Here is a 55,607-nt window from a genome sequence, read left to right as displayed (position 1 = left end):
CCCGGCCGGGTTCGACCTCGCCGCGTACTGGAAAGAGTCCACCGGCCGTCTCGACGCAGCCCTGCACCAGCAGACCGCGCGGCTGCGCCTCTCCCCGCGCGGCCGCCGCCTGCTGCCGATGCAGTTCGGAGCGGCGGGCACGCGGGCGCTCGCCGAGGCCGGCCCGCCTGACGCGGACGGCTGGATCCGGATCAGCCTCGCGGTCGAGTCCGAGGCCATCGCCGTCGGCGACCTCCTGCGCCTGGGTACGGAGGTCGAGGTGCTCGGCCCGCCCCAACTGCGCCGAGCCCTCGCCGAAACGGTGACCGCGCTCGCCGCCCGCTACGCGTGAGCGACGGCCCGGCCCGCTCCGGTCAGCGTGGTGGCTCCACTTCCAGAAACCGGCGCCGCCGGGCGCCCCGGTACAGCAGGCACACCCACCCCAGCTCCTCCAGCGCCGCCGCGCAGGCCGCCAGGCGCTCCCGCTCCTCCCCGGCCGCGCCTCCACCTACTGGACCGACCCAGGTCACCTCCAGCCGTCCCGCCCCCTCTGCGACGGCGACCCGGTAGCCCGTCCGCGTACGGCGCCCGTCCGCGTCCAGCGCCGACGGCGTGATCCCGGCCGCCTCCAGTGCGAGGGCCACCGCCCGCAGCGGCTGCCGTACCTCCCAGGGCGCGGGAACCTCCGCGCCCGCGGGGCCGTTGACCAGGCGGCGGATCTGCAACAGCCCCTCGTACGCCGTGCGCACCCCGGCCTCCCGGCGCCCCGGTGGCGCTGCCGCGCCGTCGCCTGTCGCCGGTTCGAAGCCCTGCCCCGGATCCGCCGCCACCCCGCCACCCTCCCGTCTGAGTACCTCACGCCCAACGGCCTGAGTATCCGCCCCGATTCCCCGGAGCGCCGCCGCTGGTCGAATGAGGCCATGAACGACGACGCCCCGCACAGCCCGACCGCCCGTCCGCGCATGCGGCAGGTGACCACCGCCGGGTCGGCCCTGGCCGGAGCTCTGGTCCCGCTCGTCGTCGGCGTCCTCTTCGCCAAGGCGATGGCCGCCGACCCGATGACCCCGGTCAATGCCCTGATCGCGGGCGGCGGACAGCGGGCCGCCCTGCCGAGGGGAGAGTGGAAGCGGCGCGGCCGCACCACCCTGCACCGGCTGCGCACCGCGCGCCGTGACACGGCCCGGCGCTGTGCCCGCGCCCGTGCACGCCGCCCCCGCGGCCGCGTGCACGGAGCCTGAGCTCAGCGGCCGTACTGCCGCAGGCACAGGTCGACCACCGACGGTGGTACGACACCGTCGGCGGCCGCGCACAGCTCGTCCAGGCGGGGCGGCGGCGCCGGCCGGCGGTGCAAGTGCGCGGTCGGGGCCCCGGGCAGCCGGTTGTGTCGCGGCGGGGCCGCCCGCTGCACCCGCGGCCGCTCGCCCGGCGAGGCAGGGGCGGGCGTCCGGTCCGGACCCGCAGCAGGCGCCCGGGCGGTGCCCGGGGCCGGCCCGGTCCCGACGGCCGGGGGCAGTTCCCCCAGCGGCAGGGCCGGCGGCGCGGCCCGCTCGGGCCCGTCGGCCGAGGGCACGGACCCTCCTGCGCGGGAGGGAGCCGCAGCCGGGTCGTGCGGGCCGACGCACACACAGCCGGCGCTCGCCAGGAGCGCGGCGAGGGAGAGGGGCAGGGCACGGCGTAACTGCATCCGACCACCTTGCCGTACCGCCGGGTGCGGTCCGCCGTCCGCCTCACGCGTCCGGGTGACGGCGGGCGTCCGGCGACACCGGGCGAGGCAGGTGTGGGGGACCGGCACGGACGTACGGGGCGGGGAGGCGCGCCACCGGCCGCCCCCGGGAGCGGAAGACCCTCCGCACGCGGACCGCCGCGCGCGGCCGCAGCGACTCCCGCTCCGCGCGGATCGCCCCCGACAGAAGGGATGGATGTGCGTGTTTCGGGCGTGCGGCTTGACCCGGCCCGTGCCGGACGGCGAGAGTGCGCCCGATCAAGAACCACAGTTCGAGCCGCACCTCGGAGATACCCAGATGTCCATACCGGTTCGCTCCCCCCTCGCCCCGTCCGTGATCTGCGGTTCTCCCGCCCCCGCCGCCCGGCGGCGCAGGGCCTGACCGGCCGGGCGTGGACCGGCACCGCTCTGCCGCGCCGGCCTCCGCTCCCGCCGGGAGACAGCCATGTCCCAGGACCACGATGAGAACGGGCTCGTGCCCGACGACTCCCCGCTCGTACGCCCGTACGTCGCACACTCCGGACCTCCGGTGGGAGCGGAGGCTCCCTCCTGGCCGCAGAGCGGCCCGTTCGCCTTCCCGGGCCCGGCACACGGTCCGACAGGCGGGCCGGCAGACGGCATGGCTGCCGGGGGGCCGGCACCGCTGACCGGGCCCGTCGCGGACCCCGCGCCCGGGCACCGGGGGGCCCGGAGATCCGCGCGAGCGGGCCGCCGCAGCCGGATCCCGGCGGCCGTGGCCGGCGTGTGCGCGCTCGGCGCCGTCGGAGCCCTCGTGCTCCTGCTGACCGGTCCCGACACCCGGCCGACCCGCGCCGACCCGCCGGCCGACCTGTCCCTGCCGGCGCTCCCGGCCCGCAGCCCGGACGCCGGTACGCACGCCCCGGGGCCGGCGCCGTCCGTCCGGTCCGCCGGACCGTCGGCCTCCGCCACCGGTACGCCGGGCGCGACGGCGAGTCCGGGGGTGAAGTCGCAGACCGCATCGAGGACGTCGGCCCCGCGGCCGTCGAGCGCGTTCGTGACCCTGCGCATGGGGGACAACGGGCCCGAGGTGCGGGCCCTCCAGGAGATGCTCTACGGGCAGGGGTTCACGTACGTCTCCGTGACCGGCGTCTACGACGGCCAGACCAAGCGCGGTGTCGGCCAGCTCCAGCGCGACCGGTCCATCAAGGGCGACCCCCAGGGCGTCTACGGGCCGAACACCCAGGCGGCCATGCAGTAGCGGAGGCGTCGTGGCCAAGGCGGTCAGCCCGGCCTATCCGACCGGCAAGGGCGGCACGGAGTATGAGTGACCAGGCTCCAGGGGTGTTCCTCCGGCCTTGCCCGACCGGTACGCATTCCGGCAGGGTGATCGGATGCCTGCTGCGGATGCCCTGACCCGGGCGCTCGAGACTCCGGGGGAGCCGCTCGTGCGGCCCCTGCCGCAGGCCGTGGCCGGGCTGCGAACTCCTGCGGGCGCACGGATTCCCCGCGCACCTGGCCCGCTTCGCAGCCACCCACGCCACCTGGCACGGGAGCTCCGTGAGCGTCGAGGAACTACTGGTCAGCACTGCCGACAAGGTGTGGAAGGGCAAGCGCGTCCAGGACCTGGAGGACCTCCTGACGGCCCGGCTCGCCGCTGCGACGGGCGTCGAGCGCTGGGCCGCGTACCTGGAGCTGGACGAGGTGCTCGGGCGGATCTCTGGGGGCGCGGACCGGCGGCTCGGGTTCCAGGCCGCCTTTCCCGTGCACCCCTGAGGCCTCCGGGGCGCCCCCGAGCGGGCGGTGACGGCCGGCCGGCCGTGTCCGAGCAGCCGGGGCGGCGGGAGCGTGGTGGGATGGGCCGGAGCGGGGTCCACCAGCACACGGAGGTCGGGTACATGTCCGAGTCGGGCCGGAGCGGCCAGGAAACCATGCGGGCGATGGCATACGAGACGTACGGCGGGACGGAGGTGCTCTCCGAGACCAGGCTGCCGCTGCCCAAGGTCGGCCCCGGCGAGGTCCTCGTCCGGGTCAAGTGCGCCGCCGTCAACCCCGTCGACTGGAAGATCATGGCGGGCGGGCTCGACCCTCTCATGGACGTCGTCTACCCGGTCGTCCCCTGCTGGGACGTCTCCGGCACCGTGGAGAAGGTCGGCATCGACGTCCCCGAGTACGCCGAGGGCGACGAGGTCATCGCCTACGCCCGAAAGGACTACGTGCACGGCGGGACATGCGCCGAGTTCGTCACCGTGCCCGTACGCGCCCTCGCGCCCAAGCCGGCCTCGCTGAGCTGGGCCGAGGCGGCCGGACTTCCGCTCGCCGGACTCACCGCCTACCAGCTGCTCACCCGCCTCGGCACCGGCAGGGACGACACCGTCCTCATCCACGGCGCCGCCGGCGGCGTCGGCTCCCTGGGCGTGCAGATCGCCCGCGCGCTCGGCGCCCGCGTCATCGGCACGGCGTCCCCGCGCAACCACGACCGGGTGCGCGAACTCGGTGCCGAGCCCGTCGAATACGGCGACGGGCTCGCCGAACGCGTCCGCGCCCTCGTGCCCGACGGTCCCACCGTCGTCGCGGACTTCGTCGGCGGAGTGGGCGGCGTCACCCGGGAGGTTCTCCACGACGACGGCCGGCACGCGTCCATCGCCGACCCCAGCGTGCTCGGATCAGGCGGCGAATGGATCTGGGTCCGCCCCGTCGGCAGCGACCTGGCCGAACTGGGCCGGCTCGCCGACAGCGGACAGCTCAAGGTGCCGGTCGCCAAGACCTTCCCGCTGAACGAACTGGCGGCCGCCTTCGAACTCAGCCAGGGCGGCCACACCCCAGGAAAGATCATCATCGAGGTCTGACCCCGACCACCGGGGCCCGTGGTTCAGGCGACCAGGTCCGGTACCTCACCGCCCGCCGCCCAGGACACCTCCACCCCGCGCAGACCCGCCCGCCAGCGGTCGGCGACTTTGGCCAGCCGCGCGGAGTCCGGCGGAGCGGCGCCCAGGCCGATCGCGTACCGAGCGAGGCCCGGCCCGGACTCGAACGGGCGGGGCCAGGCGTGCACCCCGGTGACACCGGCTTCCTCCAGCGCACCGAGGAGCGCCCGCAGCCGCCCGCGCACCCGTCCCCGCACCTCCTCGAACTCCGCCTCGGCCGCCCGCACGGTCACCACCGCCCAGGCCGCGTGCCGGTGGTGCGGCGCGGGGGCGGCCGAGGCCAGGGCGTCCACCTCCAGCCCCGACTCCAGCAGTTCCCAGGCCCCGTACAACTCCTGCACCAGGAAGTCCCGCAGGCCTGGTGTCACTTGGGCGGTGCAACTGCGCACCGGTTCGGAAGGGGTGAGGACCGTGACCGGATCCGGCCCCGCGGCGGACACCCCCAACGCGACGGGCTCGCGCCAGTCCCAGGCGGCCCACCGCCCGAAGAACTCCCGCACCAGGTCGTCGGCCGGCAGGACCCCCGCCTCCCGGACCGTGCGCGCCGCGAGGACCGACCAGGCCAGCCCCGGCAGGCCCCCGAACGGCGCCGAGTCCAGACCCCTGGCCCGCGCCCACGCCTTCACCCGCCGCGCGAGCCCGGCGAACGCGGCATGCCCGGCGCCGACTGCCTCCCGTACGGCGTCCGCGTCGCTCACCGCGCTCAGCGCGACGGCGGCCGCCTCACCCAGCTCCCCGCGCCGCGCCACCGCCAGCGCCGGGTCGAGGCCGCCGGTGGGGACCACCGCCAGGTCCACGGACAGGGTCCCGACGCACAGGCGCAGGCCCGGCACCCGGGCGCCCGTCACCTCGCGCAGCCCACGGGCACGCGGCAGCGCGGCCGCCACCCGGTCACGCACCAGGGCAACGTCAACGGTCCCCGGCAGCGCCGCCACCAGGTCCAGATCTGCCCCCGGAAGCTCGCAGCCCATCCGGCGCGAGCCGGCCACGTGCACGCGCGCGCCGGGCAGCGCGGCGCCGATCCGCGCCACCACCGCATCGGCGTGGTCGGACCCGCCTTCGGGCCGGGGCCCGGGCAAGGGCTCCGAAGCGCGGCGGACCTCACCCGTCCCCAGCGTCACCACCGCCCGCACCCGCATCGGTCCGTCCCCGCGCCGCGAGAGCACGGCGAGCTCCCCGACCCGCGCGGACACCGCCCCGCCCAGCCTCGCCGCGAACTCCCGGGCCGCCCGCTGCGGGTCGCCGCTGCGCCCCAGCGTCAGGTGCGGGGTGTAGCCCCCGGGCCCGTCGGAGCGCCCGCGGCAGCCGGGAAAGCGGTCCTCCAGCGCTCGCCGGAGCTCCTGCCACGGCGCCTCACCACCAGCCGCCGGGTCCAGCCAGAGGGTGGCCTCCTCGCGGTGGCCGAAGCTGTGCACCCCCTCCAGCCGGACGTCGAACGGAGCGGTCCCCGCAGCGACGTCGGCCAGCAGCGGGACGGCCTCGCCGAAGGAGGACTCCGGTACGAAGCCGAAGAGCAGGTTCACGTGTGCGGGCCAGCGCCCCTGCGCCGGGTCGTGTGCGCGGCGCACCTCCCGTACCGCCTCCGGAAGGCGGGGCGGCAGCCACGCGACGGCCGTCCGCACCGTCGCCGGTACGTCGAGCCGCGCCGGTCCCGCGCCGGGCGACCCGAACTCCACCGTCGCCTCCACGCCGAAGTGGTCGGAGACGAACAGCCCATCGGGGGCCGGGGTGGCGCCGCGCAGCGCCGCCCGCGTCACCCGGGCCGGGGTCGGGCCCAGCAGGATCCGGTCCAGCCGGGCGGCGCGCCCCGACAGGGAACCCACCGCGGCCAGCGGATTGACCGCCGGGTCGAAGGTCGGTGTGGCGTCCGCCGTCCCGTGCACCTCGCACCAGGCGTCCCGCATGCCGAGCGCGGGTGCGGGCCCCTCGACCCCGTGGCGGCCGTCGTTGAAGTCGCCCAGCAGGGCGACACCGGCTTCGACACCGCCCAGGCCCTCCGCGAGCCGGGCCAGTTCGGCCTCCCGCCGCCCGGCCCCGTTCTCGCTGTGGTCGCTGGTCAGGTGGGTCGCGGCCACCACCAGCGGTCCGGCAGCGGTATCCACCGCCACAGCGGTGACCGCCTTGTGCGGACGCAGGGCGTGCAGGCCCGCCTCGCGCACCGGCAGCCGGCTCAGCACCAGCAGTCCGTACGCGGCGACGTCCCGGCCGCCGGGATCCGTGCCCAGCGTGAACCCGGCCCGCACCCACGGAGCCGCCAGCAGCATGCCGAGCAACTCCGGCTCGACCTCCTGGAGGGCGATCACGTCGGCGTCCGCGGCGGCCAGGTCGTCCAGCAGGAGCGGTCTGCGCCGGGCCGTGGCGATGCGCGGCGCGTCGTAGCGGTCCCACAGGGTGTTCCAGGTCAGCAGGCGCACCGAGGCCGGCGCCGCCGCGGCGTCCACGGGAGCGGCCGGGGCGGGCCGCCACCCGCCGCCGCCCGCCGGATCCCACGCGTACGGGGTCCGCGCGGTGAAGAAGGGGGCCCGCAGCAGGCGCGGGTCACGGACCCGGCCCGCCCCGGTCGCATCAATCAGGTCCACACCGGTGGCCCGGTCCCACACCAGCTCGCCGTCGGCCTCGACGAACAGCACCCGGTGCCAGGGGATGTCCCCGCCGGGCACGAAGGAGGGCAGCGGGACCCGCTTGGGCGCCGCCCCGCGCTGGAGCACGCCGAACACGAACCGCGCCGGATCGAACCGCGGGTCCCAGCGGACCTGGTGGTAGAGCTGCTCACTGGTGCGCATCGCAACCCCCGCCCGCCGTGACCGCGCCGGGAGCGAGGCCCCCGGCCGTGTCCTCCACGTTGCCGCCCGCGCCGACGTACCACGTACGGTGCGCCCGGCCCGCGTACGGCGGGCTGAACCGGTGCAGCTGCGAGGCCAGCACCTGCGCCGGCACCGGGTGCGGGCGCACGCCGTTGCGGCGCTCCAGCTCCCCCTCCTCGACCAGCACCACGGCCTGGGTGACCAGCGCGCCGCGGCGGTGCGCGACCGCACCGACCGGCCCGCGCTGCTGCTCGGTGAGCGAGGTGGCGTCCCACACCACCGTCCCGCCGCGGGCCAGGGCGGCATCGAGCCGGCCCAGGCCCTCGCGCAGCACGTCCGCGTTGGCCCGCTGGTCCGCACGTGAGCCCCGGGCGGCGCGCAGGTCGTCGAGGCAGACGTACGCGTCCACGCCGGGCAGGCCGCGGCCGAAGGTGCTCTTCCCGCTGCCTGAGGGGCCGCACAGCTGCACCAGCCGGGGAAACGATCCGCCGCGCCACTGCCACGTCGCCGCCACGGCCTCCTCCACCGCCGTTCCGGAGATCCTGCCGTCCGCGAACGCGCGTCGGGCCTCCGCCCAGCAGCGGTCGGCCGCGGCCGCCTCCAGCCCGGCGAGCGGCTCACGCAGTGCCTCGCGCAGGCACTCCAGCGGATCCGGGCCGCCCAGCAGCTCCGCCTCCGCGGCCCACAGCGCGGACCATTCCACGCACTCGCGCGCGCCGGGTCCGTCGGCCAGTGCCCCGGCGAGTGCGTGCAGCACGCCGAGATCGGCCGCCGCGGCCAACCGTACGAGCCCGGCCCGCCGGTCGGCGTCGGGGAACGGCCTCTGGAGGCGGGGGTACAGCCCGAGCAGGTCGCCGACGCGCCGGGCGAGCGCCATTCCGGCCGGTCCGGCCGCGAGCCGCGCCGCGACCCGGGCACGCGGTTCGCGGCGCAGCACCGCGGCCAGCACCCCGGCCAGCCGGTCCTCGCCGGTCTTCCCCGACGCGTCGATCCGGGCGGTGGCCTCCGCCACCTCGGCCCCCGCCTCCGCACCGGGTCTCGCCCCGGTGCCCGCAGCCGCGGATCCGGGCGGGCCGACGGCGGCCGACAGGGCCGCGACATCCGGCTCGGCGCCGGAACGCACCGCCCACAACGGGGCCGCCCTCCCGAGCCCGTTGGGCACGACCTGCGCGTGCATCCAGTGCGTGTCGGTCTGCACATGACCGGCCCGCACCCACTTGGCCACGCACCGCCCGAAGTCCGCACGGTCGAAACCGGCGGCCGTGCGCACGACGTAGCCCTCCTGCCGGGCGGTGTCCAGCCTCAGCCTGCGCAGCGCGCGTTCATCGAAGGTGCCGCGCCACAGCACCCGCGGGGAGGGCACACCCAGGCCGTGCAGAAATCGCACGGTCCGGTCCCAGTCGAGACAGCGCTCCCCGTCCCACACCGAGAATCCGTAGAACCAGCTGTCCAGGTCCTCGTACGGGATCGAGTGCCGGGCGTAGAGGTTCTCCCCGCACACCCGCCATCCCGCCGGAATACCGGGGCCGATCCGCCCCTGGAGGCCCTTGACCCAGGCCCGTGAGGGGTGGTGGCCCGAGTCGAGCGAGCGGGCGTGCAGCCCGTCGGCGTACAGGGTGGTGTTCTCCCCGTCGAGCTTCTCGGTGACCACGACCTCCCGGCCGGTCAGCCCCGCGGACCCGACGGCCCGGACGTCGTCCGCCGCGGCCCCCGGCGACCAGGGAAGATGGGGCGTACGAGGATAGTGGGTGCGCATGATCCGCTCCGGCTCGACGACGTGGTGCGCCGTCACTTTAGGTATGCGCGAGCGGGTGGATCCAGCCAATTCAGCGGCAGAGCGCCACGATGGCCGGTGACACCGTGCCCCTGGCCGCCTCGCACAGTGCGGTCATGTCGTACGAACGCCCCGTGGCGGGACGGGACGCGGGCGGCACCGCCGGCTGCGGGCGGGCCTTCCCCCGGGCCGCTGGCTTCGCCGGTTTCACCGTTCTCACGGACCTGGGCGGCTTCGCCCTGCGCGGCGGGCGCACGGGCCGGTGCGGCGCGGACGCCCGCAGGGACGCGGCTCTGTCCGACTCCGACTCCGATTCCGGCTCAGGCGCTGGCGCCGGTTCCGTGCCCGTCACCGCCGGCAGCCGCCCCAACGGCAGGGCGGCAGCGGTGGGTTCACGCGGCAGGCCGCGACTCCCGGCGGCCGGCTGCGGAGTGTCCGGTGAGGTGACGGGCGCGGGACGCACCGTCACGCATCCGGAGGCCATGACGAGCGCGGCAAGGGTCAGGGGCAGGGCCCGGCGCAGCTGCATCCGACCACCCTGCCGTACCGGCGGCGCGCGGACCGCGCCGATCACACGGTCGGGTGACGGTGCTCCCAGGACCCGGAACCCTGCGGAGACCGCTCCTGCACCCCCGTCCCGTGCGCCCGGCGTGCACCGGGCACACACGCTCCGTGGCGCCCGGCCGCCACGCGGGGCGACCGGGGCGGCCGGCACGGGCATCCGGAGCGGAACCGGACGATCGAACATACGATGGGCGGGAACCGGCGCGGGCGGCTCACCGCCCAGCCGGACCGGGACGCCCCTGGGAGACGCATGACACAGGCCGCCGAACCTGCGCGGACCGTCATCCTGACCGTGGACGACGATCCCGGGGTCTCCCGTGCCGTGGCCCGCGACCTGAGGCGTCACTACGGCGCCGGCTACCGGATCGTGCGTGCCGAGTCCGGCGAGTCCGCGCTGGAGGCGCTGCACGAGCTGAAACTGCGCGGCGACCTGGTGGCGGTCATCCTCGCCGACTACCGCATGCCGCGGATGAACGGCATCGAGTTCCTGGAACAGGCCCTGAGCGTGTATCCGGGCGCACGGCGCGTGCTGCTGACCGCCTACGCCGACACCCACGCGGCGATCGACGCGATCAACGTCGTCGACCTCGACCACTACCTGCTCAAGCCCTGGGATCCGCCCGAGGAGAAGCTCTACCCGGTCGTCGACGACCTGCTCACCGCCTGGCGCGCCGGCGACCACCGCCCGGTCCCCGCCACCAAGGTCGTCGGCCACCGCTGGTCGGCCCGATCCTCGCAGGTGCGGGACTTCCTGGCCCGCAACCAGGTGCCGTACCGCTGGTACTCCTGTGACGAGCCGGAGGGACGGCGGCTGCTGGAGGCGGCGGGGGCCGACGGACAGCGGCTGCCCCTGGTCGTCACCCCCGAGTGCACGGTGCTCATCGAGCCCGAGGCGGCCGATCTGGCCGCCCACGTGGGGCTCGCGACGACACCGGCCGCGGACTTCTACGACCTCGTCGTGATCGGCGGCGGCCCGGCCGGCTTGGGCGCGGCGGTGTACGGGGCCTCCGAGGGGCTGCGGACCCTGTTGGTCGAGCGGTCGGCGACCGGCGGCCAGGCCGGGCAGAGCTCCCGCATCGAGAACTACCTCGGCTTCCCCGACGGCGTGTCCGGGGCCCAGCTCACCGAACGCGCCCGCCGCCAGGCCGGCAGGTTCGGCGCCGAGATCCTCACCGCCCGGGAGGTCACGGGACTTGAGGCCAACGGTCCCGCGCGCGTCGTCCGCTTCTCCGACGGCTCGTCCGTCGCCGCGCACAGCGTGATCCTCGCGACCGGCGTCTCCTACCGGCAGCTGCCGGCACCGGGCTGCGACGAACTCACCGGCCGCGGCGTGTACTACGGCTCGTCGCTGACCGAGGCCGCCTCCTGCCAAGGACACGACGTGTACATCGTGGGCGGCGCCAACTCGGCCGGCCAGGCGGCGATGTACCTGTCCCGGGGCGCGCAGTCGGTGACACTGCTGGTGCGCGGGGAGTCGCTGACGGCGTCGATGTCGTACTACCTGATCCAGCAGATCGAGGGGGCGCCTAACATCTCGGTGCGCACCCGGACCGTCGTCGGGGCCGCGCACGGCGAGGACCACCTGGAGCGGCTGGCGCTGTACGACACCGCCACCGGTGCGACGGAACTCGTCGACGCCCAGTGGATGTTCGTCTTCATCGGCGCGGCCCCGCTGACCGACTGGCTGGACGGCACGGTGCTGCGCGATGACCGCGGGTTCATCCTGGCCGGCCCCGACCTCACCCCTGACGGTCGGCCGCCCGCGGAGTGGCCGCTGGACCGGCCGCCCTACCACCTGGAGACCAACATTCCCGGCGTGTTCGTCGCCGGCGACGCGCGGGCCCGGTCCGCGAAACGCGTCGCTTCCGCGGTCGGAGAGGGAGCCATGGCCGTGATGCTCGCCCACCGCTACCTGGAGCAGTCATGAGCGGGCCGGACACGCACTGCGACCCGCGGGAGATCGCCTCGCTGTTCCTGTTCGAGAAGCTGACCCCGCAGCAGCTCGGGCAGTTGTGCTCCGAGGGCCGGGTGGAGCGTTTCGCCGCCGGCCCCGTGTACACCGAGGGCGACCCCGCGACCTGCTTCTACGTGATGATCGAGGGCACCGTCGTCCTCTCCCGCCGGGTGGGTGCCGACGACGTCGAGGTGAGCCGGACCTCGCAGCGCGGCGTGTATGCCGGAGCCATGCAGGCCTACCTGGGCGAACGGGTGCCCCAGACGTACACCAACTCGATGCGGGTCACCGAGCCGACCCGGTTCTTCGTACTGCCCGCGCAGGCGTTCTCGGACTTCATGCGGGAGTGGTTCCCGATGGCCGCGCACCTGCTGGAGGGGCTCTTCTTCGGCGCGAGAAACACCCAGCGGGCCATCGGGCAGCGGGAGCGGCTGCTGGCTCTCGGATCGTTGTCCGCCGGTCTCACCCACGAGCTCAACAACCCGGCCGCGGCAGCCGTGCGGGCCACCGCGACCCTGCGCGAACGCGTCGGCAAGATGCGCCACAAGCTCGCCGTCATCGCACAGGGCCACTACTCCCGCGAGGCGATCGCCGATCTCATCGACGTCCAGGAACGCACGGTGGAACGCGTCGCGAAGGCGGTCGCGCTCAGCCCGCTGGAGGCCTCCGACCGGGAGGACGAGCTCGCCGACTGGCTCGACGGCCACGGCATCGCGGAGGGCTGGCGGATCGCACCGACCTTCGTCCAGGCCGGACTGGACGCGGCCTGGCTCGACCAGGTCGCGGCGGCCGTGGACGAGGACATCCTGCCGGGAGCCATCGGCTGGCTCAACTACTCGGTCGAGACCGAGTTGCTGATGGACGAGATCGACGACTCCACCGCCCGCATCTCCCACCTCGTCGACGCCGCCAAACAGTACGCGCAGCTCGACCGGGCCCCCACCCGGGTGGTCGACGTCCACGAACTCCTCGACAGCACCCTGCTGATGCTGTCCGGCAAGATCGGCCCCCGGGTGCGGGTGGTCAAGGACTACGACCGCTCCCTGCCGGAGGTGCCCGCCTACCCGGCCGAGCTCAACCAGGTGTGGACCAACCTCATCGACAACGCCGTCTTCGCCATCGCCGGCACCGGCCGGGACGGCACCCTGACGGTCCGCACGGCACGCGAGGGGGACCGGCTGCTGGTGGAGTTCCGGGACACCGGCACCGGTGTCCCGGCCGACATCCGCGGCCGCATCTTCGACCCCTTCTTCACCACCAAGCCGGTCGGCGAGGGCACCGGTCTCGGCCTGGACATCTCCTGGCGCATCGTGGTCAACAAGCACCACGGCAGCCTCCAGGTCGAGTCCGTGCCCGGCGACACCCGCTTCCAGGTGCTGCTGCCGCTGACCGCACCGGACCCGGACCCGGACAACGCGCCCGGAACCGAGACAGCCCAGGAGCCCGCATGACCGCAATCAAGGGGATCGACCCGACTGTCCCGCCGACCGGCGCCGGCTGCACCGACTGCGACGCGGTGGGCGGCTGGTGGTTCCACCTGCGTCGCTGCGCCCAGTGCGGGCACGTCGGCTGCTGCGACTCCTCGCCCGCCCGGCACGCCACCGCCCACTGGAAGTCCACCGGACACCCGCTGGTGCAGAGCTTCGAGCCGGGCGAGGAGTGGTTCTGGGACTACGACGGCGACGAGATGTACGCGTCCGGGCCCGCGCTGGCCCCGCCGGGTGAACGCCCCGCGGACCAGCCGGCCCCAGGCCCGGCCGGCCGGGTGCCGCCGGACTGGACGCGGCGACTGCACCGCTGACCCGCCCGGCGCCGACCGCTACGGGCGGCCGTGGCGGCGCAGGGCGGCGGGCGTGGTGCCGTACCAGCGCTGGACGGCCCGGCGCAGGGCCCGGGCGTCGGCGTAGCCGCTGCGGGCGGCGATCGCGTCGATACCCAGGTCGGTGGTGTGGAGCAGCTGTGAGACGTGCTCCCGGCGTACGGCCTCGGCCTCGGCGCTCCACGTGGTGCCGTGTTCGTCGAGGCGGCGCTGAAGGGTGCGCGGGCTGACGGCCATACGCCGCGCGACGGTGGACAGGGTCGGAGTGCCCTCGGCCTGGACGGAGGTGAGCGCGCTGCGGAAGAGGTCCAGCCAGTCGCGCAGCGGGACGGCGGTGGCGAGGGTGTGGTCGGCGTGCCGGCGGAGTACGGCGGACAGCCCGGGTTGGGCGTGCGGTGCCGGGGCGGTCAGGTCGCCGGTGCGCAGGGTGATTGAGCTGATCGGCGCCCCGAACTCGATGCTGCGGGTGCCGTAGAGCTCGATGAGCGGCTCGTGCCGGCGGGGCGGCTCGGCGGCCAGGGACACGCGGAGGGGAACCAGGCGCCGCTGCGCGGCCGCGCTCAGCCGGCGCAGGTACAGGCCGAGGGCGCAGGCGCGGACGGCGCAGGCCGCCTCGTGGGCCAGATCGGCCCGGTTGAGGTGGTTGAGGGTGACCCTGCCGGCGTCCTCGGTGATCGCGAGCGTGTCCGTGCCGGTGTCGACGACGGCGGCGAGGTAGCGCGCGGCGTCCCGGATGCCTTCGAGCGGAGTGGGCGCGGAGGTGATCAGGTAGTCCCACACCCCGAGCGTCCCGATGTCCGCCTGCTGGGCCAGCAGCAGGGCCACTTCGGGCCAGGGGGCGTGGACGGTCGCCAGTTCCGCGATGCGGATGCTCGTGACGGCCGGGGGCCGGTACCGGTCGTCGTGGAGGTGCTCGGGCGCCATGCCCAAAAGGTGGGCGTACCCGGTGGGGGGTATCCCGAGCGTCCGCGCAGCACTGACGTTCAGGCGGGCGAGAGCGGAGGACGTTGTCCCCTGGTGAGCATGCGAGACCACAGGGGGTGAGCATAGACCAGCCCGAAATGCCAGCTCATCGCCGCGTTTTGGGTCCCGATGTCCGTCATTCGGCGCGCCGGGTCCCCCCGTGGCGCGTTCGGTCCCCTTGCTGACGTCCGCTGCCATGGGCCGGGTATCCCTCCACGCCCTAGCTTTGTGATCGTTCTCGCGGCGCCCGGCACCCGGAGGCGCACGGAGATCCCGTCCGGTTGGAGTCCCCCCACGGGGGTGGGGGGCTCGGACCCACGGATACGAGGGAGCCGACGTGCCGGCCCCGGCCCGGATCGATCCGGTCACCGGCCACCTCTGGTACGGACCCGAACAGCTCGACGCGTCCCGGTCTAGGCGCGGCCGCCCACCCGCGTGGCCAGCCGCAGGGCGTGTTCCACCGGGCCGCGGCGCAGCGGGCTGTCGGCCCAGATCCGCTGCCAGGCCCACGACAGGACGAGCGCCGCCCCGCTGAAGGCGATCCACGCCGACCAGGATGCGGCACCGTGGGCCGGGCCGGCCAGCACCAGCGCGTGGGCGACGTACGCGCTCAGCGCCATCGCCCCCAGTACCGCCAGCGGCCGCAGCAGCCGGGCGCCGACCGCGTGCCGCGCGGCCAGGGCGCACAGGCCGATGAGGGCGCAGCCGACCCCCGCGTTGCCGAGGGTTTCCAACGGGGTCTGGCTGTAGGGGTCGGCCAGCAGCAGCCAGTGCCAGGACGTGCTCGGCACGGCGCCGAACTGGCCGCCCAGCACCTCCCGCACCGGGTCCGCGGCGGCCGACGCCTCCGGATGATGGACGGCGATCGCCTCCAGCAGCCGCTGCCGAGTGCCGAACACACGGGTGGCCAGCCAGGCCGACCCGTACCCGGCGACCGCGGCCGCCGTCCCCCACAGCGCCATCCGCCGGGCCATCACGCGCCGGCGCACGTCGCACAGCCGGGCGAGGGCCATTCCGGCCAGGACGTACGGGAAGTACGTGGCCAGGGGGTACGCCCCGGTCAGCAGCAGCTCGCACACGGCCGTGCCCAGTCCGGGCCAGCTGGTCAGATCCGCGGCCTCGGGGACCAGGCCGCGCCCGGAGGACCCGTACCCGAAGAGCGGGCCCAGCGCGAACGACAGCAGCGGCCCCGCCACGACCGACGCGCCCGCCACCGCGGTCAGCACCGGGGTGGAGAGCCGGGTGAACGGCTCGGCCGCCAGGAAGTACACGGCGAAGAAGGCGAGGATGACCAGGATCCCCGGCCACAAGGAGGCCAGGAGCAGGCCGAGCAGGGCCAGGACGGCGCAGCGGATCAGCAGGGGCCGCCACCGCGACGCCCAGCCCTCGGGGCGCCGCGCCGGGTCCGTGCCGCGCTGCGCGAGGACCAGGGAGAAGCCCGCGAGGAGGGTGAAGAGCGCAGGCGCCCGCCCGTCGGCCGCGACGAGGAGGTAGCCGGCGCCCTCGGGCCTCGGGCCGGGACCCACATGCACGGCGAACATGCCGAGGACGGCGATGCCGCGCACCGCGTCCACGCCGGCCAGCCGGCCGGAGCCGCCGTCCGGCCCGCGCCCCTCCGCCCCGTTCCCGGCACTGGCTCCGATGCCTGTCCCGGGCCCGGTCCCTGCCGCTGTCCCCGCCACTGCCGTTCCCGCTCCGCCCCGAAGTTGGTCGGACCGGCGGTGTTCATGCCGCCAGTCCGCTCCGGCACCGTACCAACGACGGCGTAACCCGTTCATAAGGACGTACGGGGCGGCGCCGCGGTCGCCCGGCTACGGCCCGGCGCCCGGCGTAACCCGCGGGCCGTGCCCGCTGTTGCACAGGCGACGGGTCCAACCAGGTGAACGGAGTCCCGATGCCGCAGCTGACCGACCACAGCGCGACCGACGAGCGTGAGTGCGCCGCGGGGACCTGGATGACCCCGGAGGACTACGGCGCCTCGCGCGCCGCGCTCTGGACCGCGGCCGTCGTCCTGGTGACCGACACCGACGGCCGGATCCTCGTACAGAGCGTGGACTACCGCTCCGACCGGCTGCTCCCCGGCGGGGCGGTCGACGCGGGTGAGGCGCCGTCCGCCGCGGCCGCCCGGGAGCTGCGCGAGGAGCTCGGCGTCGACGGCCGCTACCCGCGCGGCCTGGCCGTCGACTGGATCCCCGCCGACACCCCCGGCTTCCCGCCGGAGATGCGCTTCCCCGGCGAGGTCCTGCACGTCTACGACGGCGGGACCTGGACACCGGAGCGGATCGAAGCCGTCCGCCTCCCGGCGCAGGAGATCACCGGCATCCACTTCGCCGAGCCCGCCGACCTGCCGGCCCTGATGGACCCCGGCGACGCCCGCCGCGCCCTGTCCGCCCTGCGCGCCCGCATCAACGGATGCGGCGCCGCGCTGCTGGAGGACGGCCGCCCCACCGCGCCGACCGCCCTCGACCGGCTCGGTGTGCTCAGCACCCGGCGGATCCCGCAGCACGGTGGCTGGCACCGCGGGCCGGTCCCCGCCGAACTGCCGGTACGGGACCTCTCCGCCTGGCTGTTCGCCCCCGACGGCAGGGTGCTGCTCCTGATCGCCCGGGGCACCGGCACGGCCCACCTCCCGCCCCCGAACACCCCGGCCGCCACGGGCTCGGCCCCGCTCGGCTACCGGTACGGAGAGGAGGGCGCCCATGCCCGCGTTGCGGCCCGCCTCACCGGCCTCCCGCCGGCCGCGGACCCGGCGTACGCCCGGCTGCTCGCCACTCCCGAACAGGTCCGCGAGCTCAGCGACTGGGGCCCGGCCGGTACGGACGAGCTCACCGCGGTCCACGAGGCCCGGGCCCGGCTGGGCCTCCCCGCCCCCGCCCGCACCCCGCTGGTGGAGGTCCCCGAGGTGGGCGTGCGCTGGTGACCCGGGGCGGGGCCGCCCGCCGTCGCCGTGACCGGGAAATCCGCCGTCCGCGGACCACGGTCCCGCAGCATGGGGCCATGAGCGACGACAGCGCGATCACCTACACCCTCTACGTCCAGGCCGATCCGTCCAGGGTCTGGCAGGCCCTCACCGACCCGGCCCTCACCCGCCGGTACTGGGGCCTGAGCTTCGAGACCGACTGGGCGGTGGGGTCGGCGATGGACTGGGTCGAGCGGGGGGCCCGCACCAGCGACCCCGGACAACTGGTCCTCGGCTGCGTCCCGGACCGCTTGCTGTCCTACACCTGGCACACCTTCAGTCCGCAGTGGGCGGCCGCCGTCGGGATCGGCGAGGAGCTGCGGTCGGAGCTGGCGAAGGAGCCCCGTACGAAGGTGACGTACGAGATCGAGCCGGTCGGCGACACCCTCGCCCGGCTGACGATCCGCCACGAGGGATTCGAGCCGGGCGGCACCCTGATGGGCATGTGCCGCCAGGCCTGGCCGATGCTCGCGTCGAGCCTCAAGACCCTGCTGGAGACCGGGGCGGCGCTCCCCGGCCCCGGCCCCGGCCCGGGGCAGGGGCAGGTCTGAGGCGCACCGCTCCTCCGCCCCTCCCGAACGCTGCTCGACGCCTCGGCCGAAAGGCTCCGCCCGCCGCCGCCGGCGGCACGGTCCCGGTGCCGCGCTGGTCGGTGCCCCGCGTACCACCACCGCTCCGCCGCCCGGCGGCCCGCCGCGGGAACGCCGGGGAGCCGGCGCACAGGGCGGGATCCCGTCAACCGGTGCTCCGAGAGCGCCGGAAGGCACCCTGGCCACCGGCCGAGCGCGGTGATCGTGTGGAATGGATGCCATGCGGACAGGCAAGGAACAGCGGCGAGCCGACACCGGCACGCCGGCGGGCGTGCCCGCCATACCGGCGGGCACGGGCCCGGCCGGGACCGACACGGGTGCCGGCCCGACGGCGCGCGCCGGCCAGGGAGCCTCCCGATGAGCCTGCCCGGCCCCGACACGCCTCCCGAGCACTGGCGCTACGCCCGCCACCTGGAGTCCCTGGCCGCGGTGCCGTGCGGCGATGCCCAGGCCGAGGCCGAGGTGGTGACCGCGGTACTGGGCGACCCCGACCGGGTGATGGCCGAGAGCGCGGTGGTCACCCACCTCGACCGCCGGGCCGCGGCCCTGCTCGCCGACGATAGGTACACCGTCTGGGCGCGGGCCATGTCCGGGGTTCTCGCCGGCCGGGTCTTCCCCGAGCGCAGGCTGCGGGAGTGGAGCCTGCTCACGGCGGTCACCCGTGGCGAGCCCTGGTCCGCGGCCGATCTGACCGGCGCCTCCGACTGGTGCCAGCGCACCGCGGTTCGGCTGCTCACCTGTCACGAGGCGTTGGAGCTGCTGGCCGCCGGGGCCCGCACCCGGCGGGTCCGCAATGCTGCCGCCGAGCGTCTTCGCCGGCGCACCGTCCCCTCGTCGCGGTGACCGTCGTGGCCCGGCGGCCCGGGCCCTGACGCCGAAGCCCTGACCGACCCGAGGCGTCCGGCACCACCCTGCGCCGGGCGCCGTCCGCTGCGGAACGCATCCGACCGCGCTGACCGAGCTGACCGCGCTGACCGGGCGCGTGCCCTCAGATGCCGCGGCGCACCCGGGCGGCACGGCGCGCCTCGGCCTGCTGACGGGCCTCCAACGTCTTGCGGGATTCCTTGCCCTTGCCGGGCCGACCCGGCCGCGTGCCGATGCCGCGGAATCCGAGCTCCGTACCCGACGGCCGGCCCTTGGCATCGGTCGGCGCCGAGCCGGCCAGCGGCACTCCGGACGGGGCCTTCGCGCCGGTGATCCGGCTGAGCGCGGCCTCACCGGAGCGCACCTGCGTGATCGTCGGCCGGATCCGGGCGTCGGACAGCAGCCGCACCATGTCCCGGCGCTGGTTGGGGGTGACGAGGGTGACGACCCGGCCGGACTCCCCGGCCCTGGCGGTCCGGCCGCCGCGGTGCAGGTAGTCCTTGTGGTCGGCGGGCGGATCGACGTTGACGACGAGGTCGAGGTCGTCGATGTGGATCCCGCGCGCTGCGACGTTCGTCGCGACCAGTACGGTGACCGCTCCGGACTTGAACTGGGCCAGGGTGCGGGTGCGCTGCGGCTGCGACTTGCCGCTGTGCAGGCCCTCCGCCCGTACGCCCATCGCCCGCAGGTGCTTCACGAACTGGTCGACGCCGTGCTTGGTGTCGAGGAACATCAGCACCCGGTTGTCGCGGGCCGCGATCTCCGTCGCCGCCGAGATCTTGTCGGCGGCGTGGATGTGCAGGACGTGGTGGTCCATCGTCGTCACCGCGCCCGCCTGCGGGTCGACGGACGACGAGACCGGGTCCTTGAGGTAGCGGCGCACCAGCTGGTCGACATTGCGGTCCAGGGTCGCGGAGAAGAGCATCCGCTGGCCCGCGTGGTGCACCTGGTCCAGGATTTCCGTGACCTGCGGCATGAAGCCCATGTCGCACATCTGGTCGGCCTCGTCGAGCACGGTGATCCGCACCCGCTCCAGGTGCACGTCGCGCCGCCCGACCAGGTCGCTGAGCCGTCCGGGGGTGGCCACGACGACCTCCGCTCCGGCTCGCAGGGCGCTCACCTGCCGGCCGATCGACAGTCCGCCGACCACCGTGGCCATCCGCAGCCGCAGGGCCGCCGCGTAGGGCTGGAGTGCCTCGGTCACCTGCTGGGCCAGCTCGCGCGTCGGTACGAGGACCAGCGCCAGCGGGCGCTTGGGATCGGCCTGCCGTCCCGCCGTGCGCGCCAGTAGGGCCAGGCCGAATGCCAGGGTCTTGCCGGAGCCGGTCCGCCCGCGCCCGAGGACGTCGCGCCCGGCGAGGGCGTTCGGGAGGGTCGCTGCCTGGATCGGGAACGGCTGGGTGACCGACAGGGAGGTCATGGTCTCCACCAGCTCCACGGGCAGGTCGAGCTCGGAGAACGACTCCACCGGCGGCAGCGCCGGCGACTTCGGCTCGGGCATCGCGAACTCGCCCTGTGGCCCGATGTTCCGGGGGGCCTTGGTACCGGTTCGGGAACCGGCCTTGGCGCCACCCTTCACACCGAAGCGGCCATGAGCTGACGGGTTCCTCATGCAGGACCTTTCGAGGCGGGGGAGAAGAAGGAAAGGAGGTGGTCAACCGCCCATGGTACCAGCGGGGGGCCGGGCCGCTGGGGCGTCCGGCCGCCCCTCCGAGCCGCCCCGGCCGCGCGGGCGGGGCAGCTCGGGACCGGAGGGCCGTGACATCGCGGCCCGCGCGGGGTGCACCGGCGGTCCTGGCTGCCGGGGGTGGGGCGCCCGATCCCGTGCCGGGCGGGCCGACTCCCCCGTATCGCGGACAAGGCGACCACACGTGCGAACGTGCGACGCGCCCCGGTTGGCCGCGTCCGGCGTGTGCCGCGGGGGGCGGTTGGGCAGGATTGAGGCGGCCGCGTGTGCGGCCCGCAGTGGACCGTTGTGAAGGATCAGCAAGATGGCAACAGGTGTCGTGAAGTGGTTCAACTCGGAGAAGGGGTTCGGCTTCATCCAGCAGGACGACGGCGGTCCTGACGTGTTCGTGCACTTCTCGGCGATCCAGACCCAGGGGTTCAAGTCGCTGGACGAGAACGCGCAGGTCGAATACACCGTCACGCAGGGTCCGAAGGGCCCCCAGGCGGAGAACGTGGTCCCCCTCTAGCCACCGCCACGAGCTGTGCCGTGAACGAGGCCCCGCCGGTCCGCCGGCGGGGCCTTCCGCGTCCTGGGCCCTATGATCCGGCCGGTACCGCCCGGTGCAGGGCCAGGAGCAGCAGCCACAGGTGATCCGCCAGGGCGGCCGGATCCGCCGGGATCTCCTCGTGCAGCCAGTCCGCGAGGATCCCGGTGAAGGCCGCGGCGACCGCGGAGGCGACGAGCTCGGGCTGGGGTGCACCCACCGCGACGCGCTCGTCGCGGGCGCGAGCGCGCAGCTCCCGGTGCAGGCGGTCGCCGAGGGGGCCGCCGCCGCCCGGAAGGAGCAGCGTGCGGTAGAGCTGCGCCCGGCCGGCCGCTCCCGTCAGGAAATCGGCCAGCGCGGCCGGGGGCCGTGCCGGGGGGAGCGCGCCGGGGCCGGTCTGCCAGGCGTGTAGGGCGTCGACGGCCGCGTGGACGACGTCCGCGCACGCGTCGACGGCGAGCGCGGTGAGGTCCTCGTAGTGCAGGTAGAAGGTGGCCCGCCCGACGCCGGCCCCGCGGACCACCGCCGAGACGCTGACCTCCGACAGGGGCCGCCCGGCGCATGCGGCCAGCAGGCTGTCCCGCAGCCGGCCCTTCGTCCGGGCCGTCCGCGGATCCTCCGGACTCACGCGGCCAGCAGTGCGGCGCCGAGCGCGAGGGCGCCCGGTAGGGCCTGGACGAAGAGGATCCTGCGGTGGGCGGTCGCCGCCCCGAACACGCCGGCCACGATCACGCAGACGAGGAAGAACACCTGTGTGGCCAGCGAGTCGGTGACCAGCCCCCAGACCAGGCCGGCGGCGAGGAAGCCGTTGTAGAGGCCCTGGTTGGCGGCGAGCGGCGCGGTCAGTTGGGCGGTGTCCGCGTCGAAGCCGTGCAGTGACCGCCCCGGTGGACGCTGCCACAGGAACATCTCCAGGACCAGGAAGTACGCGTGCAGCGCGGCCACGAGGCCGATCAGGATCCAAGCGACCGTCTGCATGGCCGCCTCCAGTTCTGGGGGAGGATGGGGGTGGGCAACTTCCTGGACAACTGTACAGGAAGTCGTGGTGCTGTCAGGGGGAAACGCGACCGGGTGGGGTCCCCCGCCCGGCACGCCCCCTTCCGTGAGCCGTCCGGCCTCGGAGAGCCGGTTCGTACGGTCCGCCCGGATCCGGCACCCCACGCCGCGACCCGGCGGGCGTCCGTCGGCGTGTGCGCCACCCGGGTGGAGCACACGCCGGTCCCGGAACGGAGGAGCCGTCGCCCTCTGCTCCCGGAGCGTGTTGCGAAAGTCCCGCCCGCCCCGGGGCGCCCGGCACGCCCGCCCCAGCCGTGCCCTGCGGTGCACCGTCCCCGCCGAGAGCGGAGCGCGGCCGGCGGTCAGAGGTGGGCGTCGAGGAAGGCCCGGAACTCCTCCAGGTCCATCGGGCCCGGCCGGCTCGCCACCACCTCGCCGTTCGCGATGAGCACGGCCGTCGGCGCTCCCGTCACGCCGTAGCGCTTGGTCGGCCCCGGGCAGCGGGTGATGTCGGTGCGCACGGCGGTGAACCGCGTCCCGTACTCCCGAACCAGCCGGGCGACGACCGTGTCCATCGCACGGCAGGCCTCCACCGCCTTCGGCCAGGTGCCGCAGAAATAGGCGAGGACGGGCCCCGTCGTCATCGACAGGACGAAGTCGAACTCCTCGTCCTCCTGTGGCCGGTGCACCCCGTGTGCCATGCGTGTCGCTCCTCGCTCGTGCGCCCCTCCGCCGGGAGCGCGGCCCCCATCATCGCCGCCGGTCGGGCGGACGGCCGCCGGGCCGTTGTCAGTGCCTCCTGTGAAGCTGATCGACATGGACGACAGGATGCTCCGGCGCCGGGTCTACGGCGCCGACCACGAGGACCCCGACCCCGGCCCGCGCCCCGGCCGCGCCTACGGCGAGCTGGTCGGCGGGCCGCTCGACGGCCTCCTCCTGGACATCACGGGCTGGAGCGCGCCCCAGCTGGACGAAGAAGCCTGCCTCCCCACCGAGATAGGGCGGTACGGGGCGGGCGGGCGCGCCCACTACCGCCGCCGCGCAGGAGATCCGGGCCACTGGGACTGGACCGGCGACAGCCGCTGACCCGCCACCGGTCTGCGGCCGCCCCCGCCGCCCCGGACGCCGGGTGGCGGCCTCCCGGTGGCCGTCGCGGAAAATTCCTCGAAGGATCTTCCGAGAGCTGTCGATCCGGGCGCCTCCCGTTCGACGTAAGGGTGAAAGGCGGGGAAGGGCCCCGCCGACCGCGACCGAGGAGCCACCATGCCGCGCTTCCTGACGATGATCCGCATCGACGAGAAGGACCTTCCCCCGGGCGAGTTCCCGCCCGAGTTCGAGCAGCGCATGGGCGCCCTGCTGGAGGAGATCACCAAGGCCGGGGTCCTGCTCGACACCGCCGGACTGCTGCCCACATCCGAGGGCACCCGCCTCAGCTGGTCCGGCGGGAAGATCAGCTACACGGACGGCCCGTTCACCGAGACCAAGGAGGTCGTCGGCGGCTACTCCCTCAGCCAGTGCAAGGACAAGGCCGAGGCGATCGAGTGGACCCGGCGCTTCCTGGAGATCCACCCGGCGGACTGGAACGTCAGTGCCGAGGTCCGGGAGATCCAGGAGATGTGATCCGGGAGGGGCGATCGCGCCCGCTCGTGCCGCATTTGCCCTGCCTCGTCACGGCTGCTCTGATGGGTGGCCGTGACGGCAGTGGATGCGGCCCGGGCGGTCGAAACGGTGTTCAGGATCGAGTCGGCGCGGATCATCGCCGGTGTCACGCGCATCGTGCGGGACGTCGGCATCGCCGAGGAGATCGCACAGGACGCCCTCGTCACCGCACTGGAGCAATGGCCGGAGTCGGGTGTCCCGGAGCGTCCGGGCGCCTGGCTCATGGCGACCGCCAAGCGCCGTGCGATCGACCTGGTCCGCCGCAAGGAGACCTACGCGCGCAAACTCGCCGAGGTCGGCCGCACCCTGCAGGACGAGCCGCCGCCCGCCGAACCGGCCGAACCCGGCGACATCGACGACGACCTGCTGCGCCTGATCTTCACCGCCTGCCACCCCGTCCTCGCCACCGAGGCCCGCATCGCCCTCACCCTCCGCCTGGTCGGCGGACTGACGACCCAGGAGATCGCCCGCGCCTTCCTCGCCGCGGAGAGCACCGTCGCCCAGCGCATCGTGCGCGCCAAACGGACCCTGGCCAAGGCCGCCGTACCCTTCGAAGTCCCCTATGGCGCCGACCGCCAGGCACGACTCTCCTCGGTCCTGGAGGTCATCTACCTGGTTTTCAACGAGGGCTATGCGGCCACCTCCGGCGACGACCTCGTGCGGCCCGCCCTCTGCGAGGACGCCCTGCGCCTGGCCCGCGTCCTGACAGCCCTCATGCCCCAGGAGGGCGAGGCGCACGGCCTCGCCGCGCTGCTGGAGTTCCAGGCGTCCCGCATCTCCACCCGCACCGGCCCCGACGGCGAACCGGTGCTGCTCGCCGACCAGAACCGGGCCCGGTGGAACCGCCTGCTCATCGCCAGGGGCGCCCGGGCGATGGGCCGCGCCGGCAGCGGCCCGTACTCCCTCCAGGCCGCGATCGCCGGCTGCCACGCGGCGGCCGTCCGCTACGAGGACACCGACTGGGCCAGGATCGCCGTCCTCTACGGACGCCTGGTCCAGTTGACCCCGTCACCGGTCGTGGAACTCAACCGGGCCGTGGCGGTCTCGATGGCCGACGGACCGGCGGTCGCCCTGCCACTCGTCGACGCCCTGACCCGAGAACCGGCCCTGAACTCCTACCACTTGCTGCCGAGCGTCCGGGGCGACCTGCTGGAGCGCCTCGGACGGCCGGGGGAGGCGCGGGCCGAGTTCGAACGCGCGGCCTCGCTGACCCGCAACGAGCGGGAACGCGCCCTGCTCCTGCGGCGCGCCGCCCGCCTCTGATCCGCGTCCCGGGCGGGCCGGGCTCAGCCGCGGCGCGCGAAGGCGGCCACGTCCAGCGGGGTCTTCCGTACCGGCCGGCGCTGCGCGGTCAGGGCGACGGGCCGGCGGAAACCACCGGTGCGGGCGACCTCCTGGACCGTCAGGCGCAGCGCCTCCTGGAAGTCGCGCATGGTCCGCCGGGCCGCCGGGGTGTCGACGTAGATGGAGTTCATGTGCAGCCCGTCCGTGTCGCGCTGGAACCACGAGCACGCGCCGTTGGCCCGCGCCGACCACACATGGGTGGTCGGCCGCCAGTCGTCGTGCCGCTCGGCGCCAGGGCACTTGCGCATGTCGATGTACGAGAAGAAGTTCACCGGGTACGGCCAGGAGCGGGCGGCGAACTCCTCGGGCGCCAGCAGCTCCCACGCCCGCACGAACGGAACGTCGAGATGGGTCATCATCTCGCCGAAACCGGCCCGGACGGAGGCCATCACTTGGGTGAAGTCCCGGCCGGGCGAGGCATCGAACTCGATGGGAAGCGTGTTGACGAACCAGCCCACCGAGTTCGTCCAGGTGCTCCGGCCGCGCTCGCTGACCGGCATGAAGCCCCGGTAGACGCCCGGCCCGCCGGCTTCGCGCAGACACACGGCCACCGAGCCGAGAACGCCCATGAACGGCTTGCCGCCGACGGCCAGGCAGGTCTTCTCGAAGACCTCCGCCTCACCGGCGTCCAGCAGCATCGACGCCTCGTTGACGATGGGGTACATCCGGCCCCGCTCCACGCCGAGGTCGAGGGGAAAGCGCGGGAAGAACTCGCCTTCGGGCCCCATGAAGGACTTCCAGTAGTCCAGACGGCCGTCGCGGGCGTCGATGGACAGGTAGCGGCGGCGCTGCTCCTCGGCGAAGTCGAGATAGCTGGGCGCGGGCGGCAGTGCGACGGCCTCGCCCCGGCACAGACCCTCGTAGGCGGTGAGCACCTCGCGGGCGACGATGGGCATCGACATGCCGTCGCAGACGATGTGGTCGAAGGCCAGGTAGACGGTCGCCGAGTCCTCGCGGACCACCGCACCCATGATGAACAGAGGCCAGGACAGGGTGTCGATGCTCCGCTTGAACCGTTCCACGAGGAAGCCGCTCAGAGCCCCGGCGTCCTCGAAGGTGCCCACCGTGGTGGCGTCCAGGCTGAGCGTATCGGGGGCGTAGGGCTCGCAGGCCACCTCGCCGGCCAGCCGCCGGAACGCACAGCGCAGGACCTCGTGCCGCTGGACGAAGGAGAGCAGCGCCCGGGCCAGGGCCCGTTCGTCCAGCGGCCCGGTCACCTCGAAGGTGACCGCGACCCAGGACGCGACGGGGTCGTCGGCGGCCCGGCTCTCCTCGGCGACGGTGAAGTGCTTGTCCTGGTTGAAGGACGCCTTCCGGCTCGCCGGATCACCCGGACCGTCAGCCTCCGCCACGGTGGACCTGAGCTGCCACTCGACCACCCTGCCGGGTGCCACGTGGTGCGTCTCCAGAGGAAATTGCCGCATACCGTCATCCCTTCGCCCCCGAGTCAACCCCCAGGCCCCTAACGACCCCCGGCCCGGGGAGGTGACGGAATCACCCGTGCGGGGCGGGCGGCCGGGTGGCGGAGGCGGTCCGCCGGCGCAGTGCGGCCTCGAAGAGCGTTCTGCCCTCGATCCCCCCGCCCGACGGTCCGTCGGGACGCCGCCCGCGGCCCCGAACCTCCTCTATCAGGGGCCGGACGGCGAGCGCGCCCCGGCGCACAGCCGGGCCGGACACCTGCGAAGGGGCCGTCACGGCACCCGTCGCGCCATCACGGCCGGCGGCAGCGCGGGGTTGGCGGCCGCGGCCTCCACCACCGCCGGGTCCGGATCGTCGAGCAGTCCGACCACGACCGCTGCCGGGAGCGCCGGATGGGCGGCGGCGCGGACCCGCCACTTCCTGTCGGCCAGGCAGGGCAGCAGCGCGTCGGCCGTCGCGTTGGGGTGCGAGGCGATCTCCCGCAACGCCCCTCGTACCGGCGGATCGTGGCGGGCCAGCTCCGCCAGCAGGTCCCCGGGCGCATCCGGGTTGGCCGCGACCCGCGCGATGACCTGTGCGCCGTGCAGCGACACCATGGCCCGCAGCCGCTCCGGTGACAGCCCCGGATGTGGGGCCACGGCCTTGGCCACCGAGGCGTCCGGATCGGCGGCGAGCCGGTCGCGCAACTCCGGCGGCAGATCGTGCCGGTGCGCCACGAGCATCCGTACGCGCCCCTGTGTCGAACCGGCCGCCTCCGCGAGCTCCTCCGGGGTCGCGGCACAGATCCGTGGCAGCGGATGCGGACCCAGGCGGGTGGTGCCGGTCAGCTGGGCCAGCACGTCGAGCGGAACCCCGGGGTGTCGCGCCACTGATTGCCGTACGTCGTCGTAGGCGTCGGTGGCCAGCATCCGGCTCGCCTCCGCACCGGTACCCGGGTTCCGTACGACCGCGGCCCGTACCCGGGGCACGGGGACACCGGCGAGGTGGGCGTATGCCTCCGCCGAGAGGCCGGGATGCTCGGCGACGGCCCACCGCAGCAGCACCGAGGAATGCTCGGCGAAGGTCGCCACGGCCTCCGGGGGAGCAGCCGGATTGGACAGGACCCGTTGCCAGGTGCCATGGACGGTCGAGCCGTGCGTCCCGTCACATGTGGCGTCGGCCGGCAGCTCGCAGGCGGCGTCGGGGCAGTGGGGATCGTGCGTGAAGGGGATCTCCCTGCTGTCGCACACCGAGCAGGAGCGGGCGGGCGGCAGACCGTCTCCGGTGAGCAGCGCTGCCAGCGCGGCGGGTGACACGGCCTCGTTGGCGGCCACCGCCCGCCGGACCTCGGCGTGCGGGTGCCGCGCCAGGCGGTCCGCGACCGGTGTGGACCTCGTCCACAGGGCGAGTTCGGCGGCCACTTCCGGGTCCGGGTCGCAGGCCAGTGCGTTTTCGACGTCCGCGGGCAGCCCGGGGCAGGCGGCGAGCCGCCCCCGCAGGGAGGGGTCGGGATCCACGGCGAACCGACGGGCCCACGCGGGGAGCCCGCAGCCCTCGTCGAGGAGGGCGAGGGCCGCGAGCGGCCAGACGGCCGGGTCGACGTCGGCGGCCTTCAGATGTCCCGCACGTGCCAGCAGCGCGGCTGTGTCCTCGTCGAGTGCGGCCAGGGACGCGACCTGTACGGGGTCGAGGTCGATGCGCTCGGACAGGCGCTGGACCAGCCAGTCGGTGAGATGCCCGGCGGAGCCCGACGGCGCGGGCACCGCCACGGCAAGAGCGACCAGCCGGTCGACCAGCGGCGACGGCAGCGCGGGGTTGGCGGCGAGGCCGCACAGGAGGGGGTTCAGGGACGGGCTCCGGTCCGTGCGGCGGCGGCGGTGGTGTCGGTTGCCGCCGCCGCGAGGGCATCGGCCAGAGCTTCGGCACCGGCGCTCGCCGGGCGCCGACGGGGCAGGACCAGGCCGATGTGCCGGGCGGGACGAGGGGGTTCGACGCGCACCGTGACCGCGTCCGCGGCGCCGGCCAGCGCGACCTGCGGGACGAGGCAGACCCCGACGCCCGCCGCGACCAGCGTCTGGGCGAAGAAGTAGTCGGTGGTGGACGCCCCCACGCGCAGCTCGAATCCGGCGAGTTCCGCGTAGCGGCGCAGGAATGCCTCCGTCTTGAGACAGCCCAGGACCCACCGGTCGCCGGACAGCTCACCGAGGTCCGCCGAGTCCCGCCCGGCCAGGCGGTGGCCGGGCGGCAGGACCAACCACAGCGGATCCTCCATCAGCGGCCGCCAGCCGAGGCCCGGACGCGTGCCCGGCTGCACCGGCGGCGGCCCGTCGAAGTGATAGGCCAGCGCGAGATCGGCCGCACCGCAGCGCACCATCGGCACGGCGTCCTCCGGCTCGCTCTCCAGTACCGTCAGCTCCACTTCCGGATGCGCCTGCACGAATCGGGAGAGCGCTGACGGCAGCAGGCGCCGGCCCCCGCTGCCGAAGGTGGCGACGGTCAGCCGCGGCCGATCCTGCGCCAGCCGGTCGATCGCCCGGCGCACCTGGTCCAGTTCGGCGGAGATCGTCTCCGCCGCCTCCACCAGCAGCCGCCCGGGCTCCGTCAGCGTGACACCGCGCGTGCTGCGCACCGCCACCGGGTGGCCAAGGGTGCGCTCCAGCGCCGCGACGTGCTGGGAGACGGCCGACGGGGTCAGCAGCAGGGCCCCGGCCGCCTTGTTGAAGCTGCCGTGCTCGGCCACCGCCCGCAGGACGCGCAACCGCTGCACATCGATCATCAGTTTTCCTTACGACCGGTTCAGTCGATGGTCGGTTCCGCTGGGGACGATACAGCGCGAGAGTCGGAGCCATGAAGCGGATTCTTGTCATCGGCGGTAGCCGATACTTCGGAAAGTCACTGGTCACGCGCCTGCGCGACGAGGGCAACACGGTCACGGTCCTCAACCGGGGCTCCAGCGCCCCGCCCCCGGGAGTCTCCCGGCTCCTCGCCGACCGCGACGACGAGGACGCGCTGCGCGCGGCCCTGGCCCGGCGCGACTTCGACGTGGTCGTCGACCAGGTCTGCTACACGCCCGTCCAGGCCGCCGTCGCCCGCCGGGTGTTCGCCGGGAGGGCCGGGCGCTACGTGATGACCTCGACGATGGAGGTCTACGACCCGGCCACGCTCCCCACCGGCTCCGCGCCGCACACCGTGCCCGTCGCCGAGGACCACCTGGACCCCACACGCCCGCCGCACGCGCTGCCGGAGCGGTCGAGCCGCCCCATGCCGTCCGAAGCCCACGCCTACGCGGAGGGCAAACGGTCGGCCGAGGCCGTCTTCCTGCGCGAACCGCCCTTCCCGTACGTCAGCGTCCGGACCGCGCACGTTCTCGGCGGAGGCCGGGCGGAGTTCACCGGGCGCCTCGCCCACTATGTGCAGCGGATCGGCGCCGGCACCCCGGTGGACGTCCACGCGACCCCGTACGGCACCTCCTTCATCCACCACCTGGAGATGGCCGCCTTCCTCCACTGGACGGTGCGGCAGACCTTCACCGGGCCCGTCAACGCAGCCTCGCACGGCGCCCCGGACGTCCTCGGGCTCTGCGCGGCGGTCGCCGAACGACTCGGACGACGGCCCAGGTACCGGGTGGTCGCCGCCGGTGAGGAGGCCTCACCCTTCTCCTTCGACCGTGCCTACGCCATGGACAACGGTCGGGCCGCGGCCCTGGGGTTCGCCTTCGGCCGGGTCGCCGACTGGCTGCCCGGCGCGGTGGAGGAGACCGCACGCGCCACCGCCTGACGAGGCTGCTCGCCCGCCCGCGCTCCCTGCCCGGTCAGGACGCCGGCAGGCCGAGGACCTCCAGGATGCCCTCCGCGTACGCGGCCGTCCCGGAGCCCGCGGCGGCGGCCAGCTCTCGGCGGAAACCCTCCGCACCGGTGCGGATGAAGGCGGCGACCTGACCGTGCAGCCCCGCCTCGTGGGTGCCGCCGTCGTCCATGGTGCACAGCAGGGCCAGCAGGGCCCACAGCAGCGCCTCGCGGGTCGCCCGGCGGGGCGGATACGCCGACCACACCGCCATCAGTACGGCGCACACCGCCGGGGCGGGCGGCTTCAGACGCTGGGCGAAGAAGACGTGGCCCTCCAGCGCATGGAACGCGGCGGGGTGACCCTCGGCGGCGTCGCGCACGGCGTCCACCAGGTGGCCGGCGGACCGGCCGCAACCGCATTCGATGCCCTCCCAATCGTGCCGGGCGATCTCCGCCATCACGGAGTCCGGGACCATCGGGCTGCGCGGTAGCGCGTTCAGGCGCCGCAGCGCATGCGACTGCTTCTCACTCCCCCTCATGCGCCACAGTATGAGCCAGGCCGCATCGAGCGGCGAGAGGGGGTGGAACCGGATCACCCGACCGGCCGTCCCCAACCCCGTGTCGATGAAACGAAGGATTCTGATCCTGCTGTTCGCGCTGTTCACGACCCAGGCGGGCGCGCTGATCGACCCCGCCTACGCCTGTGGCTGCGGGGCGATGATCCCCGACGGCCGGTCCCGCATCGGGGTCGAGCGGGAGACCTCCGTCGTGCACTGGGACGGCCGGACGGAGCAGATCGTGATGCGCTTCACCGTCGGAGGGAACGCACAGCGGGCCGCATGGATCATGCCGGTGCCCGGACGCGCCACGGTGGAACTGGGCGATGGGGAGGTGTTCGACACGCTGCGCGATCTGACCCGGCCCGAGCACCGGACCCGGCGCTACTTCTGGCCGCGCGACGGCGACTGGCCTTTCGCACGCACGACGAGCGACGGCGCGGGAGCCCCGGCGCCGGGCGCCGCGCCGCCCGTGGGCGTGGTCGGCCGGGAACAGCTCGGCGACTTCGACGTGGCCCGGCTCACCGCCACCGACCCCGCCGCCCTGAAGAACTGGCTGGAGAACAACGGCTTCCAACTCCCCGACCGCCTCGCCACCGAGGTCACGCCGTACGTCGACCAGCACTGGGAGTACGTGGCGATACGCCTCGCCCCGCGCGGCGGACCGGACCGGGTGCTCCGCGGCGACCTCGACCCGCTGAGGATCCGCTTCGACAGCGGCCGGCCGGTCTACCCGATGCGTCTTTCCCGCATGGCCGAGACGCCCCAGTCGCTCAGCCTGTACGTGCTGGCCGACCACCGCATGGAGCCCGTCGCCAGCATCGGAGGCGACGCACCCAAGGTGACCTTCGCGGGCACCGTCGAGCCGGAGGCCGGCCCGCTGACGGCCCTCACCGACGGAAAACCGATGTTCCTGACGGCGATCGAGCAGGAGTTCCCTGAGCCGGGCCGCATCGACGCCGACCACGAACTGCGCGCGACACCGAAGGACACCCCCTACCGCCGGGTCGTCCACCACGACGAACTGCTGACGGTGGGGAGCGGCATCCCGGTGTGGCTCCTGACGGTCGCCGCGGCGGCCGCGGCGCTCGCGGCCACGGTCCACGCACGGATCCGCGGCCGACGGCGTCGGCCCGCCGCCGCGCTCACCGACCGATAGCGCGGCGGGACGCCCCCCGGCCCGCCGCCGAACCGGGTGCCGCTTCCCGGCTGTACACGCCTCGGTGCATCGCCATCAGCGGGAGGCGTGCTCCGGGGGCGGGCGGTCCGGGGCCGGAGTCCGTCCGGCGGGCGTCCCGTCGCCAGGGGCGTGCAGTGGTGGGGCGGAGCCGCGGGCTGCTGCGCCCCACCGGTTCCGGGGGTGCTACGGGCGCAGGCCCGCGATGAGGGCGGAGGCTACGGCCCGGTCGGCCGGGCCGGTGTTCCAGTCGGAGTTCATCGGGCTGACGGCGATCCGGCCGGCGTTCACCGCCTCGACGTCGCCGCCCCGGGCCGCGGGCCGCAGGACCACCTTCACGGTTGTCTTCCAGGTGCCGTCCCCCGTGTCGGTGAAGTCCGGTTCCAGGACGGTCTGCGGATCCTGGAAGGTCGCGGACACACCGGTGGCCCTACCCGTGCCGTCCGTGCCGACCACCGGGTGGTTGACGTTCAGGCCGATGCCCTCGGGCAGCAGCGGACCGGACCGGGCGCGCGACCGCAGCCGGTCGATCAGCCCGACCGCGAAGTCGAGGGTCGGCCCCATCGCGTTGACCGTGGTGACCGGGTCGGGAACGGACAGGCCTCCCGTGCTCAGGGCAAGGGCGGGCACGCCGTGCTCCAGCGCGGCGATGGCGCCGCCGACGGTGCCCGAGTGGGTGGCGAGCCCGGCGACGTTCGGCCCGAAGTTGGTTCCGGAGACCACCAGGTCGGGCGCGTTCCCGGCGAACACCTCGGCCAGCCCGAAGGCGACGGAGTCGCCCGGAGTGCCGTCGACGGCCCAGACCTTCGGCTCGGGGTGCTTCACCGTGATCGCGGGCGCGTTGGTCACCTTCGTGCCGGTGCCGCTCTGGTTGGTGAGCGGGGCGACGATCGTGACGTCGTGTCCCGCGGCCGTGAGGCGCTCGAAGGCCCTGCGGATCCCCGGCGCGTCGTAGCCGTCGTCGTTGGTGAGCAGAATCCGCAACGGCCCGCCGGGAGCGGCGGGTGCCGGCGCGGTCTGCGGCACCGCAGCCGCGGGCGCCGTGCCGGCCACGGTCGGCGTGCACAGCAGCAGGGCGGCCAGCGGCAGGAGGTGCTTGCGTCTCACAGGGGCTCCTTCGAAAGGGGTGGGAGGCGGGGGAGCGGACGAGGGCGGGGCGGGAGGGGACCGGCGGGCGCGTGACCCTCGGCACACGCCCGCCGGAGCACGCGAGCGGTCGTGATCCGTGACGACCGGTCGCGGCCGGCCCGGAGGAGTCCGGAGCCGTGCGGCGCGGTCCGGCACGGGGCAGGCGGTCAGCGCACGCTGCGGATCGGGAGGATCGCGAGCGCGCCGATCAGCGAGAGCGCCCCGCCGACCAGGAAGAGCGGCGTGTAGCCGCCCAGGGCGGTGACCACCGCCGAGGCGACGAAGGGGGCGATGATCTGCGGTCCCGCGTTCGCGACGTTCAGGACGCCCATGTCGCGGGCGGTGTCCTCGGCCCGGGGCAGGACCAGGGTCACGAGCGCGGTGTCCACGGCCATGAAACAGCCGAAGGCGAGGCCGTTCAGCGCGCTGAAGACGAGCATGCCGGTCCACGTCGGGCTGACCACGGGGACCACCATCACGAGGCCGGCGAGCGCGGCTGACACCCCGACGAACGCCTTGCGACGGTTCCAGCGGTCGGACAGCAGGCCGCCCAGCACGGTGGAGGCGGCCATCGAGACCATCGCCACGGGAGTGAGGACGGCCATCGCGGCAGGCGGGGTGAGGCCCTCGGGCAGCGCGATGTGATCGCTGAGGATGTAGAGCTGGTACCCGACGACCGAGAAGTAGCCGAGCACCATCAGGGCACGCCCGATGAAGGCCCACCGGAAGTCGTGGTGGGTCAAGGACGACAGGAACGCGGCCAGTTGGGCGCGCACGGGTACGGATGCGGGCTGCCGGCCGGCCGTCGTTCCGGTGCGCGGCGCGTCGCGGACGAAGCCGGCGAGCAGCAGCGCGGCCACGGCGACGATCGCACCGAAGACGAGGTAGCCGGTGCGCAGGTGCTCCGCGGTCCGGGAGGCGACGAGCACGCCGACCGTGCCGCCGATCGGCAGGCCCAGCCCGACCAGGGCGGACGCGGTGCCGCGCCGGGCCGCGGGGACCCGGTCGGGAACGATCGCGGTGACCGCGGCCTGGTAGGTGTTCATCGTGGCCTGGATCAGACACCAGCCGATGCCGACGAGCAGGGCGGTGGTCACGCTGCCGAGGAAGGCCAGGCCGGCGAGCGAGGCGAGGGCGCCGCCCAGGATCCAGGGGTTGCGGCGGCCGCTGCGGTCGGAGAGGGCTCCGGCGATCGGGTTGAAGGCGGTCGCGAAGACCGAGCTGATCCCGCCGATCACGCCGAGGACGGCGACCTTGTCATCGGGCGCGATCGCGGCGATCTGTGTGGGCAGCAGAACGGATCCCACGCCCATGTAGACGGCCATCAGCGCGGAGTTGGCGACGAGCAGCAGGAAGAGCAGACCGCGGTGGCGGGCGGGGCCCGGGGGCAGGGGGACGGGTGGATCGACGATGTCGTGCGGGGACATGACGACTCCTCGGGACGGAGCGGGGAGGTGGCGGAGGCGTGCGGGAGGGCGGCGCCGCGCGGTGCGGGCGGGAGGCCGGGCGGAGGGCGGAAGCGGTCGTCACCGGGGGTGGGGTGGGCGAACGCATTCCGGAAGGGCGACGCTGTTGTTACACGTGTCACCAAGTGCGTTGAAGACTGTGTAGCACCCATTTCCGGCCATCGCCAGGTCCTGGACCGGGTTGTTGTGCGGATCGTGACCGCCGCGGCGGCCTGCTGGGGGTGTGCTGCCATGACGTGTAACCACTGCGGTGCGGCCTCCGGGCAGGCAGGGTGCGTCGTAGGGGGTCTGCGTCTTCCGCGCCGTGCCCTACGCCGCACCGCCGGCCGGCGAGCTGCGCTGGTGCCCCGCGCAGCCGCACCCGGGCTGGACCGGCACGCGTGATGCCGCCGCCGACGGTCCCAGCGCGCCCCAGATGTACACGGACGGCGGTGACCCGGTGCTCGGCGGGCACGGGTCGCCGCCCTTCGACGAGGACTGCCTCACGCTCAACGTCTGGACGCCCGCCGCGGACGACGCCTGCCGTCCGGTGCTCGTGTGGATCCACGGCGGCGGCTTCGTGTCCGGCTCGGGCTCCCTGCCCGGCTACTCCGGCGAGACCTTCGCCCGCGACGGAGATCTTGCCGTCGTGAGCATCAACTACCGCATCGGGCCACTGGGTTACCTCAACCCTGACGACGCCGACGAGAGTTCCAACCTCTGGCTCGGCGACCAAATCGCCGCCCTGCACTGGGTACACGCGCACATCGCCGCCTTCGGCGGGGACCCCGACCGCATCACGGTCGCCGGTCAGTCCGGCGGCGCGCTCTCCACCGCCGCCCTCGCCGGACATCCGCTCGCCCGAGGTCTGATCCGGCGGGTGATCCTGCAGAGCCCGCCCCTTGGACTCGACCTCCCCGACCCCGCCGCCTACCGCGAGCGCACCGCCGCCTACCTGGAACCGGCCGGCGCCGAGAGCGTGGCAGAACTGCGCGCACGGTCCTGGCCCGAGCTGATCGGAGCGGCCGCGGGACTCTTCGCCCGGACCGCGACGTGGGGATACTGGCCGACCCCCTTCCTGCCCGTGGTCGACGGGACGTCCCTGTCGGTCCATCCGGCCCTGGCCCTGCTCGACCAGGCCGCCGCGGACATCGACGTCATGATCGGCTGGACGCGCGAGGAGGCCAACTTCGGCCTCGCCCTCGACGAGGGCTATGCCGCCGCCACCCGTGCGCAGGTCACCGACCGGATCGCCGACACCTTCGGGGCGGAGGCCGCCCCCGACGTCTATGCGGAGTACGCGCGGGGCCGCCCCGGCGCCCGCCCCGTCGACGTCCTCATGGACCTGATCACGGACGAGCTCTTCCGGGTGCCCGCCATCCGCCTGGCCGAGGCCAGGGCCGCGTCGGGCCACCCGGTGTGGGCCTACCAATTCGACCTGCCCACGCCCGCCTGCGAGGGTCGGCTCGGCGCCGCACACTGCCTCGAACTCCCCTTCGTTTTCGACAACTTCGACCAGTGGGCGGGCGCGCCCTTCCTGGCCGGGCTGGATCCCGCCGTTCGCGACGGCCTCGCGTACGCGATGCACCGGGCCTGGATCGCCTTCGTCCGCACCGGCGACCCGAACCATCCGGACCTGCCGCGCTGGCAGCCGTACGGCACCCGGGCGCGCACCACGATGCGCTTCGACGCCGTCGTGACCGCCCTCGACGACCTGGCGGGTGCCTCGCGTCTCCTGCACGGGCCCGCCCGCACGTCTGCGCCAGCCCCCCGATCCCGTGGTGTGACTCGTGTAACCTGAAAGGGAAGGAGCACCAGGGAAACCGGAGCACGAGGAGCGTCGAGGGGCGTCATGGCCAAAGACACACGCGTCCCCGCACCGATCACCAGCGCCGACGTGGCCCGGCTCGCCGGGGTATCGCGCGCCACGGTCTCCTTCGTCCTCAACGACACCCAGGGTCACCGGGTCAGCGCGGGCACCCGGGCCCGAGTGCTCGACGCGGCCAAGCAGCTGGGCTACGTACCGCACGCCGCCGCCCGCTCCCTGCGCGCCGGACGCAGCAACCTCGTCCTGATGCCCGCGTCGATCTCGGCGGCCGGCCGGCTCGTCAGCGACTGGGTCGACGACCTGCACAGCGAACTCGACCGCCTCGGGTACACCGCCGTGCTCCACGCGGGTCGCTTCGGCGATCCCGTCGATGCCGCCCGGGCTTGGGCCGAACTGCGCCCGGCGGCCGTCGTCGCCCTGGACGGCGACCGGTTCACGGCCCCGGCGGCCGACCTGCTGACCCGGGCCGGCGTGCGCGCCCTGCTCGCCTTCGCGTCCCACCCCGTCGACGGCGTGCACACGATCGGCTTCGACCACGCCCGCATCGGCGCCACCGCGGCCGAGCACCTCATCGACCGCGGCCGGACCGCGATCGGCGTGGTCATGCCCCGCGAACGCGGCCTGGGCGCCATGGCCGAGCCGCGCCTCGCGGGCGCCGCGTCGGTGGCCGCCCGGCACCCGGCGACCGTCAGCCCCCTGGAGCTGTCCTACACCAGGGAGGCCGCCCGCGAGCTGGCCCGGCGCTGGCCCAGACTCGGCCTGGACGCGGTCTTCGCCTACAACGACGAGTACGCCGCGCTGCTGCTCCACGCCTTCCGGGCGGAGGGCGTCCGGGTCCCGGACGAGGTCGCCGTCGTGGGATGCGACGACCTGGTGCTCTCCGCGCTTCAGCAGCCCCCGCTCACCACGGTCCGGCTGGACCTGCCCTCGCCGGCGCGGATCGCGGAGGCCGTGCACGAGCTGGTCGAGACGGGGGCGTCGGCGCCGGTACCCGCCGTGGAAGCCGTACTGGTCCACCGCCAGACCTCCTGAAGCGGCGAGGCGGCCGCGCACGTCCGGGCGCGGGGGTCGTGCGCCACGCGGGGCGCCACCGCGGTGACGCCCCGGCGCGGGCGTCCGCCGCGCCGCTGCCCGGCCGTGGGCGCGCGCCCGTGCGTCACCGGACCGCGCCCGTCCCGCCCGCCGCCGGGCAACGGTCCCCGCGGTGGGCGGGACGGGGTGTCAGGCGCCCGCGCCGAGGTGGCGGGCCAGGAAGGCGACGCTCGCCTCGACGATCGCCGCGATGTCCGGGGAGCCGAGGAAGATGTGGTCCGCGCCCTCCACCGGCTGGAGGGTGACGGCGCCTCCGGCGCCCTCCAGGGCGCGGGCGAGGGCCTCGCTCTGGCTGTACGGCACCAGGCCGTCCCGGGTCCCGTGCACCAGCAGGAAAGGCGGGGGAGGTGTCGAGGCCCGGGCGTAGGCCACCGGGCTTGCGGCCCGCGCCAGATCGGGCCGCTCGGCGGGGGAGGCCCCGAGCAGGGCCGTGTACGGGTCCGGGATCTCCACGCCGGACGGCATCGGCGGCATGGGATGGGCGGCCAGGGCGACCAGGTCGGAGACGCCGTACCAATCGACGACCGCGAGCACACCGGTGTCGCCTGCCCCGACCCCTTGGGTGCCCTCCAGCGCGACGACGTCGTCCGGACTTTCCGCGCGGGGTGCGCCGTCCGCAGGGCCGACGAGGCCGGCGAGCGCGGCCAGGTGACCGCCGGCCGATTCGCCCCAGACGCCGATGCGCTCCGGGTCGATGTCCAGGTCCCCGGCGAAGGCGCGGACGTAGCGGATCGCGGCCTTCACGTCGTGCAACTGGGCCGGGAAGGGTGCTTCGAGGCTGTGCCGGTAGTCGATGGAGACGAGCGCGAGCCCGGCCGCCAGCACCGTCCCGTGCAGCAGCGCCGCCGGTACGGTCGGCGGGGGGTATCGGCGGTCGCCGTCCAGCCAGCCCCCGCCGTGGATCCAGACCACGGCGGGGAACGGCCCTTCGCCGGCGGGCACCTGGACGTCGAGCAGCCGGGGGCGGAAGCCGGGGGTCGTCGCGTAGGTGATCCCGTCGAAGCGGCGCACGCCGTCCGTGCCCGTCACGGGCGTCACGGGGGGCCGGTACGGCGGGGGCGGCCAGGTCATGTCGGCGATGTCGAACGCGGTCGGAGGAGTGTGCGTCATTGCGGCCCTTCCAGATCGGCGGGGGTCCCGGCGGGGTGAGTGCAGGCTTCGCGCTGTTTGTCCGAAATGCTTGCGTGGGCAGCCGGGGGAGGCGTAGCGTGTTACACGTGTAATCAAAGACTCTAGCGACGCGTTTCCGCTGCTGACAAGCCGGGAGATGGTCCGGCATCCAGATCGATGACACGAGTCATCTCGGCGGCCGCGACGCCCACCCCCTCCGGGAGCACGTCATGCTCACCACCACCGGCGCGTCCGCCATGCCCGCGACCCCCGTGATCCGGCGCTTCGACCAATGGGTCGCGGATCCGGACGCCGCGAGTGTTCCGCAGGTCCGGGCCCGTGTGCGCGCCACGCTGAGCGCCTGGGCGGTTCCGCTCGACGTGACGGACGTCCTGCTGCTGGCTGTCAGCGAGCTCGTCGGCAACGTCGTCCGCCATGTGGGCGCGGGTCGGATGCGGGTCGGGGTCGCCTCGGGTGCCGGCTGGTTGCGCCTCGACGTCGCCGATCAGGGGGCCGGACCGCCGCGGCTGCCGGCTCCGCGGGTGGACGCCGACCCGACGTCGGAGGGTGGTCGTGGGCTGCTCATCGTGCAGCTGATGGCGGCCGAGCTGGGCGGTGAACTCTGCCTCGTGGTCGACGAGTTCGGCAAGACGGTCCGCCTGTGCGTCCCTGCTGCCCGAGCAGGGGGGCCGTGCGGCCGTCAGGCCTCGCCCGGCGGCCGCCCTGCGCACCGGAATATCGAGAGATGTTGATGGGCGTCAGATATTCGACATATCTTGCTCCCCGTCTCCCCGTCTCCCCGTCTCCCCGTCTCCCCGTCTCCCCGTCTCCCCGTCTCCCCGTCTCCCCGCTGCTCCCCGATCGAGGTGCCGCCCCATGGAGCTGTCCCCTTCTGCGCATGCCGACTCCTTCTGCCGAGACCGGCTCCCGCCCTTTGCCCTCTGGCCCGAACTCCACTTCGACCTCACGGAGTTGGATTACCCGGACCGCATCAACTGCGCCGGTCGACTGCTCGACGAAGCCGTCGAGCTGCACGGCCCCGACCGTCCCTGCCTGCTCACCCCCACCGAGCGCTGGACCTACGGCGAACTGCGCCACCGCGCCGACCAGGTCGCCCAGGTCCTCACCCACGACTTCGGCCTCCGGCCCGGCAACCGCGTCCTGCTGCGCGGCCCCAACAACCCCTGGCTCGTCGCCGCGTGGTTCGGCGTCCTGAAGGCCGGAGGGGTCGCCGTCACCACGATGCCGATGCTGCGCACCGGCGAGCTCGCCGAGCTCGCCGGTATCAGCCGGCCCTCGCTGGCCGTCTGCGACCACCGCTACACCGGGGAGCTCGAAGCCCTGGGCCGCTCGGGCGTACGGGAACCCGACGGCCCGCACGGACCCGCCGACCCGGCGGCCGGGCCCGCTCTCCCCGTGCTCGTCTACGGCGGGACCGGCCCGGCGGACCTGACCGCCCTCTGCGCGGCCAAGGACGGCTGGTTCGACACGGTGGCCACCGCCGCGGACGACGTCGCGCTGATCGCCTTCACGTCCGGCACCACCGGCCGGCCGAAGGCGACCCTGCACTTCCACCGCGACGTTCTCGCCACCGCCGACACCTTCTCCCGGCACGTCCTGAGGCCGCGCCCGGACGACGTCTTCACCGGCACGCCGCCGAGCTCTCCGACGCCCGGGTCGACGTACTCGGCTACGCCTGCTTGGTCGCCATCATGAGCACGGGCCCGGGCTACCACCGGACCTCCGAACAGCGGTTGCACGCCCGGACGGCCGAGAACGGCGCCCCCGCCCCCGTCGTCACCAGTGCCGGGGCACTCGTCCACGGCCTGCACACCATCGTGCTCACCGGCCCGTACGCGAGGGCCCCGCTGCCCGGGGCGCGGCGGGAACCCGGTTACCGCATGGGAGGAGGCACCGTGTAGTTCGGGACCGACGGGTCCTTCGGGTCGAACGGAGTCGGCTTCCACGTCGGAAGCGGGGGCCGTTCGGGCGCCGGCGGCGGGTTCGTACCCCGGTGCGGGTCCTGCGGAACGGCCGCCGGGCCCGCCGGAGTCCGGGTCGGAGCCGGCCCGCCGGTGGCCGAGGGCGTCGGCTCCGCGGTGGGTGGGGAGGGCTCGCCGGCAGTCGGCTCAGGGGAGAGCTCCGACGGCGAGGGGGATGGGGCGGTTCCCGGAGCCCGGGAGACCGGCCCGTCGCCGTCCGGCCCGCTCGCGCCGCCGGAGCATCCGCCCAGCAGCAGGGCGCCGGCCAGCGCCACCGCCACGGCACCTGCACCCGCACCCGTAGAACCCATACCCGTTGCCCCCTTCCCGCACGGCCCGTCCGCCGGGGTTGGGCGATCCTAGCCCAGGCAGGCGCGCGGGATCCTGCCGTGCGCCCCCGGCCCGTTCCGTAACGGACGGAAACGGCCCGGTTCGGGCCCCCCGGAGTGACACCGGCGACGGTTCCAGCGCTGTAGGGCATGGCCGCCCTCCGACGGCCGCGCCCCGTCCCGACCACCGACGCCCCGTCGCCCGAACCCCAGAGGCCACGACGCATGCACCCAGCCCCCGGCGCCCCCGACGAGGACACGATGGAGCTCTTCCTCGGCGACATGGGCGCGGCCCGCCCGGCGCAGGGGCCGCCGGACGCCCTCACCGCAGAGGCCCCCGCATGCGTGGCCAGTCCCGTGTTCGTGGACAGTTCGGGGCGCAGGCAGCGTCGCGTGCGCCGGTGGGGCTGCCTGCTGGTGATACCGGCCGCCGCTTACGTGGTCCTGCTCCTGAGCACCCTGATGGGAGGCCCCACCTTCCCGTCGCCGTTCCTCCCCTCCGCCCAGGCCCCGCACACCCCGGCGCCCGACGAGTCGGCCCCGGCCGGCACGGCAGCCCCTTCCCTCCGGGGGACGGCCCGCCCCGGCGCTCCGGCGACTCCGGCCACCTCGCGATCCAGCGCTCCCGCTCCGGTCGCCAGCCCCGCGGCCAGCAGGGCCGCACCCGTCACCGGACCGGGCCCGACGAAGGCCGCCAGCCGACCGACGGACCCGGTCCAGCCGTCCTCCAGCGGCCGCGGCCGCTTCAGCACGCCGCCCGGCCAGGGCGGCGGCAAGCCCACCGGCCGGCCCTGAGCCCGCGGGCCGGCGCCGCCCACCCCGCCACGCACCGTCCGCCCCCCGCACTGCACCACCCGACGCAGCAGTCAGGAAGTTCCGCCCTCGTGTCGAAGAACCGCCGTCGCCGATCGCAAGGCCGGCACACCTCCGTACGCAACGTCCCCCTGCGCACCCACTGGCTGCTGCTCACCGTCCTGGTGCTCACCCTCTCGGCGGCGCTGCTCCTCAAGGGCTACACCACGCACCTGTTCGACGCCCGCCCGGACGGGGCTGCCCGGGGGCAGGCGGCCGGGACGTCCGTACCGGCGGCGGTGGGTGCAGGGGGGCCGGTGATCGAGGGGGCGGCCGCCCGAACCGCCACCCCGCCACCCCGCACGATCGCTCTGACCTTCGACGACGGCCCCGACCCCGTCTGGACGCCGCGGATCCTCGACGTGCTGCACCGCCATGACGTGCCCGCGACCTTCTTCACCGTCGGCACCCGCGTCGCCGAGAACCCGGACCTGGCCCGCCGGATCGTCGACGAGGGCCACCAGATCGGCCTGCACGGGTTCACCCACACCGACCTCGGCGCCGCCTCGGCCTGGCGCCGTTCCCTGGAGCTGCGCGAGACGCAACTCGTCATCGCCGGCGCCACCGGGGTCACCACGCCCCTGCTGCGGCCGCCGTACTCCTCCACCAACAAGGCGCTCGGTGACGCCGACTGGGAAGCCGTCGTCCAGGCCGGGACGGAGGGCTACCTGACCGTCCTGACGACCCTGGACAGCCAGGACTGGCGGCGCCCCGGCGTCGAACGGATCGTCGCGGGCGCCACCCCCTCGGACACGGCCGGACAGATCGTGCTGCTCCACGACGGCGGTGGGGACCGCACGCAGACGGTCGCAGCGCTCGAACAGCTGGTACCGCGACTCAAGGCGGCCGGCTGGAAGTTCGCCACTGTGGGCGACGCCGTCGCCCTCCCCGAGGCCGTGCAGAGCGCCGGCACCGCCGACCGGTGGCAGGGCCTGGCACTGATCACCGCGATCGGAACCAGCGACTGGATCCTCGACGCGCTGTCGTGGCTCCTGTGGGCGGCGGGCGCGCTCAGCCTGCTCCGCGCGGCCGCGGTGTTCGTCGCCGCGCGGCGGCACGGGCGGATGCGACGGCGGCCCTGGGGCGCTCCGGTCACCGAGCCGGTGAGCGTCATCGTCCCCGCCTACAACGAGAGCGCCGGCATCGAGGCGGCCGTCCGCTCCCTCCTCGCCTCCGACCACCCGGTCGAGGTCATCGTGGTCGACGACGGCTCCACCGACGGAACGGCCGACCTCGTCGAGGCGCTCCGGCTGCCCGGCGTACGCGTCATCCGGCAGCAGAACGCCGGCAAGCCGGCCGCCCTGAACACGGGCATTGCCGCAGCCTCCTGCAACCTGCTCGTCATGGTCGACGGCGACACCGTCTTCGAACCGGACGCCGTCCGCATGATCGTCCAGCCCTTCGCCCACCGCCGCGTGGGCGCGGTCTCCGGCAATGCCAAGGTGGTCAACCGGGGCGGTCTGCTGGGCCGCTGGCAGCACATCGAGTACGTCGTCGGCTTCAACCTCGACCGCCGCCTGTTCGACCTCGCCGAGTGCATGCCCACCGTCCCCGGTGCCGTCGGCGCGTTCCGCCGCGAGGCCCTGCTGAGGGTCGGAGGCGTCAGCGACGGCACCCTGGCCGAGGACACCGATCTGACCATGGCCCTGTGCCGGGACGGCTGGAGAGTGGTCTACGAGGAGCGCGCCAGGGCTTGGACGGAGGCCCCGGCCACGCTCGGCGCCCTGTGGAAGCAGCGCTACCGGTGGTGCTACGGCACCCTCCAGGCCATGTGGAAGCACCGCGGGGCCCTCGCTCAGCGCGGTCAGGCCGGCAAGCTCGGCCGACGGGGCCTGGTGTACCTCCTGATGTTCCAGGTCCTGCTGCCGCTGCTCGCGCCCGTCGTGGACGTCTTCGCCGTCTACGGCCTGGTCTTCCTCGACCCGCTCCGCATCCTCGGACTGTGGACGGCCTTCCTGCTGCTCCAGGTCCTGATGGGCCTGTACGCCTTCCGCCTGGACGGGGAGCGCCCCGGGCCGCTGTGGAGCCTGCCGCTCCAGCAGTTCGTCTACCGCCAGCTCATGTACCTCGTCGTGATCCAGTCGGTGTTCACCGCCGTCGCAGGCTCACGTCTGCGCTGGCAGCGGATGGAGCGCTACGGCAGTCTCCAGGTGCCGGCCGCCCCGGCCGAACCACACACCCGGCAGCCCCACGCCGATCCGGCCGCCGTGCCGTACGAGGGCCACGAGGGGTACGAGGGCCACGAGGGGTACGAGACGGACCCGGCCTGGGCTTCCCACCCGGCGGCACCGGGCCCGCAGAACCACATCTGGCCCTCGCAGGAGTACCGGGGTCCGTAGTCAGGGCGCGTCCTCCCCGGCTCGGGACAGGGCGAACACCCCGGCGCAGACCAGGGCCACGCCCAGCAGTTGGGGGAGCAGCCACCAGCCCGAGCGGAGGTGTTCCTCATACAGGACGACCCCGAGCGCGATGCTGATGCTCGCGTCGCCGAGGGTCAGGGCGGGCTGCGAGGCGATCAGCGGACCGCCCTGCATGGCGTGTTCGAGCAGCAGGAGGGCGCAGATCCCGCTCGCGCCGAAGGCGTAGGTCTCCCAGGAAGTGAAGAACGCGCCGATGCCCCGCTCGTCGAGGACGTGGACGGAGGACTTCATCAGGGCGGCCGTCAGGGCGTAGCAGACGGCGGTGGCCGCGCCGAGGCAGCCGGCCCGCGAGCGGCCGGGCGGCCGTCGCAGGCCGGCGACGGCGAGCAGGGTGACGACCACCGCGCAGGCCGGCAGCGCCACCGCCCACCGCTCGGCCGGCACATCGGTGCGGTTGCCCGTCGGAGAGGCGGCCACCAGCGCGACCCCGAGTCCCGCCACCACACCTGCCACGGCCAGCCACAGGGCCCCCGGCAGCCGCCGCCGGGTCAGCAGCGAGGCGATCAGCAGGGCGAGCGGCAGCTCCAACACGAACAACGGCTGTACGAGGGCGAGCGCGCCCGTGGCCAGCGCCGCGGCCTGACCTGCCCCGGCCGCGATCACGGCCAGGATGCCCACGACCCACACGGGCCGGCGCAGCAGGTCCAGGACCAGACCGAGGCGGAAGCCCTCGCTCTGTGGCACGGTGAGGGCGGCCCGACGCTGGAGCACGGTGGCCAGCGCGTTGCTGAAGGCCGCGAACAGCGCGAAGAAGACCGGCAGCACGACGCCCATGTCCCGATCCTCACCGGGGACGCCGCCGGTCCGTGCCGAAAAACACCGGGTCGCGGGCGCCGCGGCCCCCGCATTCGCCCGTCCGGACCTGCCGCCCGGCCCGAGTCAGCCGCGGCCGGCCACCGCCCGGCGCAGGGCCAGGGCCGCGAGGGCTTCCGGGGCTCCGGACTGGCCGCGGATCCCGGGGAACGCGTTGACGTCCACGATCAGGGGGGTACCGCCGCCGGTGTCGATGATGTCCACTCCGTAGACGTCCAGCGCGAACACCGCTCCGACCCGGCGTACCAGATCGGCCCAGCCGGCGGGCAGTTCCTCCGGGGCCAGCGGGCGGGTCGGGCCGCGTCCCCCGGGGGAGAGTTCGGACCGGCGCAGGGCGGAGAAGACCCGGTCGCCGATGGCCCACAGCTTGTGGTCCCAGCCGTTGTTGGGAGCGTACTCCTGCACCACGACCGGCTCCTGGGGCCAGTCCCGGGCCAACTCCCGCAGCCGCGCGGCGTCATCGGCGCGGGCGACGAGGTCGCCGCGCCGGCTGAGCAGGCTCTTGACCACCACGGGGGCGGACGGCCGCGCCTCGCGCGCCCACGTCCCCAGGGCGCCGACGGTACGGGTCCCGGCGAACGGCAGACCGGCGCGCAGGGCGAGCCCGGCCATCTCCCTCCGGTCCTGGCACAGCGCCGTGGCCGCCGCCGTGTTGACCACCGGCGCTCCCCGGCGCTCCAAGTACCGGGCGAGCCCCAGCGCGTGCGGGGTGCGTGACTTCAGCAGGTACACGTCGGCCAGGGGAAGCGGCACGTCCCCGAGGGTGACCGGATCGAGTGCCTCGACCTCGTGCTCGGCGGCGAGCAGCGCGGTGGTGTCCGCCAGCAGCGGATGTCCTGGCTCCGGGGTGATCAGGCCGATCTTCATACGGAGTCACCCGCCGGGGCGGGTATCTGCGCCGAGGCCTGGGCCGGGATCGACAGGGGGAGCGTGTGCGGCAGCGTCACGGGCGCTGCCGGCGCCGGACCTCCGGCCCGCGCCAGATCCAGTACGGCACGGGCCACCCGCGCCGCCGCGTCTGGCACCTGCCGGAAGCTCGGGAAGTCGTTGACGTCGACGACCACCGGGCCGTCGGGACCCAGCAGCACGTCCACCCCGTACAGGTCCAGTCCGTACGCGGCACCCACCTGCGCGGCGATCGCGGCCACCTCCGCCGACAGCGGCACGCGGCGCTCGCGCACCGACGGATCGGGGTGCAGCGGGGAACAGCGCTCGGTCGCGAACAGCTCCCCGCCGACCGCGTAGACCTTGATGTCCGTACCGGAGTTGGGTACGTACGGCTGGGCGATGAGCATGCCCTCGCCCGCGAGGACGGGCAGCAGCGTCTCCAGTGCCTCGGGCGAGGACACCAGGTGCACGGCCCGGCCGGAGCTGCCGTCGGCGGGCTTGACGACGAGCGGGTACTCGGCTGCCGGAATCTCCCCGAGCAATTCGGGGCGGGCGACGGCGTATGTGGGCGGCAGCGGGAGCCCGCGGCCGTGTCCGATGGCTGCGGCCAGCGCCTTGTCCCGTACGCCGCGGATGGACCGGGCGTCGTTGACGGTGGTCAGCCCGGCCGCGGCGGCGCTCTCCAACAGGGTCAACCCCGGGCCGCCCGACACCGTCTTGAGGACCCAGGCGTCGTGGGCGCCCGCGTCCACCACCTCGGTCATGCGCAGCAGCGAGCCGCCCGGCCGCACGACGTCCACGCGGTGCCCCCACGCGGTCAGCTGCCCGATCACCTCGTTCGGCATACCGTCGTGGCGGTAGTGCTCCTCCACCAGGAAGCAGAGCCTCATCGACCTTCCCCAAAATTCCCGGACGTCCGCCGAATCCGCCCGGCGAGTTGTGACGTCACAGGATGTCATGGACCGCAATGTGATGATCGGTCCGCCTGTGGGTTCCGCCCACCGGAGCGCTCGCGGCGGGCGTCCGACGTCCGGGAGCGGCACCTGCACAACGCCGCGACACGGCAGCCCCGTTCCCGCCGGCGGGGATCGGCCGCCTGCTCGGCGCTCGGGATCCGGGGACCGCCGCGCAGCCGGCCGACTCCGCTCTCCCGCTCGGGAACGAGCACCGGATCCGGGCCGGGCACCGACGCCGGAAAACCGCGTGAATCATCGGACAGGAGGCTGTTAGGTTCATCGCGTGCCGAAGCTGAATCAGATCATCGCAGTCGAAAAGGGCGTCAAGTCCAAGTCCCTCCAGGAGCTGACCCAGGCTCACCACGACGTGCAGAAGCCCGCCCTGCTGGCCGGCATCTCGCGGACGTACCAGCCCAAGGACGAGGAGGGTGAGCAACTGCCGCCCGAGTCCACCCGGGTGCAGGTCAAGGCGGAGGACGTGCTGCGCGCGACGGCCGGGACGCTGACGCGGCTCTTCGACGTGACGGCCACCAAGGACTGGGCGAACCGCACCGCGGCCGCCGACGTGGTCGTCGACGGCAACGTCCTGCTCGCCCAGGTTCCCGTGCCGTACCTGCTCTTCCTGGAGAAGCAGCTCACGGACCTGCACACCTTCGTGCGGAAGTTGCCGGTGTTGGACGCTTCGGAATCCTGGAACCTGGACCCGTCCACGGACGCCTGGAAGACGGACCCGGTGCGCACGATCCGCACCAGGAAGGTGCCGCGCAACCACGTCAAGGCCGAGGCCACCGAGAAGCACCCGGCCCAGGTCGAGGTGTACTACGAGGACGTGCCGGTCGGCTACTGGACGACCGTGAAGTTCTCCGGCGCGCTGCCCGCCCGGCGGGTCAACGAGCTCCTCGACCGGGTCGAGAAGCTCCAGCAGGCCGTCAAGTTCGCCCGTGAGGAGGCCAACGGCGCCGAGGTCACCGACCAGCGGGTCGGGGACGCGGTGTTCGGCTACCTCTTCAGGTAGCCGTCGAGAACCCCTCCCGCATGTCTGCGGGAGGTGCGCGAGAGCGCAAGCTGAAACTGATGTTGAAGCTGAAACAGGGGTGTCAGTTGGGGGTTCGAATCCCTCCCCCGGCATTGCGTGCCGGGGTGGCCCAAGCCGGTAGAGGCGGCCCCTTGAATCTCAGACTATCGCTCCAGTCTCAGTATTCGCCGCCGAACACCGGATCGACCGGGTGCGGACGACCATCGACGGATGGGGGTTCAAGTCCCTCCTGCGCCTCTTTCCATGGCGCGGTAGTTCAAAGGCAGAACACGTCGACCTCAGAATGATCCGCGACTCTTCAACGTGCCGGTGTGCGCAATTGGGTGGCAAACAGGAGCCCGGGAGCTGGATATGCTCCCGGGCTCCGTCACGTCCGCGCCGAGGTCACCCGGTCAGAGGTCACACCGGGACGGACACGAAGGTCCGGCCGGCCTCGTTCTCGACCAGGACCGCCTTGACGTCGGCGCGGTCCACGGCCGCCGAACCGTCCAGTCCGGCGCCCTTGGCCTCGCCGTTCTCCTGGCTGCCCACGACCCAGCTGCCCGCGGTCGTGCGCTTGCCGTCCTTGGAGACCACGATCAGCCGGCAGCGCTCGCCCGCCGGCACTCCGGTGACCGCCGCCCGCAACCGCACCCACTGGGCGGCCGGCGTCATCTGTACGGTCATCCGCGCACCCGTGCCCGCATCGGTCGCGGAGTGCAGCGTGGTTCCCTTGGGCGGGGGAGAGGGGTCCGCCGAAGCGGTCGGCGATGGGGGCACCGGCAGCGCGACGGGGTCGGGATCGCCCCCGGCCAGTTGCGTACCAGCCCAGAACACGGCGGCCAGCGACGCCGCCACCGCCAGACCCGTGAGCCCCGCACGACGGCGCGCCGCGCCCGCCCGCTCGCCCCGCATCTGCCGCAGGGTGCGCTGGAGCAGCAGGTCACCGCCCTGCGGCGGTCCGTCGAGGAACGCCTCCTCGGGCACCTCCCCCAGTGCCGCCTCCATCTCGCGCAACGCGGCCACCTCCTCCCGGCACTGCACGCATCCGCTCATGTGTTCCTCGACCCGGCGGACCTCCTCGGCGTCCAGGACGCCGAGCACGTACGGGCCGAGCAGTTCCTCCTCGTGCCGCTGCCGGTTCATGCCACCACCTCACGCAGTCCGGCCGGCTGCTGGGGCGGCCTGCCCGATCCTTTTCCGTCTCTTGTTCCGCCGTCCCGGAAGCCGTCGTCCCTGAAGACGTCGCGTAGGGCCTTGAGCGCGTAGTGCGAACGCGACTTGACCGTACCCGCCGGGATGCCGAGTGTGTCGGCGGCCTCCGCCACGCTCAGCTGCCGGTAGTACAACTCCTTCAGCACGTCGCGGTGTTCCGGGGACAGCCGGTCGAGAGCTCCCAGCACCGTCATGCTGTCCACCACCGAGTCGGCGTGGTCCGCCTCCACCGGGGGAGCCGCCGCGGAACCGGAGACCTCCGGGGGCCGGGCGGCCTTGGCCCGGTACCGGTCGGTGATGATGTTCCGGGCCACGGTGAGCAGCCAGCCGCGTACCGAGCCCTTCCCGTTGACGAGGACCTCGGAGTGCCGCCAGGCACGTATGAGGGTCTCCTGCACGACGTCCTCGGCGGCGGCCCGGTCTCCGGTCAGCCGGGTGGCGTACGCGAGCAGGGCGTGTCCGTGCTCCTCGTAGACCGACCTGATCAGCGCCTCATCGGTCGAGCCCCGCCGCGTGCGGGGCCACAGTGGTCCGGCCATCTCACCCTCTCCGTCTTCCTCGCTTGCGTGGTGCGGTCGGAACACGCCGGCGGCGCCGATACGGTTCATGTGACCTGTGTCACGCGAGGGTTCGGGCCGTCACGTCCGGCAGGCGCGGCCCTCGTTGAGGCACGCGACGACCGCGGCCATCTGCGGCTCGGTCATCGCGTTGACGAACATGGCGTGGTCGGTCCGCGGGCTGTGCCGTTGCTCGGGAAAGGAGTCGATGGCCATGGGCGCGCCCGGGGGGAGCACGTAGGCGAGGGAGAGGCGGAGTTCGGGCACGGGGAAGGTGTCGGCGGGGCAGACTCCGTTGCCCCCGGGGAACAGCAGGTGCGAGCGGTGCCCGGGGCTCGCGGCGTCGAGGCCGTTCCAGCAGCTCGGGAAGACCAGGGTGCGGGTGACGCGTTCACCCTCGGGGCAGCGCGGGTAGCGGGTGGTGGAGCGTTCGGGGGAACCGGAGCATCCCCAGCGGGCCCGGACGTGGGCGTCGCCGCCGGAGGTGCGGGCGGCCGCGTCGCCCGTCATCGCGCGCAGGAAGGGCGGCATCGCCACGACCTTGCTCACCGGATTGCCCCGGAACTCGACCCGTACCGAGGCCTCCGGCACGATCTCACCGGTGTTCCCGTGTCCGGCGGACGTCTCGTGCGGGCGGGTGCCCGGCCGGTCCGGGCGGCGCAGGACGGGCCAGTAGTACGTCGACCGGTCGCCACCGGCGCAGCTCGTGGCGGCGGCGGCCAGCGTGCGGTCGGCCGACATCGCGTCCGCGGACAGGTTTCCCACGTAGGAGTGCGTGTGGTGGGCGCCGCCCCGCACGCCGGGCGAGACCACGAGGTTGTCCTCGTTGTAGTGCCCCTGCTCGTTGCGGCCGCAATCCACCAGCATGGACCCCGGCGAGCCGTCGCCGCGATCGGCGGGCGTGGCCGGAGCAACGGCGGGGGAGGGCGGGACCTGCCGTATGTCCACGTAGTCGGACGCCGCCGGGGCACCGGATTGCGCCCCGGTACGCGGAGCGGAGGCGCGCGTGGCGCCGAGCACCGCGGCGGTCAGCCCACCGCCCAGGATCAGGCAGATGACCAGAGCGAGCAGTCGGTGTCCATTCCCCATGGCGGTCACGGTTGCCGCTGCCGCCCCCGGCGTCAACCGGGCGACCGCATGGCGGTCGCCGAACCGCCGTTCACAGGGTCTGAGGTGGGGCGATGCATCGCACGGGACCGCAGGGACGCCGGCCGGCCCCGGCACCGCACCGACTGCGGGAGGCGGAGGCCGCCGTGGACGCCGTCGCGGTCCCGAAGGTCCCTTGTCCGGCCGGTCGGCGACCGGACACAGTGGGCCCATGACACAGGCAGCGGCACCCGCCGAGCTCCTGCACGCATTCGCCCGCACCCGCGCCCGGCTCGACGGCGGCGAGGTCACCTACTGGTGGACCGGCGACGTCCACTCCTGGGCGCCCGGGGAGCCCTACCGGCGGCTCTTCGGCTTCGAAGGGCTCAACGTCTCCCGCCTCGTGGCGGACGAGGAGGACGGTGGCTACCGGCTGCTGTCCCGTGAGGCCGCGTTCTACCTGGACCCGGTGACCCGCGAGATCCTGGACACCTGGCAGGACAGGCCCGTCGTCCACGTCTGGAACGACCCGGCCAACCAGAAGTGGCGCCCCTTCCCGGTCCCCGTGACCGAGTTGGGCGACCAGATCTGCTTCAGCCTGGAGATCCCGCTCGCCTATCCTTCCCCGCTGCCCGTCGAGGAGTACCCGGACCACTCCGCCGACGACACCTACCGAGCGCTGGAGCTCTTCCAGTTCTTCGCACCCGCGACCGCCCTGACGGCCGGCGGGGTGAGCGTCCCGGCGACGATGTCCTGGACCCGCATGTCCCCGTGGCTGCCGTGGATGCGGCAGGGAGCACGCCCCGGCGGACTCACCTTCCACTGCCGCGGCCGCAAGCTCGACAGCTACGCGCAGGTGCCCGAACGCACCCGTGCGTACATCGCGGACCAGCACCCCGAGTTCGCCCACGCACCGGAGAGCTGGAGCGAGCCGAACGAGACGAGTTGGACGTACTTCCGCAGGCTCTGCCCGCCGGACCGCGCGCAGTCCTGAACGGCACCCCGGCCCCGCCGGTCCGGCCCCCGGCGGGCGATCTGCGACCCGCACCGCAAAACCCCTGACCACGCCCCCTGACGAGGGAAGCCGGGGGAGCCGCGGGGGGCGGACAAGGGTTTTCCCCGTATCCGGTTCATCCCCGCGTTGCCTACTGTCTGCCCACCGGCGATCTTCCCCGGGCAGGTGGCACACACTCCAACCCCACATGGCGTGTAGGCCTCCCACCGGGGGAAGCGGGCCGGGACCGCCGTTGCCCCTGCCTCGCCGTTGCGGCCGGGGTCAACGTGGCGTGCGGCGGAGGCCGGGGCGAGACCGACCAACTCGCTCCCGGCCCCGCAGCCGCCGGAACCTCCCACACTGCACCGAACCGGCCGGTCCGGCCTGCCCGGAAACGGCCCTCGAAAGGGATCACGTGCACGCAACGAGACGCAGGCTCATATCCGTGGTGGCCATGTCCGTCACCCTGCTCGCCGGCACCGCCACCGCCTCCGTGGCCGTGGCTTCCGAGACGCCCGCCGCGGCCCCCGCCGCCGCTCTCGCCCCGACCACGCCGGTCGAGAACCTGATCGTCGGCTACAAGCCGTCCGCCTCCGAGGCCAGCTCCAACAGCGCCGCCGCCGCAGACGCCGCCGCCAAGGGCAAGAAGGCCGGCAAGAAGGCGAAGTTCGACCGCCGCCTGGGCACCGGTGCCGCGCTGGTCAACCTCGGCGGGACGGTCGCGCCGACCGAGGCCGCCGACGTGATGGCCCAGTTCCGTGCCGACCCGGACGTCGCCTACGTCGAGCCGGACACCCGCGCCTACGCCACGGCCGTGACCCCGAACGACACCGAGTACGCCAAGCAGTGGGACCTCTTCGAGTCCACCGCGGGCATGAACGTCCCGGCCGCCTGGGACAAGACCACCGGCTCCGGCGTCACCGTCGCCGTGATCGACACCGGCTACGTCGCCCACTCGGACGTCGCGCCGAACATCGTCCCCGGCTACGACTTCATCAGCAGCGCCACCTACGCCCGCGACGGCGGCGGCCGCGACAGCAACCCCGCGGACGAAGGCGACTGGAACGCCACCGACGGCGAGTGCGGCGTCGGTTCCAGGGCGAGCAACTCGTCCTGGCACGGCACCCACGTCGCGGGCACCATCGCCGCGGCCACGAACAACTCCAAGGGCGTCGCGGGCATCGCGTACAACGCGAAGATCCAGCCCGTCCGCGTCCTCGGCAAGTGCGGCGGTTCCACCTCGGACATCGTCGACGCCATCACCTGGGCCTCCGGCGGCTCCGTCGCCGGTGTGCCGGCCAACGCCACTCCGGCCAAGGTCATCAACATGAGCCTCGGCGGCCCCGGCGCCTGCGGCACCAGCTACCAGAACGCCATCAACGCGGCCGTCGCCCGCGGCACGACCGTCGTCGTCGCCGCAGGCAACAGCAACGACGACGCGGCCGGCTACTCGCCCGCCAGCTGCAACAACGTGATCAACGTGGCGGCCAGCAACCGCGCCGGCGACCGCTCGTACTACTCCAACTACGGCTCGATCATCGACATCGCCGCCCCGGGCGGTGAGACCCGCCGCGCCACCGACACGCCCGGCACCGTCACCACCCCCGAGAACGCCATCCTCTCGACCCTGAACGCGGGCACCACCACCCCGGGCGCCGAGCTCTACAAGCCCTACCAGGGCACCAGCATGGCCGCCCCGCACATCGCGGGCCTCGCCGCGCTGATGAAGTCGGCGAACCCCGCGCTGACCCCGGCCCAGATCGAGACGGCGATCAAGAACAACGCCCGTCCGCTCGCCGGCACCTGCACCGGTGGCTGCGGCGCCGGTCTCGCCGACGCCGCCGCGACCGTCGCCGCCGTGACCTCGACGCCGACCGGCACGTACTTCGCGAACACCGCGGACTACGCCATCAGCGACTACACCACGGTGGAGAGCCCGATCACCGTCAGCGGCGTGACCGGCAACGCCCCGTCCGCCCTCAAGGTGGGTGTGAACATCGTCCACACCTACATCGGTGACCTCAAGGTCGACCTGATCGCCCCGGACGGCTCCGTCTACACGCTCCACAACCGCTCGGGCGGCAGCACCGACAACATCAACCAGGTCTACACCGTCAACGCCTCCTCCGAGGTCGCCAACGGCACCTGGAAGCTCCGGGTCAACGACAACGCCCGCGGCGACAGCGGCAAGATCGACTCCTGGAATCTCACCTTCTGAGACGACTGACGTCGACTCGGGGTCCGGGCCCAACTCCGCCTGACGGAGCGATAGTACGGACCAATAGAATCCCCGGGCCTGCCGATACTACGGGTATCGGCAGGTCCGCCGGGTTTTCGGTGCCACGTGACTGAATTCTGCGTCACAATGCGGCTCCAGCAGCCGCCCGACCTCGTATTCTCGCCTCTCACAGGAAGGCACAGGAGCCGGGGACCGGAAGGCTGGAGGCGGTGCGTGGCGGCGACGGGGCACGCTGACACAAGCGTCGGACACGGAGAACTGATCAAGGCGGTCGACCGCGCGCTGACGAACCACGGCCGGGCGCTTCTGACCGGACCCGCCGGCGCGGGCAAGACCGAGGTCCTGCGTGCCGTCGCGGCCGCCGCCGGAGCCCGGCGCGAGAGCGTCCTCGCCCTCGCGCCGGAGGCCGCGGACCGATGGATACCCGAGGCCTCCGCCGCGGCCCTCCTCGCCTCCGTCCCCGCGGCCGCCCTGGAGCAGCTCTCCGGCCCCCAGCGCACCGCCATCGCCCTCCTGCGCCGCGAGGCCGACGCGCCCGGTGCCGGACGCGACCACGTCGCCCTGCGCCTGGCCGTCGTCGAGGTGCTCCGCACCCTCGCCGCCCGCCAGCCCGTCCTCCTCGTCATCGACAACGCCCAGTGGCTCGACGCCGAGAGCACCGACCTCCTCCGCTTCGCCCTGCGCCTCACCCCGCCCCGCGTACGGGTCCTGGCCGCCGAACGGGTCCAGGGCGGAGCCCCCCTCGGCGCACCCCTCTGGGGCCCCGGCGTCCCCGCCGTGCGCGTGCCCCCGCTCGGCGCCGACGAGGTCGCCGAACTCCTCCTGCGCCACGGCCTGCCCGCCCGGCTCGCCGGACGCATCCACCAGGCCAGCGGCGGCAACCCGCGCCTGGCCCTGGCCCTCGGCCACTCCCTCGCCGAAGCCGCCGAGGCCCGCGACGGCAGCGCCCACCACGCCGACCCCCTGCCCGTCTCCGGACAGGCGCGCGAGGTCGCCCGCGGGCTCCTCGCCGGCGCCCCCGCCCGGGCCCGCCGCACCCTGCTGCTCGCCGCTCTCGCCTCCCGCCCGACCGTCTCCCTGCTACGACGGGCCGGCCGCCCCGACGCCGAGGCAGAGCTGGCCGAGGCGGAACGGGCCGCGCTGGTCAGGGTCGCGGAGGACGGCGCCGTCGAGTTCACCGCGGGAGCCCTGCCCACCGCGCTCGCCGCCGACGCGGGCTGGCCCGAACGTGCGGCCGGGCACGCCGCGCTGGCCGCCGCGGTCGACGACCCTGTCCAGGCCGTACGCCACCGGGCGCTGGCCACCGACACACCCGATCGGGGGCTCGCCGCCGAGATCACCGAGGCCGCCGCGGTCTGCCGCAGCCGCGGCCAGCGGGCCCTCGCCGCCGAACTGGGCCTGCTCGCGGCCGAACGCACGCCGTTCGGACTGCCCGGCGAGGAACTGGCCCGCCTCGTCACCGCCGCCGAGGACGCCGGCTGGGCCGGCCGCGCCGACCTCGCGCGGCGCGCCACCCGGGCCGTCCTGGCCCGCGACGCCTCGCCCGCCGACCGGGTACGCGCCCGGCTCGCCGTGATCGACGCCGCGGGCCAGGCCCTCGGCACGCTCGACGAGACCTTCGCGTACGCTATGGACGAAGCCGCCGGGGACC

The 55,607-nt window shown here is 74.2% G+C and carries 50 protein-coding genes and 1 pseudogene (2 of these 51 only partly in view); 28 read left to right on the top strand and 23 right to left on the bottom strand.

The window, feature by feature from the left end; translation table 11 throughout:
• Positions 1-331: the end of a helix-turn-helix transcriptional regulator gene (locus ACFW2G_RS00760; protein WP_384580174.1), read on the top strand. The gene continues 674 nt to the left of window position 1, outside the view; the window shows 331 of its 1,005 coding nt (coding positions 675-1,005); its start codon lies beyond the left edge, outside the window; it ends in the stop codon at positions 329-331.
• Positions 332-353: 22 nt separating this feature from the next.
• On the opposite strand, the gene ACFW2G_RS00755 is transcribed toward ACFW2G_RS00760, so the two are convergent.
• Complete coding sequence (locus ACFW2G_RS00755) at positions 354-809, bottom strand: hypothetical protein (protein ID WP_384444682.1); 456 nt, start codon at positions 807-809, stop codon at positions 354-356.
• A 90-nt stretch (positions 810-899) separates the two neighbouring features.
• Between ACFW2G_RS00755 and ACFW2G_RS00750 the strand changes: the two genes are divergently transcribed.
• Complete coding sequence (locus ACFW2G_RS00750; protein ID WP_384580176.1) at positions 900-1,217, top strand: hypothetical protein; 318 nt, start codon at positions 900-902, stop codon at positions 1,215-1,217.
• A gap of 2 nt (positions 1,218-1,219) precedes the next feature.
• Here the strand turns inward: ACFW2G_RS00750 and ACFW2G_RS00745 are convergent, their stop codons facing one another.
• Positions 1,220-1,663, bottom strand: a complete 444-nt coding sequence (locus ACFW2G_RS00745; protein WP_384580178.1) for a hypothetical protein — start codon at positions 1,661-1,663, stop codon at positions 1,220-1,222.
• Between the two features lie 484 nt (positions 1,664-2,147).
• Here ACFW2G_RS00745 and ACFW2G_RS00740 point away from each other — a divergent pair, with 484 nt between their 5' ends.
• The 3 genes from ACFW2G_RS00740 (at position 2,148) to ACFW2G_RS00730 (ending at position 4,509) form a co-directional block, all read left to right on the top strand.
• Positions 2,148-2,921 carry a peptidoglycan-binding protein gene (locus ACFW2G_RS00740; protein ID WP_384580180.1) on the top strand — a complete coding sequence of 258 codons (774 nt, stop codon included), beginning with the start codon at positions 2,148-2,150 and terminating at the stop codon, positions 2,919-2,921.
• 299 nt (positions 2,922-3,220) lie between these two features.
• A complete protein-coding gene (locus tag ACFW2G_RS00735) occupies positions 3,221-3,436 on the top strand; it encodes a hypothetical protein (protein WP_384580182.1) in 216 nt (71 codons plus the stop codon).
• Between the two features lie 155 nt (positions 3,437-3,591).
• Positions 3,592-4,509 carry an NADP-dependent oxidoreductase gene (locus ACFW2G_RS00730; RefSeq protein ID WP_078556574.1) on the top strand — a complete coding sequence of 306 codons (918 nt, stop codon included), beginning with the start codon at positions 3,592-3,594 and terminating at the stop codon, positions 4,507-4,509.
• Positions 4,510-4,532: 23 nt separating this feature from the next.
• Here ACFW2G_RS00730 and ACFW2G_RS00725 read toward each other — a convergent pair whose 3' ends face one another.
• Together ACFW2G_RS00725 and ACFW2G_RS00720 are read right to left on the bottom strand one after the other, a co-directional pair.
• A complete protein-coding gene (locus ACFW2G_RS00725; protein WP_384444676.1) occupies positions 4,533-7,370 on the bottom strand; it encodes a poly(A) polymerase in 2,838 nt (945 codons plus the stop codon).
• On the bottom strand, positions 7,357-9,147 hold the full coding sequence (locus ACFW2G_RS00720) for an RNA ligase family protein (RefSeq protein WP_384445010.1): 1,791 nt from the start codon (positions 9,145-9,147) through the stop codon (positions 7,357-7,359). The genes ACFW2G_RS00725 and ACFW2G_RS00720 overlap by 14 nt, the downstream gene beginning before the upstream one ends.
• An 832-nt stretch (positions 9,148-9,979) precedes the next feature.
• Between ACFW2G_RS00720 and ACFW2G_RS00715 the strand changes: the two genes are divergently transcribed.
• From ACFW2G_RS00715 to ACFW2G_RS00705, 3 genes are read left to right on the top strand one after another with little or no spacing between them, the layout of a single operon-like run.
• Entirely contained in the window at positions 9,980-11,656 is a 1,677-nt protein-coding gene (locus tag ACFW2G_RS00715) for an FAD-dependent oxidoreductase (RefSeq protein WP_384580184.1), read from the top strand.
• A complete protein-coding gene (locus ACFW2G_RS00710; protein WP_037922048.1) occupies positions 11,653-13,134 on the top strand; it encodes an ATP-binding protein in 1,482 nt (493 codons plus the stop codon). Before ACFW2G_RS00715 ends, ACFW2G_RS00710 begins: the two co-directional genes overlap by 4 nt.
• Positions 13,131-13,484 (top strand): UBP-type zinc finger domain-containing protein, encoded by a 354-nt coding sequence (locus ACFW2G_RS00705; protein ID WP_037922050.1) that lies wholly within the window; start codon positions 13,131-13,133, stop codon positions 13,482-13,484. Before ACFW2G_RS00710 ends, ACFW2G_RS00705 begins: the two co-directional genes overlap by 4 nt.
• Before the next feature lie 18 nt (positions 13,485-13,502).
• On the opposite strand, the gene ACFW2G_RS00700 is transcribed toward ACFW2G_RS00705, so the two are convergent.
• Together ACFW2G_RS00700 and ACFW2G_RS00695 are read right to left on the bottom strand one after the other, a co-directional pair.
• Complete coding sequence (locus tag ACFW2G_RS00700; RefSeq protein ID WP_384444672.1) at positions 13,503-14,426, bottom strand: helix-turn-helix domain-containing protein; 924 nt, start codon at positions 14,424-14,426, stop codon at positions 13,503-13,505.
• 452 nt (positions 14,427-14,878) lie between these two features.
• A complete protein-coding gene (locus ACFW2G_RS00695) occupies positions 14,879-16,039 on the bottom strand; it encodes a DUF418 domain-containing protein (RefSeq protein ID WP_384580186.1) in 1,161 nt (386 codons plus the stop codon).
• A 320-nt stretch (positions 16,040-16,359) separates the two neighbouring features.
• On the opposite strand from ACFW2G_RS00695, the gene ACFW2G_RS00690 reads away from it, so the two are divergent.
• The 3 genes from ACFW2G_RS00690 (at position 16,360) to ACFW2G_RS00680 (ending at position 18,857) form a co-directional block, all read left to right on the top strand.
• On the top strand, positions 16,360-17,385 hold the full coding sequence (locus ACFW2G_RS00690) for an NUDIX domain-containing protein (protein ID WP_384580188.1): 1,026 nt from the start codon (positions 16,360-16,362) through the stop codon (positions 17,383-17,385).
• Positions 17,386-17,462: 77 nt separating this feature from the next.
• Entirely contained in the window at positions 17,463-17,975 is a 513-nt protein-coding gene (locus ACFW2G_RS00685) for an SRPBCC domain-containing protein (RefSeq protein WP_384444666.1), read from the top strand.
• A 396-nt stretch (positions 17,976-18,371) separates the two neighbouring features.
• The gene (locus ACFW2G_RS00680) at positions 18,372-18,857 is read left to right on the top strand and encodes a hypothetical protein (RefSeq protein ID WP_384580191.1); all 486 of its coding nucleotides are present in this window, start codon (positions 18,372-18,374) and stop codon (positions 18,855-18,857) included.
• 145 nt (positions 18,858-19,002) lie between these two features.
• Here ACFW2G_RS00680 and ACFW2G_RS00675 read toward each other — a convergent pair whose 3' ends face one another.
• Positions 19,003-20,490, bottom strand: a complete 1,488-nt coding sequence (locus ACFW2G_RS00675; RefSeq protein WP_384580193.1) for a DEAD/DEAH box helicase — start codon at positions 20,488-20,490, stop codon at positions 19,003-19,005.
• 379 nt (positions 20,491-20,869) lie between these two features.
• Here ACFW2G_RS00675 and ACFW2G_RS00670 point away from each other — a divergent pair, with 379 nt between their 5' ends.
• Entirely contained in the window at positions 20,870-21,073 is a 204-nt protein-coding gene (locus ACFW2G_RS00670) for a cold-shock protein (protein ID WP_037922057.1), read from the top strand.
• Between the two features lie 70 nt (positions 21,074-21,143).
• On the opposite strand, the gene ACFW2G_RS00665 is transcribed toward ACFW2G_RS00670, so the two are convergent.
• The 3 genes from ACFW2G_RS00665 to ACFW2G_RS00655 all read right to left on the bottom strand — a co-directional run bounded on the left by ACFW2G_RS00665 (position 21,144) and on the right by ACFW2G_RS00655 (position 22,788).
• Positions 21,144-21,719 (bottom strand): TetR/AcrR family transcriptional regulator, encoded by a 576-nt coding sequence (locus ACFW2G_RS00665; protein ID WP_384580195.1) that lies wholly within the window; start codon positions 21,717-21,719, stop codon positions 21,144-21,146.
• Positions 21,716-22,069 carry a DUF1304 domain-containing protein gene (locus ACFW2G_RS00660; protein WP_384444659.1) on the bottom strand — a complete coding sequence of 118 codons (354 nt, stop codon included), beginning with the start codon at positions 22,067-22,069 and terminating at the stop codon, positions 21,716-21,718. Before ACFW2G_RS00660 ends, ACFW2G_RS00665 begins: the two co-directional genes overlap by 4 nt.
• Before the next feature lie 380 nt (positions 22,070-22,449).
• Positions 22,450-22,788: a co-chaperone YbbN gene (locus ACFW2G_RS00655; RefSeq protein ID WP_037922082.1), complete on the bottom strand. Its 339-nt coding sequence runs from the start codon at positions 22,786-22,788 to the stop codon at positions 22,450-22,452.
• A 115-nt stretch (positions 22,789-22,903) separates the two neighbouring features.
• Between ACFW2G_RS00655 and ACFW2G_RS00650 the strand changes: the two genes are divergently transcribed.
• From ACFW2G_RS00650 to ACFW2G_RS00640, 3 genes are all read left to right on the top strand, one after another.
• Complete coding sequence (locus ACFW2G_RS00650) at positions 22,904-23,173, top strand: hypothetical protein (RefSeq protein WP_384580197.1); 270 nt, start codon at positions 22,904-22,906, stop codon at positions 23,171-23,173.
• A gap of 177 nt (positions 23,174-23,350) precedes the next feature.
• Entirely contained in the window at positions 23,351-23,707 is a 357-nt protein-coding gene (locus tag ACFW2G_RS00645; RefSeq protein WP_037922085.1) for a YciI family protein, read from the top strand.
• A gap of 81 nt (positions 23,708-23,788) precedes the next feature.
• A complete protein-coding gene (locus ACFW2G_RS00640) occupies positions 23,789-25,009 on the top strand; it encodes an RNA polymerase sigma factor (protein ID WP_037922087.1) in 1,221 nt (406 codons plus the stop codon).
• A 23-nt stretch (positions 25,010-25,032) separates the two neighbouring features.
• Here the strand turns inward: ACFW2G_RS00640 and ACFW2G_RS00635 are convergent, their stop codons facing one another.
• The 3 genes from ACFW2G_RS00635 to ACFW2G_RS00625 all read right to left on the bottom strand — a co-directional run bounded on the left by ACFW2G_RS00635 (position 25,033) and on the right by ACFW2G_RS00625 (position 29,264).
• Positions 25,033-26,514 carry a condensation domain-containing protein gene (locus ACFW2G_RS00635; RefSeq protein ID WP_384444656.1) on the bottom strand — a complete coding sequence of 494 codons (1,482 nt, stop codon included), beginning with the start codon at positions 26,512-26,514 and terminating at the stop codon, positions 25,033-25,035.
• A 267-nt stretch (positions 26,515-26,781) separates the two neighbouring features.
• A complete protein-coding gene (locus ACFW2G_RS00630) occupies positions 26,782-28,257 on the bottom strand; it encodes a hypothetical protein (RefSeq protein WP_384580199.1) in 1,476 nt (491 codons plus the stop codon).
• A gap of 74 nt (positions 28,258-28,331) precedes the next feature.
• Positions 28,332-29,264 carry a LysR family transcriptional regulator gene (locus ACFW2G_RS00625; protein WP_384580201.1) on the bottom strand — a complete coding sequence of 311 codons (933 nt, stop codon included), beginning with the start codon at positions 29,262-29,264 and terminating at the stop codon, positions 28,332-28,334.
• A gap of 71 nt (positions 29,265-29,335) precedes the next feature.
• Here ACFW2G_RS00625 and ACFW2G_RS00620 point away from each other — a divergent pair, with 71 nt between their 5' ends.
• The gene (locus ACFW2G_RS00620) at positions 29,336-30,265 is read left to right on the top strand and encodes an NAD-dependent epimerase/dehydratase family protein (protein ID WP_384580203.1); all 930 of its coding nucleotides are present in this window, start codon (positions 29,336-29,338) and stop codon (positions 30,263-30,265) included.
• A 34-nt stretch (positions 30,266-30,299) separates the two neighbouring features.
• On the opposite strand, the gene ACFW2G_RS00615 is transcribed toward ACFW2G_RS00620, so the two are convergent.
• Positions 30,300-30,812, bottom strand: coding sequence for a hypothetical protein (locus tag ACFW2G_RS00615; protein WP_384444648.1), 513 nt, complete (start codon positions 30,810-30,812; stop codon positions 30,300-30,302).
• A gap of 85 nt (positions 30,813-30,897) precedes the next feature.
• Between ACFW2G_RS00615 and ACFW2G_RS00610 the strand changes: the two genes are divergently transcribed.
• Positions 30,898-31,989 (top strand): DUF2330 domain-containing protein, encoded by a 1,092-nt coding sequence (locus tag ACFW2G_RS00610; RefSeq protein WP_384580205.1) that lies wholly within the window; start codon positions 30,898-30,900, stop codon positions 31,987-31,989.
• Positions 31,990-32,193: 204 nt separating this feature from the next.
• Here the strand turns inward: ACFW2G_RS00610 and surE are convergent, their stop codons facing one another.
• The gene (gene surE / locus ACFW2G_RS00605) at positions 32,194-33,114 is read right to left on the bottom strand and encodes a 5'/3'-nucleotidase SurE (RefSeq protein WP_384444644.1); all 921 of its coding nucleotides are present in this window, start codon (positions 33,112-33,114) and stop codon (positions 32,194-32,196) included.
• 188 nt (positions 33,115-33,302) lie between these two features.
• The gene (locus tag ACFW2G_RS00600) at positions 33,303-34,562 is read right to left on the bottom strand and encodes an MFS transporter (protein WP_384580207.1); all 1,260 of its coding nucleotides are present in this window, start codon (positions 34,560-34,562) and stop codon (positions 33,303-33,305) included.
• Positions 34,563-34,899: 337 nt separating this feature from the next.
• On the opposite strand from ACFW2G_RS00600, the pseudogene ACFW2G_RS00595 reads away from it, so the two are divergent.
• Positions 34,900-36,381 (top strand): annotated as a pseudogene (locus ACFW2G_RS00595) (carboxylesterase/lipase family protein); the annotation flags it as partial.
• 51 nt (positions 36,382-36,432) lie between these two features.
• Complete coding sequence (locus tag ACFW2G_RS00590) at positions 36,433-37,440, top strand: LacI family DNA-binding transcriptional regulator (RefSeq protein ID WP_384580209.1); 1,008 nt, start codon at positions 36,433-36,435, stop codon at positions 37,438-37,440.
• 189 nt (positions 37,441-37,629) lie between these two features.
• On the opposite strand, the gene ACFW2G_RS00585 is transcribed toward ACFW2G_RS00590, so the two are convergent.
• Entirely contained in the window at positions 37,630-38,610 is a 981-nt protein-coding gene (locus tag ACFW2G_RS00585; RefSeq protein ID WP_384444638.1) for an alpha/beta hydrolase fold domain-containing protein, read from the bottom strand.
• A 230-nt stretch (positions 38,611-38,840) separates the two neighbouring features.
• Here ACFW2G_RS00585 and ACFW2G_RS00580 point away from each other — a divergent pair, with 230 nt between their 5' ends.
• The 5 genes from ACFW2G_RS00580 to ACFW2G_RS00560 all read left to right on the top strand — a co-directional run bounded on the left by ACFW2G_RS00580 (position 38,841) and on the right by ACFW2G_RS00560 (position 44,112).
• Complete coding sequence (locus ACFW2G_RS00580; protein WP_384580211.1) at positions 38,841-39,362, top strand: ATP-binding protein; 522 nt, start codon at positions 38,841-38,843, stop codon at positions 39,360-39,362.
• A gap of 124 nt (positions 39,363-39,486) precedes the next feature.
• On the top strand, positions 39,487-40,326 hold the full coding sequence (locus tag ACFW2G_RS00575; protein ID WP_384580213.1) for an AMP-binding protein: 840 nt from the start codon (positions 39,487-39,489) through the stop codon (positions 40,324-40,326).
• Positions 40,323-40,532, top strand: a complete 210-nt coding sequence (locus ACFW2G_RS00570; RefSeq protein ID WP_384580217.1) for a hypothetical protein — start codon at positions 40,323-40,325, stop codon at positions 40,530-40,532. The genes ACFW2G_RS00575 and ACFW2G_RS00570 overlap by 4 nt, the downstream gene beginning before the upstream one ends.
• A 614-nt stretch (positions 40,533-41,146) precedes the next feature.
• Positions 41,147-41,716: a hypothetical protein gene (locus ACFW2G_RS00565; RefSeq protein ID WP_384580218.1), complete on the top strand. Its 570-nt coding sequence runs from the start codon at positions 41,147-41,149 to the stop codon at positions 41,714-41,716.
• An 89-nt stretch (positions 41,717-41,805) separates the two neighbouring features.
• Entirely contained in the window at positions 41,806-44,112 is a 2,307-nt protein-coding gene (locus ACFW2G_RS00560; RefSeq protein ID WP_384580220.1) for a bifunctional polysaccharide deacetylase/glycosyltransferase family 2 protein, read from the top strand.
• On the opposite strand, the gene ACFW2G_RS00555 is transcribed toward ACFW2G_RS00560, so the two are convergent.
• From ACFW2G_RS00555 to ACFW2G_RS00545, 3 genes are all read right to left on the bottom strand, one after another.
• Entirely contained in the window at positions 44,113-44,967 is an 855-nt protein-coding gene (locus tag ACFW2G_RS00555) for a DMT family transporter (RefSeq protein WP_037922111.1), read from the bottom strand.
• A gap of 105 nt (positions 44,968-45,072) precedes the next feature.
• A complete protein-coding gene (locus tag ACFW2G_RS00550) occupies positions 45,073-45,873 on the bottom strand; it encodes a RimK family alpha-L-glutamate ligase (protein WP_384444626.1) in 801 nt (266 codons plus the stop codon).
• On the bottom strand, positions 45,870-46,784 hold the full coding sequence (locus tag ACFW2G_RS00545) for a RimK family alpha-L-glutamate ligase (RefSeq protein ID WP_384580222.1): 915 nt from the start codon (positions 46,782-46,784) through the stop codon (positions 45,870-45,872). The genes ACFW2G_RS00550 and ACFW2G_RS00545 overlap by 4 nt, the downstream gene beginning before the upstream one ends.
• Before the next feature lie 349 nt (positions 46,785-47,133).
• Here ACFW2G_RS00545 and ACFW2G_RS00540 point away from each other — a divergent pair, with 349 nt between their 5' ends.
• Positions 47,134-47,865: a hypothetical protein gene (locus ACFW2G_RS00540; RefSeq protein WP_037922119.1), complete on the top strand. Its 732-nt coding sequence runs from the start codon at positions 47,134-47,136 to the stop codon at positions 47,863-47,865.
• A 420-nt stretch (positions 47,866-48,285) separates the two neighbouring features.
• Here ACFW2G_RS00540 and ACFW2G_RS00535 read toward each other — a convergent pair whose 3' ends face one another.
• The 3 genes from ACFW2G_RS00535 to ACFW2G_RS00525 all read right to left on the bottom strand — a co-directional run bounded on the left by ACFW2G_RS00535 (position 48,286) and on the right by ACFW2G_RS00525 (position 50,726).
• Positions 48,286-49,011 (bottom strand): anti-sigma factor family protein, encoded by a 726-nt coding sequence (locus tag ACFW2G_RS00535; RefSeq protein ID WP_384444623.1) that lies wholly within the window; start codon positions 49,009-49,011, stop codon positions 48,286-48,288.
• A complete protein-coding gene (locus tag ACFW2G_RS00530; RefSeq protein ID WP_384444621.1) occupies positions 49,008-49,619 on the bottom strand; it encodes a sigma-70 family RNA polymerase sigma factor in 612 nt (203 codons plus the stop codon). The genes ACFW2G_RS00535 and ACFW2G_RS00530 overlap by 4 nt, the downstream gene beginning before the upstream one ends.
• Before the next feature lie 99 nt (positions 49,620-49,718).
• Positions 49,719-50,726 carry a DUF1996 domain-containing protein gene (locus ACFW2G_RS00525; RefSeq protein WP_384580224.1) on the bottom strand — a complete coding sequence of 336 codons (1,008 nt, stop codon included), beginning with the start codon at positions 50,724-50,726 and terminating at the stop codon, positions 49,719-49,721.
• A 229-nt stretch (positions 50,727-50,955) separates the two neighbouring features.
• Here ACFW2G_RS00525 and ACFW2G_RS00520 point away from each other — a divergent pair, with 229 nt between their 5' ends.
• From ACFW2G_RS00520 to ACFW2G_RS00510, 3 genes are all read left to right on the top strand, one after another.
• A complete protein-coding gene (locus ACFW2G_RS00520) occupies positions 50,956-51,717 on the top strand; it encodes a DUF1838 family protein (RefSeq protein ID WP_384580226.1) in 762 nt (253 codons plus the stop codon).
• A gap of 454 nt (positions 51,718-52,171) precedes the next feature.
• Positions 52,172-53,935: a S8 family serine peptidase gene (locus ACFW2G_RS00515; protein WP_078556490.1), complete on the top strand. Its 1,764-nt coding sequence runs from the start codon at positions 52,172-52,174 to the stop codon at positions 53,933-53,935.
• A gap of 234 nt (positions 53,936-54,169) precedes the next feature.
• On the top strand, positions 54,170-55,607 hold the 5' portion of the coding sequence (locus ACFW2G_RS00510) for a LuxR family transcriptional regulator (RefSeq protein ID WP_037922130.1). The gene runs 1,328 nt beyond the window's last position; the window shows 1,438 of its 2,766 coding nt (coding positions 1-1,438); the start codon lies at positions 54,170-54,172; its stop codon lies off the right edge, out of view.

It is taken from the genome of Streptomyces sp. NPDC058880 (genome assembly GCF_042742535.1).
In the GTDB taxonomy this organism is placed as follows: Bacteria; Actinomycetota; Actinomycetes; order Streptomycetales; family Streptomycetaceae; genus Streptomyces.
Note: the sequence above shows the minus strand (reverse complement) of the source record. Positions and strands in the feature narration are given on the sequence as shown.

Excerpts from the sequence above, each read along its gene's own strand:
- ACFW2G_RS00750 (WP_384580176.1), top strand. The coding sequence starts at position 900 with ATGAACGACGACGCCCCGCACAGCCCGACCGCCCGTCCGCGCATGCGG.
- ACFW2G_RS00745 (WP_384580178.1), bottom strand. The coding sequence starts at position 1,663 with ATGCAGTTACGCCGTGCCCTGCCCCTCTCCCTCGCCGCGCTCCTGGCG.
- ACFW2G_RS00740 (WP_384580180.1), top strand. The coding sequence starts at position 2,148 with ATGTCCCAGGACCACGATGAGAACGGGCTCGTGCCCGACGACTCCCCG.
- ACFW2G_RS00730 (WP_078556574.1), top strand. The coding sequence starts at position 3,592 with ATGCGGGCGATGGCATACGAGACGTACGGCGGGACGGAGGTGCTCTCC.
- ACFW2G_RS00725 (WP_384444676.1), bottom strand. The coding sequence starts at position 7,370 with ATGCGCACCAGTGAGCAGCTCTACCACCAGGTCCGCTGGGACCCGCGG.
- ACFW2G_RS00720 (WP_384445010.1), bottom strand. The coding sequence starts at position 9,147 with ATGCGCACCCACTATCCTCGTACGCCCCATCTTCCCTGGTCGCCGGGG.
- ACFW2G_RS00715 (WP_384580184.1), top strand. The coding sequence starts at position 9,980 with ATGACACAGGCCGCCGAACCTGCGCGGACCGTCATCCTGACCGTGGAC.
- ACFW2G_RS00710 (WP_037922048.1), top strand. The coding sequence starts at position 11,653 with ATGAGCGGGCCGGACACGCACTGCGACCCGCGGGAGATCGCCTCGCTG.
- ACFW2G_RS00705 (WP_037922050.1), top strand. The coding sequence starts at position 13,131 with ATGACCGCAATCAAGGGGATCGACCCGACTGTCCCGCCGACCGGCGCC.
- ACFW2G_RS00700 (WP_384444672.1), bottom strand. The coding sequence starts at position 14,426 with ATGGCGCCCGAGCACCTCCACGACGACCGGTACCGGCCCCCGGCCGTC.
- ACFW2G_RS00690 (WP_384580188.1), top strand. The coding sequence starts at position 16,360 with ATGCCGCAGCTGACCGACCACAGCGCGACCGACGAGCGTGAGTGCGCC.
- ACFW2G_RS00685 (WP_384444666.1), top strand. The coding sequence starts at position 17,463 with ATGAGCGACGACAGCGCGATCACCTACACCCTCTACGTCCAGGCCGAT.
- ACFW2G_RS00680 (WP_384580191.1), top strand. The coding sequence starts at position 18,372 with ATGAGCCTGCCCGGCCCCGACACGCCTCCCGAGCACTGGCGCTACGCC.
- ACFW2G_RS00675 (WP_384580193.1), bottom strand. The coding sequence starts at position 20,490 with ATGAGGAACCCGTCAGCTCATGGCCGCTTCGGTGTGAAGGGTGGCGCC.
- ACFW2G_RS00670 (WP_037922057.1), top strand. The coding sequence starts at position 20,870 with ATGGCAACAGGTGTCGTGAAGTGGTTCAACTCGGAGAAGGGGTTCGGC.
- ACFW2G_RS00660 (WP_384444659.1), bottom strand. The coding sequence starts at position 22,069 with ATGCAGACGGTCGCTTGGATCCTGATCGGCCTCGTGGCCGCGCTGCAC.
- ACFW2G_RS00655 (WP_037922082.1), bottom strand. The coding sequence starts at position 22,788 with ATGGCACACGGGGTGCACCGGCCACAGGAGGACGAGGAGTTCGACTTC.
- ACFW2G_RS00650 (WP_384580197.1), top strand. The coding sequence starts at position 22,904 with ATGGACGACAGGATGCTCCGGCGCCGGGTCTACGGCGCCGACCACGAG.
- ACFW2G_RS00645 (WP_037922085.1), top strand. The coding sequence starts at position 23,351 with ATGCCGCGCTTCCTGACGATGATCCGCATCGACGAGAAGGACCTTCCC.
- ACFW2G_RS00635 (WP_384444656.1), bottom strand. The coding sequence starts at position 26,514 with ATGCGGCAATTTCCTCTGGAGACGCACCACGTGGCACCCGGCAGGGTG.
- ACFW2G_RS00625 (WP_384580201.1), bottom strand. The coding sequence starts at position 29,264 with ATGATCGATGTGCAGCGGTTGCGCGTCCTGCGGGCGGTGGCCGAGCAC.
- ACFW2G_RS00620 (WP_384580203.1), top strand. The coding sequence starts at position 29,336 with ATGAAGCGGATTCTTGTCATCGGCGGTAGCCGATACTTCGGAAAGTCA.
- ACFW2G_RS00615 (WP_384444648.1), bottom strand. The coding sequence starts at position 30,812 with ATGAGGGGGAGTGAGAAGCAGTCGCATGCGCTGCGGCGCCTGAACGCG.
- ACFW2G_RS00610 (WP_384580205.1), top strand. The coding sequence starts at position 30,898 with ATGAAACGAAGGATTCTGATCCTGCTGTTCGCGCTGTTCACGACCCAG.
- ACFW2G_RS00600 (WP_384580207.1), bottom strand. The coding sequence starts at position 34,562 with ATGTCCCCGCACGACATCGTCGATCCACCCGTCCCCCTGCCCCCGGGC.
- ACFW2G_RS00590 (WP_384580209.1), top strand. The coding sequence starts at position 36,433 with ATGGCCAAAGACACACGCGTCCCCGCACCGATCACCAGCGCCGACGTG.
- ACFW2G_RS00585 (WP_384444638.1), bottom strand. The coding sequence starts at position 38,610 with ATGACGCACACTCCTCCGACCGCGTTCGACATCGCCGACATGACCTGG.
- ACFW2G_RS00580 (WP_384580211.1), top strand. The coding sequence starts at position 38,841 with ATGCTCACCACCACCGGCGCGTCCGCCATGCCCGCGACCCCCGTGATC.
- ACFW2G_RS00575 (WP_384580213.1), top strand. The coding sequence starts at position 39,487 with ATGGAGCTGTCCCCTTCTGCGCATGCCGACTCCTTCTGCCGAGACCGG.
- ACFW2G_RS00570 (WP_384580217.1), top strand. The coding sequence starts at position 40,323 with ATGAGCACGGGCCCGGGCTACCACCGGACCTCCGAACAGCGGTTGCAC.
- ACFW2G_RS00565 (WP_384580218.1), top strand. The coding sequence starts at position 41,147 with ATGCACCCAGCCCCCGGCGCCCCCGACGAGGACACGATGGAGCTCTTC.
- ACFW2G_RS00555 (WP_037922111.1), bottom strand. The coding sequence starts at position 44,967 with ATGGGCGTCGTGCTGCCGGTCTTCTTCGCGCTGTTCGCGGCCTTCAGC.
- ACFW2G_RS00550 (WP_384444626.1), bottom strand. The coding sequence starts at position 45,873 with ATGAAGATCGGCCTGATCACCCCGGAGCCAGGACATCCGCTGCTGGCG.
- ACFW2G_RS00545 (WP_384580222.1), bottom strand. The coding sequence starts at position 46,784 with ATGAGGCTCTGCTTCCTGGTGGAGGAGCACTACCGCCACGACGGTATG.
- ACFW2G_RS00535 (WP_384444623.1), bottom strand. The coding sequence starts at position 49,011 with ATGAACCGGCAGCGGCACGAGGAGGAACTGCTCGGCCCGTACGTGCTC.
- ACFW2G_RS00530 (WP_384444621.1), bottom strand. The coding sequence starts at position 49,619 with ATGGCCGGACCACTGTGGCCCCGCACGCGGCGGGGCTCGACCGATGAG.
- ACFW2G_RS00525 (WP_384580224.1), bottom strand. The coding sequence starts at position 50,726 with ATGGGGAATGGACACCGACTGCTCGCTCTGGTCATCTGCCTGATCCTG.
- ACFW2G_RS00520 (WP_384580226.1), top strand. The coding sequence starts at position 50,956 with ATGACACAGGCAGCGGCACCCGCCGAGCTCCTGCACGCATTCGCCCGC.
- ACFW2G_RS00515 (WP_078556490.1), top strand. The coding sequence starts at position 52,172 with ATGTCCGTCACCCTGCTCGCCGGCACCGCCACCGCCTCCGTGGCCGTG.